Raw genomic sequence first — 57,671 nt, 5'->3', positions numbered from 1 at the left:
GATCTCTTCGATCTCGGTCCGCGTCTCGGGCGAGAGCGCCGATCCCCAGTTGAAGTCGAACCGCATGTAGCCGGCGCGGTTGAGCGAACCGGTCTGCGTCGCGCTCCGTCCGAGGGTGTCGCGGATCGCGGCGTGCACCAGGTGGGTCGCGGAGTGCGCCTGGCGTGCGGAGCGCCGATTCGCGGCATCCACGATCGTGCTCGCGGCGAGCCCGACCGCGACCTCACCGCTCGTGACGGCGACGGTGTGGCTGATCAGGCCTACGACGGGCTTCTGCACGTCGAGCACTTCGAGTTCGTAGCCGGGGCCGACGATGATGCCCTTGTCGGCGACCTGGCCGCCCGACTCCGCGTACAGGGCCGTTTCGGCGACGATGATCTCGGCGATCTGACCGGCCGATGCCCGGTCGACCGACACGCCGTCGACGATGATCCCGAGCACCGTCGACTCGGCCTCGAGCTCGGTGTATCCGGTGAACACGGTCTCACCGAGGCTGCGGAACTCGCGATAGATGCTCGTGTCGGCGAGCTGGCGCTTGCGCGCCCGCGCGTCGGCTTTCGCCCGGGTGCGCTGCTCCTGCATGAGCTGGTCGAAGGCCGCACGATCGACGGTGAGACCTGCCTCCTCTGCCGCTTCGAGGGTGAGGTCGATCGGGAAGCCGTACGTGTCGTGCAGCAGGAATGCCTGCTCACCGCCGATCGACTCTCCGCCGGATTGCCTGGTCTCGGCGACCGCGGTCTCGAGGATCACGGACCCTGCGGCCAGCGTGCGCAGGAATGTGCGCTCCTCGGCGAACGCGTACTGCGAGATGCGCTCCCAGTCGTCCGCCACGACCGGGTATGCCTCGGCCATCGCGTCGCGCGATGCGGCGAACAGCGTGGGGAAGGTCGGGCCGTCCACCCCCAGGAGCCGCATCGACCGGATCGTGCGCCGCATGATGCGGCGCAGGATGTAACCCCGCCCCTCGTTCGACGGCGTGACGCCGTCGGCGAGCAGCATGAGCGATGAGCGCACGTGGTCGGCGATGATCCGCATCCGCACGTCGTCTTCGTGGTTCGCGCCGTACGTCTTGCCGCTCAATTCCGCGGCGAGGTCGAGCACGGGGCGCACCTGGTCGGTCTCGTACATGTTCTGCACGCCCTGCTTGATGAACGCGATGCGCTCCAGGCCCATGCCGGTATCGATGTTCTTGTTCGGCAGTTCGCCGACGATGTCGAAGTCGTACTTCGACGTGACGTTGGAGATCTCGTACTGCATGAAGACGAGATTCCAGATCTCGACGTATCGATCGTCGTCGGTCGCCGGGCCGCCGTCGACGCCGTAGGCAGGACCCTGGTCGAAGAAGATCTCGGAGCAGGGACCGGCCGGACCGGGCAGGCCGGTGCTCCAGTAGTTCGTGTCCTTGTCGAGACGCTGGATGCGCTCCTCCGGAAGCTTCGCGATCTCGCTCCACAGCGCCGCAGCCTCGTCGTCGTCCTTGTAGACCGTGACCCACAGATCTTTCGGGTCGAAGCCGAGTCCGCCCTCGCTCTCTGCCGTGGTGAGCAGCTCCCAGGCATAGCGGATCGCATCGGCCTTGAAATAGTCGCCGAACGACCAGTTGCCGAGCATCTGGAAGAACGTGCCGTGCCGGGGGGTCTTGCCGACCTCTTCGATGTCGTTCGTGCGGATGCACTTCTGCACATCCGCCGCGCGCGGGTAGGGCGGCGGCACGTCGCCGCTGAGGTACGGGATGAACGGCACCATGCCGGCGACGGTGAACAGCAGAGCGGGGTCGTCGGTGACCAGCGAAGCGGACGGGACGATCGTATGGCCGCGCTTCTCGAAGAAGTCGAGGAAACGGCTGGCGATCTCTGCGGTCTTCATGGATCCTCCGGGCAGGCGAGCAGAGCGCACTCCATCGCGGTGCGCTCGGGAAAGGTGACGTCAGTCGGCGAGCTTCTTGGCGGCGTCCGAGACGGCGTCCGCCGTGTCTGACACCGACGAGGCCGCCGACTCGGCTGCACCGGCCGCGGCGCTCTTGGCGGCGCCGACCACATCGGCCGCGGCGTCTTTGGCGGAGTCGACCGCGCCCTTGGCCGCATCGAGCGCGTCGGACCCGGCATCCTTCACACCATCGACGAATCCGCCGATGCGCGATTCCTGCTCGCGGTAGGCGTCGCTCATCCGATCGGTGAACTCCGCGATGCGCGCGTCGACCTCGGAGAGCAGCTCGTGGCCGCGCGGGTCCTTGTTGACCAGATGTGCGGCGACGAATCCGCCTGCGATGCCGAGCAGGAACCAGAACAGGTTCTTCACTGTGTGACACTCCCTCGATTGCGCCGCGAATGCGGCATCCCCTCATCGTAGGCGACGCTCCGGGTGCGTGGAGGGGCTTGCGAGCGGCGCGGAAACGACGAAGGGCGCCGGGATGACCCGGCGCCCTTCGGCTTCGCTCGTCGAGCGAGCGAAGCGAGACGAAACGCTAGCGCGCGGCGTAGTACTCCACCACGAGCTGCACGTCGCAGGTCACGGGAACCTCGGCGCGCTTCGGGCGGCGCGTCAGGCGCGCCTGCAGCTTGTCGAGCTCGACCTCGAGGTAGCCCGGGACGTTGGGCAGAACCTCGGCGTGACCGCCGGCCGCGGCGACCTGGAAGGGCTCGGTGCCCTCGCTCTTGGCCTTGACGTGGATCAGCTGTCCCGGCTTGACGCGGAACGACGGGCGGTCAACGGTCTGGCCGTCGACCAGGATGTGGCGGTGAACGACGAGCTGGCGAGCCTGCGCGGTCGTGCGGGCGAAGCCCGAACGCAGCACGAGGGCGTCCAGGCGCATCTCGAGCAGCTCGACCAGGTTCTCACCGGTCAGGCCGTCCTTGCGACGCGCCTCGTTGAACGTGTTGCGCATCTGCTTCTCGCGGATGCCGTACTGCTCGCGCAGACGCTGCTTCTCGCGGAGACGGACGGCGTAGTCGCTGTCCTGCTTGCGCTTGGTGCGGCCGTGCTCACCCGGCGCATAGGGGCGCTTCTCGAGGTAGCGGGCGGCCTTGGGGGTCAGTGCGATGCCGAGGGCGCGCGAGAGGCGCACCTTGCGGCGGTCCTGGGACTTCGTTGCCACGAAGGTTCCTTCCGATGACGTGGCCGCGTCTTTCACGGCTCACGGACGTATCGCCCGACTCCGCCTTTCCGGTTCGCACGCCGGGGCGCAACGGAAAGTAGGTGAAGGAGAAGGGGGATGCCCGAAAACTCTGTTTCGAGCCGGTCAAGTCTACCAGAGCGGACCCGGGTGACCCGCCGAGTCGTCGAGCTGCTCGATGAGCTCCAGCATCCCGACCGGATAGAACGGCGGGTCCTCTGCGCGCAGTGCGTTCAGATCGACCCATTTCACGGTCGTCTTCGCATCCAGGACAGACAATTCCGCGTCCCACGGCAGAGCATCGAACGCGGGGCTCCGCACGGAGAAGACGTGCACGACCTCGTGCCCGCGGGCCCATCCGGCTTCGAAGATGTTCTCGGTGACGGCGAGCTGCCGCACCTCCGCAAGCTCGACGTCGAGCTCTTCCTCGAACTCGCGGCGCACCGCATCGGAGGCGGATTCGCCGAACTCGATGCCCCCGCCGATCGCACGGGCGAACACGCCGTGGCGCTCAGTCGCCGGGTAGATCTCGACGAGCGCGCGCCCCTCGCGCACGACGAGCCCCACCGCGATATTGCGGATCCGATCGGAAGGTGGAGTCACCCCTCCATCGTGCCAGTCCTGCGCCTCATTCCCCTTCGAGGATGCGGCGGATCTTCTCCAGGCGCGCCTGGACCTCGCGCTCCTGGCCGTGGGCGGTGGGCTGATAGTAGCGACGCCCGCGCAATTCGTCGGGGAGGTACTGCTGGGCGACCACGCCGATCTCGGAGTCATGCGGGTACACGTAGCCCTTGCCGTGCCCCAGCCGCTTCGCACCCGGGTAATGCGCGTCGCGGAGCGGTTTCGGCACCCGACCGAACCCGCCGTTGCGCACATCGACGATCGCTGCGTCGATCGCAAGGTACGCCGCGTTGGATTTCGCGGTGGTCGCGAGGTATGCGGTCGCCTCCGCCAGCGGGATCCGCCCTTCGGGCATGCCGATGAAGGCGACCGCATCGGCGGCGGCGACGGCGATCACGAGAGCCTGCGGGTCTGCCAGCCCGATGTCCTCCGCCGCCGAGATCACCAGCCGGCGTGCGATGAACCGCGGGTCTTCGCCCGCCTCGACCATCCGCGCCAGGTAGTGGATCGCCGCATCCACATCGGAGCCTCTGATCGACTTGATGAAGGCGCTGATGACGTCGTAGTGCTCGTCGCCCTGGCGGTCGTATCGCAGCAGCGCACGATCGACGGCCTGCGCGATGTGCTCTCCGGTGATAGCCGCGGGCGCATCGCGCGAATCCGAAGCGTCCGCATCCGAACCGTCGGCGAGAACGCCTTCGTCGGGAGCGGCGGAAATGGATGCCGCGGCCTCCAGCGCCGTCAATGCACGGCGGGCGTCGCCCGACGCGAGCCGGATCAGCGCGGCCCGTGCCTCGGGTTCGAGCGTGACGGATCCGGCCAGCCCTCGAGGATCTGCGACCGCACGATCCACGAGCAGGCCGAGGTCGTCGTCGCTCAGCGGTTGCAGCGTCAGAAGCAGGGAGCGTGACAGGAGCGGTGAGATCACCGAGAACGAGGGGTTCTCGGTCGTCGCCGCGATGAGGATGACCCAGCCGTTCTCCACCCCGGGCAGCAGCGCGTCCTGCTGCGCCTTCGTGAAGCGGTGGATCTCGTCGAGGAAGAGGATCGTCGACTGCCCGTAGAGGTCTCGCTGAGTGAGCGCCTCCTGCATGACCTCGCGCACGTCGCGCACGCCGGCCGTCACCGCGGACAGCTCGACGAACCGGCGCCCGGACGAACGCGCGATGGCCTGGGCGAGCGTGGTCTTGCCCGTGCCCGGCGGCCCCCAGAGGATCACCGAGACGGCGGACGAAGCCGCCGGATCGGCATTGGCAAGAGCTACGAGCGGCGACCCGGGCCGAAGGAGATGCGACTGACCGGCGACTTCGTCGAGCGAGACGGGTCGCATCCGCACCGCGAGGGGGGTCTGCCCCTGGAACAGCGCGGCGGGAACGGTCACCGCTCCAGGCTAGCCGCGCGTTCCGACCCTCGGCGTGCATCGCGCATGGCCCGCCCCTCTAGGATCGGGGGGCCGGGAAGTTCCGGAGACGACGGATGCCGGCAGCGACCGGCGGCGAGGGAGGACCGTGGCGACGGGAGCGAGAAGCCGCGACAACCGCGATGAGCGTGAGCGTGCCAGGATCTATCAGGCCCGGCTGGCGCTGCACGAGGATCAGATCCGTCGCCGCTATCGCGACAACGTTCTGGCAGGCATCGTCGGAGGAGTCATCGTCCTGGCGATCATCGGCGCACAGACTGCCTATTTCGTGATGGGCCCGGGTGCACCCGCCCCGGTGCCCGGCTCGACACCCTCCTCGAGCGTGAGCCCCGAACCGACCACCTCGACGGCTCCCACCTCCCCCGCACCCACTCCGTGAGACAGGTGATCGCGCGCCCACCTGCTTCGCGCAGGCGTCGTGGGTATTAGGCTCGATGCCGTCCATCCCCCACAGGCGGCGCATGCCGCGATGAGGTGCATCCCGTGACTGCCTCCGCAGATTCCACTCCCGAAACCACTCCGATTCCCGGCCCACCGCGGCCGCTGCCGAAGGCTCCGCCGCGCCGGCCGGCCCCGGCTCCCACGACGACCGGCGGCGCCGGCCCACACGACACGGCGCTCGCACCCGCACCCGCTGCGACGGTGCGATCGGCGGATGCAGAACCCTGGGGTCGAGTCGACGAAGACGGCACCGTCTCGGTCCGTGAAGGCGACGAATGGCGCGAAGTGGGGCAGTATCCGGACGGGACGCCCGATGAGGCGCTCGCCTACTTCGAGCGCAAGTACGCCGACCTTGCCAGCGAGGTCGCGCTCCTGGAGGCGCGCCAGCACGGCGGCGGGGCCTCGGCATCCGACCTGCGCGCGACCGCCAGAGCGCTCCACGCGAAGATCGACGGTGCCGCCGCGGTCGGCGACCTGGCGCGCCTGGAAGAGCGGGTCCAAGCGCTGATCGAGACGCTCTCGGCCGCATCGGCGAGCGAGGCCGCCGCGGCACGCGAACTCGTCGATGAGGCCGTCGCACAGCGCACGGCGCTGGTCGAGAGGGCCGAAGCCCTCGCCGCACGCGACCCCAAGAGCATCCAGTGGAAGCAGACATCAGCAGACCTGGCGACGTTGTTCGAAGAATGGCAGTCGCAGCAGCAGAACGGCCCGCGTCTACCCAAGAACGTCTCGCAGCAGCTCTGGAAGAGATTCCGGGATGCGCGCGCCATCCTCGACAAGCACCGGCGCGAGTTCTACGCGGGTCTCGACGAGGAGCACAAGGGCGTCCGCGACCGCAAGACGCGCCTCGTCGAGAGGGCCGAGGCCCTCGCACCCAAGGGCGAGGACGGAATTCCCGCCTACCGCGAGCTCCTGGATGAGTGGAAGACCGCCGGACGCGCGGGCAAGAAGGTCGATGACGCGCTCTGGGCCCGCTTCAAAGCGGCGGGCGACGCGCTGTACTCGGCTCGCGTGGAGCGAGAGACGGCTGACGCCGAGGCATCGCGCGAGAAGATCGAAGCGAAGCGCGAGCTGCTGGTTCACGCCCGCACGATCGCCGACGAGTCGGACGTGGCGAAGGCCCGCGCACGACTGACGGCGATCCAGCGCACATGGGACGAGATCGGCCGCATCTTCCCGCGTGACAAGGAGCGGGCGCTCGACGATGATCTGCGCAAGATCGAGACGAACGTGCGCACGCGCGAAGAGTCGGAGTGGAAACGGAACAACCCGGAGACGAAGGCGCGTGCGAACGACATGACGCGTCAGCTCGAAGAAGCGATCCAGAAGCTCGAGGACGAACTCGCCGCGGCCACGAAGTCGGGTGACAAGACCGCCATCGCGCGAGCGACCGAGGCGCTCGACGCGCGACGCGCGTGGTTGAAGGCCGTCGGCGGCTGATCTCAGCTGTTCCACACCCCGTGTGGCGGGCCGGGTTCTCCACAGAGCCGACGCTGCGGCACCCGGTCACGCACCGGCTCAGGCACGCTGGGTGTATGCCGTCGCCCTATCTCTATTTCGCGGACGACCGCCTGTCGATCGCGGAGCTGTCCGCGGCGCGGCTGGACGGGCACCTCGTCGAACTCGGCGAGGGCTACATTCCGGCGGATGCCGTCGAGACCTCCGCCCTGCGCGCCGCCTCGCTGACCGAACTGCTCGGCCACACCCTCGCCGCGACTCATCTGAGCGCCGCGTGGGTGCACGGTGCTCTTCCCGACCCACCGGCGCGCCATTGCGTGCAGCGGTGCGTGCCGCAGCGACTGCATCACGTCTTCGGGCGCCGGATCGTGTACCGCGAGCTTCGCGTCCTCGATGAGGACCTGCATCGGATCGGCGGGGTCCTGGTGACGTCTCCGGCTCGGACCCTCGCCGACCTCGCCCGGGTGCCCGATGCTCAGCACCTCCGGGCCGCGACCTCGCTGGCCGCGGCGACGGCCGGTCTCGCAGCCACCGCATGGGAGTGGCTGCACGCGCAGGGCTCACTCCCCCGCAAACGACCCGCCATGAGTCTCCTGCGTCAACTCGACGCGGCCTGCGCGCTTCAGGAGGACGTGACGCGATAGACGTCGTAGACGGCATCGATGCGCCGCACAGCGTTCAGCACCCGTTCGAGGTGGACGATGTCGCCCATCTCGAACACGAAGCGGCTCAGCGCGAGTCGGTCATTCGTCGTCGAAACCGTGGCCGAGAGGATGTTGACGTGATGCTCGCTTAGCACCCGGGTCACGTCGCTCAGCAGGCCCGAGCGATCAAGAGCCTCGATCTGGATCTGCACGAGGAACACGCTCTTGGTCGTCGGTGCCCATTCGACGTCGATCAGCCGCTCCGGTTCGTCCATCAACGACTTCACGTTGGTGCAGTCCGCGCGGTGCACGGACACGCCACTGCCGCGCGTGACGAATCCGACGATCTGATCACCGGGAACGGGCGTGCAGCACTTGGCGAGCTTCACCAGGATGTCGGGGGCGCCGCGCACCAGGATGCCCGAGTCGCTGTCGCGCGGACGACGTGAGCGACCGATCGGCAGATCGATCGGGCCTGTGGAGGTGTCGTTCGCGCTGACGGCGGCGGTGACCTTCTCGATCACGGATTGCGTCGAGACGTGGCCCTCGCCGACGGCCGCGTACAGAGCCGTCACGTCCTCGTAGTTGAGCGAGCGGGCGACCTCGGCGAACGAGTCCTGACTCATCAACCGCTGCAACGGCAGATTCTGTCGGCGCATCGCTCGGGCGATCGCCTCTTTGCCCTGCTCGACGGCCTCTTCGCGACGCTCTTTCGTGAACCATCCGCGGATCTTGCTTCTCGCGCGGGTGCTCTTGACGAAGGTCAGCCAGTCCTGGCTGGGTCCTGCATCCGGGTTCTTCGAGGTGAAGACCTCGACCACATCGCCGCTCTGCAGCTCGGACTCGAGCGGGACGAGCCGCCCGTTGACCTTCGAGCCCATCGTGCGGTGACCGACCTCGGTGTGCACTGCGTAGGCGAAATCGACCGGCGTCGCGCCCGTCGGCAGACCGATGACGCGCCCCTTCGGCGTGAAGACGTAGACCTCCTTCGCCCCGATCTCGAACCGCAGCGAGTCGAGGAATTCGCCGGGATCGGCGGTCTCGGCCTGCCAGTCGGAGATGCGGGCGAGCCAGGCCATGTCGGCATCCACCGACTTGGCGTCAGGCTTCGCCCCCGCCATCCGCTCTTTGTACTTCCAGTGCGCAGCCACACCGTACTCGGCCTGCTGATGCATCTCGTTCGTGCGGATCTGAATCTCGACGGTGCGTCCGCCCGGCCCGATCACGGTGGTGTGGAGCGACTGGTAGAGGTTGAACTTCGGCGTGGCGATGTAGTCCTTGAACCGGCCGGGCAGCGGGGTCCAGCGGGCGTGGATCGCGCCGAGCACGGCATAGCAGTCTCGCACTGTCCCGACGAGGACGCGGATGCCGATCAGATCGTAGATGTCGTCGAACTCGCGACCGCGCACGACCATCTTCTGATACACCGAGTACAACTGCTTCGGACGGCCCATGACCCGCCCGCGGATGCGCAGCTCGCGCAGATCGGACTCGACGGAATCGATGACGTTCTGCACGTATTGCTCGCGCTGCGGGGTGCGCTGCTTGACGAGACTCTCGATCTCGGCGTAGAGCTTCGGGTGGAGGACGGCGAAGGAGAGGTCTTCGAGCTCGGACTTGATCGCCTGAATGCCGAGTCGGTGCGCCAGTGGAGCGTAGATCTCGAGGGTCTCGGTGGCCTTCCGGCGCGATTTCTCCGGCGGTACGAAGCCCCATGTGCGGGCGTTGTGGAGGCGGTCGGCGAGCTTGATCAGGAGCACACGGATGTCTCGCGACATGGCGACGATCATCTTGCGAACCGTCTCGGCCTGCGCGCTCTCGCCGTACTTGACCTTGTCGAGCTTGGTGACGCCGTCCACGAGCATGGCGACCTCGTCGCCGAACTCCGCCGTGAGCGCGTCGAGGCTGTAAGCGGTGTCTTCCACCGTGTCATGCAGGAGGGCGGCTGCGATCGCCCGAGGCCCGAGGCCGAGATCCGCCAGGATCTGCGCGACGGCGAGCGGGTGGGTGATGTACGGCTCGCCGCTCTGGCGCTTCTGGCCCTCGTGGGCTTCGTCAGCGACCGCGTAAGCCCGCTCGATGATCGAAAGATCGCCCTTGGGGTGGTGGGTGCGCACCGTGCGCAGAAGCTGCTCTACGCCGTCGCGGCGGACCGATCGCGAGAAGATCCTCGGAACGAGGCGCCGAAGTGACGAGGTCTGGGCAGCCGCAGGAGCGGTCGGGGGCACGGTCGCCGGGACGGTCTCTGCCACCCGATCACCTTTCCCTCCGCTCGATCCGTCAATCCTACGCCCGCGGAGGGTGCCTCCAGATCGCTACGCGGGCACCACCGCACGCTCGCGTGCCGTGATCGCCCGCTGATCGCGGGCCTTGATCGCCGACTCGTTCTCCCGGAAGAGGGAGTACAACGGGGCCGCGACGAAGAGGGTGGAGTAGGCGGCGACGATCGTGCCCACGAAGATCGAGAGCGAGATGTCGGACAGCGTCTGCGCACCCAGCCACAGGGCGCCGATGAAGAGAATCGCACCCGTCGGCAGGATCGCCACGATCGTCGTGTTGATGGACCGGATGAGGGTCTGGTTGACGGCGAGGTTCACCGACTCTCCGAAGGTTCGCCCGGATATCTCGCCGTCCTCGCTCGTATTCTCGCGGATCTTGTCGAAGACGACGGTCGTGTCGTACAGCGCATACGACAGCACGGTCAGGAATCCGATGACGGCGGCCGGCGAGATCTCGAAGCCGAACAGCGCATAGATGCCGATCGTGATCACGAGCACGTCGACCAGGCCGATGATGGCCGCGGCCGACATCTTCCAGGTGCGGAAGTAGAGCGCGAGGATCAGGAACGTCAGAGCGAGGAAGATCGCCAGACCCCACAGGGATTGGCGGGTGACGTCCGCACCCCAGCTGGGGCCGATGAACGAAGCGGTGACCTCGCTCGACGGTACCCCATAGGCGTCGGCCAGCGCTGCGCTGACGCCCTGCGTCTGGTCGGGTGTGAGCTGGTCGGTCTGTACGCGCACAGCGGTGGTGCCGACCGTCGTCACCTTGGTGACGGCTTCGGGCACGACCGTGTGGACGGCGTCGGTCGCGAGCGACTGATCGGGAGAGGACAAACCCGAAACGGTGAACTGCGACCCGCCGGTGAACTCGATCGAGAACGCGAGCGGACGGAACAGGGGTACGATGGCCGCGCCCACGACGAGGATGGCAGCGATCACGAACCACAGGCGCCGACGTCCCACGAAGGGGAAGGACGTCTTGCCGGAGTAGAGGTCGTTTCCGAGCTGGCTCATGGAGCGCATCAGTCGTCTCCTCCCTTGGTCGTGGTGTCGGGTTTGGACCCGGTGGAGCGACCTGCGGCGGTCAGCTCGGCCTGCTTGCGCTCGGCGATCGTCTGGCGACGCTCAGCCTCGCCTCGCGACTTGGCGGTCCTGCGTGCGGCACCGCTCGATGCGGCCACGGGCGCGCGGAACTGCGCGCGCCCACGGTAGACGGCTCCGAGGGCATCGGGATCGAGGCCGGAGAGCGGATGCCCCGACCCGAAGAATCTCGTACGAGCCAGCAGCTGCATCACCGGGTGGGTGAACAGGATGAAGATGACGACGTCGATCACGGTCGTGAGCCCCAGCGTGAAGGCGAAGCCCTTCACCGTGGCGTCCGCGAGGATGTAGAGCACGACCGCGGCCAGCACGTTGATCGACTTCGAGATGTAGATCGTGCGCCGGGCGCGACCCCAGCCATCCTCGACGGCGCCCGTGATGGACTTTCCGTCGCGGAGCTCATCCCGTATTCGCTCGAAGTACACGATGAATGAGTCGGCGGTGAAGCCGATCGACACGATCAGACCCGCGACACCGGCGAGCGACAGGCGGAAGCCCATCCGCCAGGCCAGGATGCAGATCGTGAGATAGGTGATGACGCCCATCACGACGAGCGAGGCGATGATCACGAAACCCAGCGCGCGGTAGACGATGAGCGAGTACACCGCCACCAGCAGGAGCCCGATGAGGCCGGCGATCAGACCGATCTGGAGCTGCTGCGAACCGAGAGTGGCCGAGATCGTGTCGGAGCTGACGACGCCGAAGCTCAACGGCAGAGCGCCGTACTTCAGCTGATCCGCGAGCGTCTTGGCCGACTCCTGGGTGAAGCTGCCCGTGATGCTCGGCTTGCCGTCGAGGATCACGCCGTTCATGGAGGGTGCCGAGAGAACGTTGCCGTCGAGCACGAACGCGAACTGGTTGAGCGGTGCGGTCGCCGGGTAGAGCCGCTGGCTGATCTTTCCGAATGTCTCGGTGCCCGCCGAATCGAACACGAGGTTCACTGCCCAGCGGCCGCTCTGCTGCTCCATGCCGAAAGTGGCGTCGGAGATTGACGAACCGTCGAGCTCCACGGGGCCGAGGATGTACTTCGCCTGACCGGACGCGTCGCACGTGATCAGCGGCTGATCTTTCGGGGCGTTCGCCGGATCATTCGCGGGGTTTGTGCAGTCGTACGCGAGGAACTGCGCCTGCAGCGCCGGGGTGATCCAGGCCGTGTCGCTACCGTTGGTGGGCGACGTGGTCGGCGTCGAGTTCAGTGACGGATCGGGCGTCGGATACGGAGTCGACACCCCATCGCTGCCGACATAAGACGTCGCAGGCTGACCGGTGTAGAGCACCGCCCGCAGCTGGAGCTGCGCGGAGGCCTCGATGCGCTGACGGGTCTGATCGTCGGCCTGCCCAGGGATCTGGACGACGATGTTCTTGCCGCCCTCGGTCGTGACGTTGGCCTCGCCGACACCCGAGGCGTCGACGCGCTGGCGGATGATCGTCACGGCCTGGTTCATCTGATCGGTCGTGGGATCGGAACCGTCAGCGGTCTTGGCCTCGAGGATGATCTGCGTGCCGCCCTGCAGATCGAGGGCGAGTGCCGGAGCCCAGGAGCTCTTCTGGAAGACATACACGCCGAGCGCGTTGATCCCTGCCAGCAGCGCGATGATCACCAGCAGTCCGGTCAGGGCGCGCCAGGCATGTCGGACGGGGGTTGCAGTAGCCAAGGAGAGTCAGCTTTCTCGGTCGCCCGGAGGGGCGGGGGGTTTCAGACCTGGGGCTTGCTACCGGCATCCGGTGCCGAGCCGGAGTCGGGCCCCGCATCGGCGGCGCGCTTGGACTCTTCGGCCTGCTCGGCACGACGGTGGTCGTCGCTCAACGACGTGATCTCGCCGCCCGCGACACCGGCGATGTACTCGTTCTGGCTCTCTTCGGCTTCGATGAAGTCGTCTTCGTTCACGAAGCCCTGCGAGGGCTCGACGACGCGCAGAAGCGCCTGACTGTGCACCTTGATCTCGACGCCGGGGGCGATCTCGACGATCACGGGCTGGTCGAGGTTCTCGGTGTCGTACTGGAGGATCGTGCCGTACAGGCCGCCCTGCATGAGCACCTCGGCGCCGGGGACCATCTGACGGGCCTTCTCGGCCTGTTCGAGCTTCTGCTTGGCGAGGCGCCGACGCGAGCTCCAGAACATGAAGACGAGGAGGACGACCAGCAGGATGATGAGGCCGTAGTTACTGAAGAACGACGCGAAGTCCATGGGTGTGGGCACCTTTCGGATCAGGCGCGCCAGGCGGCACTGCCATGAAGGAGGGGGGTCGGCGAAAGCCTCAGGCGATTATAGGTCATCGAGTCTGAGGGCATCCTCTGCGTGTGGAATGCGCAGGTGGGCATACGCCTCTGGTGTGGCGATCCGTCCGCGCGGAGTCCGGCCCATGAACCCGATCCGCACCAGGTAGGGCTCGACCACCGACTCGATCGTCTCGGACTCTTCCCCGACGGTGACCGCCAGGGTGTTCAGACCCACGGGGCCGCCGCGGAAGCGGCGCACGAGAGCCTCCAGGACGGAGCGGTCGAGTCGGTCGAGGCCGATCGCGTCGACGTCGTAGAGATCGAGCGCGGCACCGACGGTGGCGATATCGGCCTCCCCTTCCGCTCCCCCATGGACGATGACGTAGTCGCGCACGCGTCGGAGAAGCCGGTTGGCGATTCGCGGCGTGCCGCGGGAGCGCCGCGCGATCTCACCCCGCGCGGCGCTCGGCAGCGTGACGCCGAGCATGACCGCGGAGCGCTCGATCACCTGCTCGAGCTCCGCAGGATCGTAGTACTCGAGGTGGGCGGTGAACCCGAATCGGTCACGCAGCGGATTTGGCAGGAGGCCCGAGCGGGTCGTCGCGCCCACGAGCGTGAAAGGCGCGAGATCGAGCGGGATGCTGGTGGCGCCGGCCCCTTTGCCCACCATGATGTCGATGCGGAAGTCCTCCATCGCGAGGTAGAGCATCTCTTCGGCCGCACGCGCCATCCGGTGCACCTCGTCGATGAACAGCACCTCGCCCGGCGTGAGACTCGACAGGAGCGCGGCGAGGTCGCCGGCGTGCTGGATCGCCGGGCCGCTGGAGAGCCGCAGCGGCCTGCCGCTCTCGTGGGCGACGATCATCGCGAGGGTGGTCTTGCCGAGACCAGGCGGGCCGGAGAGCAGGATGTGGTCGGGCGAGCGCTGCTGGATGCGGGCGGCATCCAGCAGCAGCTGCAGCTGACCACGCACTTTCTGCTGGCCGACGAACTCGGCCAGTGAGGTCGGCCGCAGCGCGCCATCGATCGCGAGCTCGGTCTCGTCCGCCGGCTCGCCGTTCCGGTGGTCGCTCAGGTCACGGAGGTCATCCATCCGACGGCTCCCGTCGCGCCGGACCGAGCGCCGCCAGCGTGAGTCGCAGGACGGATGCGACCGAGCCCGTCTGGCCGGCGGGCGCCGCTTCCATGACCCCGGCGACCGCCTCGGCGGCGATGCGCTCCGACCAGCCGAGGCCCACCAGGGCCTGGACGACCTGCGCCGTCATCGGCGCGGCGATCGTCGCCCCCGCAGAGCTCGAGGACACGACGGCGGCGAGCTTCCCCGCGAGCTGCACGACGATCAGCTTCGCGGTCTTCGGCCCGATGCCGGACACGCGGCGGAACGGTGCGTCGTCGTCGCTCGCGACGGCATCGGCGATCTGCGGGACCGTGAGGGTCGCAAGAACCCCCAGAGCCGATTTCGGCCCGACTCCAGCGACGCTGAGCAGCTGCGTGAAGACCGTGAGCTCTTCGCGTGCCGAGAAGCCGAACAGGGCGAGCGCATCTTCGCGCACGATCAGGTACGTGTGCAGCGAGACCGTGTCGCCGAGGTGGATGCCCCGTGCCACCTGCGGGGTGACCGCGACCGCGAAACCGACTCCTCCCACATCGACCACGACCGCGTCGGTTTCGACGTGGGACGCGGTCCCGCGCAACGAGGAGATCATGCTCCGACCCTACGCGAGCGGTTCGCAGATTTGTTCGAGCGACACGGCGATGGCGCCGCTCGTCCTCGTCACCGGCGCGATACCCGTTCGGCCTCGGCCCACGCCCGTTGCGCCGGAGTGAGCGTCCCGCTCGAGGCCGGCGCTGCGACGCCGCGACGCCAGGCATGACAGATCGCAAGAGCCAGAGCATCCGCAGCATCCGCCGGCTTGGGGAGCTCATCGAGCCGGAGGATCCGCGCCACCATCGCCTGCACCTGACGTTTGTCGGCGCCGCCATGCCCGGTGATCGCCGCCTTCACCTCGGTCGGAGTATGGAGCGCCGCCGATAGGCCGTTCTCAGCTGCGATGAGGAGTGCGATGCCGCTTGCTTGCGCCGTTCCCATGACGGTGCTGCGATTCTGCTGCGCGAAGACCCGTTCCACGGCGACGACATGCGGCCGGTGCAGACCGATCACCTCGCGAATGCCGGCGGCGATCGTCGCGAGACGCGCCTCGATCGGCGCGTCCACCGGCGAACGGATCACACCCACGTGCACCAGCGTCGCGCTGCGGTCGCGCGCGACATCGACAACCCCGACGCCGCACCGCGTGAGCCCGGGGTCGATCCCGAACACGCGCAGGGGTACGTGCTCGCTCGTCACTCCCCCACGCTACGAGGGATGGATGCCGGTGCGGCCCAGGCGCGCCCTTACTCGTCGTTCTCGAGCTCAGCCTGCACCTCGGCGGTCAGATCGAAATTGCTGAAGACGTTCTGCACGTCATCGCTGTCTTCGAGCGCATCGATGAGGCGGAACACCTTGCGAGCCGTGTCGGCGTCGACCTCGACCTTGAGGGTCGGAACGAACTCGACATCGGCCGACTCGTAGTCGATGCCCGCCTCCTGCAGAGCCGAGCGCACCTGGACGAGGTCTGTCGCTTCGGTGATGACTTCGAACCCGTCGGCGTGCGGGGCGATCTCTTCCGCACCCGCATCCAGCACTGCGAGCATCACGTCGTCTTCGGACGTGCCATCGCCGCCGACGACGATGACGCCCTTGCGGTGGAAGTTGTATGCCACGCTGCCCGGATCGGCCATCGTGCCGCCATTGCGGGTCATCGCGGTACGCACTTCGGCCGCGGCGCGGTTGCGGTTGTCGGTGAGGCATTCGATCAGGAGCGCGACGCCGTTGGGCCCGTAGCCTTCGTAGAGGATCGTCGTGTACTCGATCGATTCGCCGGTGAGCCCCGCTCCGCGCTTGATCGCGCGGTCGATGTTGTCGTTGGGGACCGACGTCTTCTTCGCCTTCTGGACGGCGTCCACGAGGGTGGGGTTGCCGGAGAGATCGGCACCGCCCATCTTCGCGGCGACTTCGATGTTCTTGATGAGCTTGGCGAACGACTTGGCACGGCGCGAATCGATGATCGCCTTCTTGTGCTTGGTCGTGGCCCACTTGGAATGGCCGGACATTCGTCCAGTTTACCGGTCCGCGGGCTCAGCCCACGATCTTCTGCAGCGTTCGGAGATTGCGATTCGTCGTGGTCTCCCTGTACGCCCGGCGCGAGAGCAGCTTGCCGAAGGGCGTGTCGACCGTCGTCCCCTTGACCGGGTTCCAGTACACGACCCCGTCACCGCGCGCGATCGGGTCGACCTCGCGGTCGAGGCCTTCGGCCGCGGCGATGAGTTCGGCCAGCACGCCCGCATCGGACCCGAAGATCACATACGGCTGGCGATCGGCATCGGCCGCGTCGAACGGAAACGCCGCGATCCCCGCGGCGACGGCCTCACGGGTGACCAGGACGATCCACGCGTCGTATCCGAATCGCTCCCGCAGCCCGGCCTCGACGGTCCGCTTGAGATCGGCAGCGCTTCGCGGGCTCGTGAAGACGACATTGCCGCTGGCCAGGATGGTGCGCACGTCTGCGAACCCGAGCTCGATGAAAAGGGAACGCAGTTCCGCCGAACGCACCGTGATGCCGTTGACGTTCACCCCGCGGAGCAGTGCCACCCATGTCGCCATGGCGGAACGCTATCGCGCCAGGTCGTCGGGCTCAGGCGGCGCGCACGATGTCGAGGAACCTGCCGTGGAAGCGATTCTCCCCGGTGACCTCGGGATGAAAGGACGTTCCCATGAGCGCGCCCTGCTGCACCGCGACCACGCGCCCGTCCTGGAGCGCCGCCAGAGTCTGCACACCGTCTCCCACCGTCTCGACGAGGGGTGCGCGGATGAACACGGCGTGCACGGGCGGATCGCCGAGCGCCGCCACGGTCAGATCTGTCTCGAACGAGTCGACCTGACTACCGAAGGCGTTGCGGCGCACCGTCACGTTCAAACCCCCGAACGTCTCCTGCCCGGTGATGCCATCCGTGATGCGGTCGGCGAGAAGGATCAGGCCAGCACACGTGCCGTACATCGGCATGCCCGCAGCGATCGCCGCACGCAGCGGCCCCTGCATCCCGAACGCTCGGGCCAGCTTGTCGATCACGCTGGACTCACCGCCCGGGAGGACGAGTCCTTCGACGCCGGCGAGCTCTTCCGGACGTCGCACGAGCGACACATCGGCCCCGAGCTCGGTGAGCACGCGCGCGTGCTCACGAACATCGCCCTGCAGGGCGAGGACTCCGACGCGAGGCCTACCAGCCACGCTCGGCCAGGCGGTGCGGCGCCGGCAGGTCCGAGACGTTGATGCCGACCATCGCCTCGCCGAGCCCGCGAGAGACCTCGGCGATCACCTTGGCGTCGTCGTAGAACGTGGTGGCCTTGACGATCGCCGCGGCGCGCTCAGCCGGGTTTCCCGACTTGAAGATGCCCGAACCGACGAAGACTCCGTCCGCACCGAGCTGCATCATCATCGCGGCGTCGGCAGGCGTCGCGACGCCTCCGGCCACGAACAGCACCACAGGCAGCTTGCCCGTCTCAGCGACCTCGGCAACCAGCTCATAGGGAGCCTGCAGCTCTTTCGCCGCCACGTACAGTTCGTCCTTCGTCATGGACTTCAGCACGTTGATCTCGCTCGAGATCTTGCGGATGTGCTTGGTCGCCTCCGACACGTCGCCGGTGCCGGCCTCGCCCTTCGAGCGGATCATCGCGGCACCCTCGTTGATGCGTCGCAGCGCCTCGCCCAGGTTGGTCGCGCCGCACACGAACGGGACGGTGAAGCCCCACTTGTCGATGTGGTTGACGTAGTCGGCGGGTGAGAGCACTTCGGACTCGTCGATGTAGTCCACGCCGAGCTCCTGCAGCACCTGCGCCTCGACGAAGTGGCCGATGCGGGCCTTGGCCATGACGGGGATCGAGACGGCGGCGATGATGCCGTCGATCATGTCGGGGTCGCTCATGCGCGAGACGCCGCCCTGGGCGCGGATGTCGGCCGGCACGCGCTCGAGCGCCATGACGGCCACGGCTCCGGCATCCTCGGCGATCTTCGCCTGCTCGACCGTGACGACGTCCATGATGACGCCGCCCTTGAGCATCTCGGCGAGGCCGCGCTTGACCCGACTCGAACCGGTCAGCGAGGCAGTGGGGGTGCTTTCAGTCATAGCCCCTGATTCTAGTTGCGGCGGCGGCGCCCCCACGCCATGCCGCCTGAGCGCCCGTGGTCCGTCGCCGGTGGAAGGATGGCACCGTGAAGATCCTCTCGATCCAGTCGGCCGTGGCGTACGGGCACGTCGGAAACTCCGCGGCGGTGTTCCCCCTGCAGCGCATCGGTGTCGAGGTGCTGCCGGTCTACACCGTGAACTTCTCGAACCACACCGGCTACGGGTCATGGCGTGGACCCCTGATCAGCCCCGACGACGTCCGCGACGTCATCTCCGGAGTGGAGGAACGCGGCGTCCTCCCCGAGATCGACGTGGTGCTCTCGGGCTACCAGGGTGGCGAGGGGATCGGCGAGGTGATCCTCGATGCCGTCGCGCGCGTCAAGGCCGCCAATCCGGCTGCCGTGTACGCGTGCGATCCGGTCATGGGCAACGCGAAGTCGGGCTGCTTCGTCGCTCCGGCGATCCCCGTGCTGCTGCGTGAGAAGGTCGTTCCGGCCGCCGACATCATCACGCCGAACCAGTTCGAGCTCGGCTATCTCACGGGCACCGAACCCGACACGCTCGAGTCCACTCTCGCGTCGGCCGATCTCGCCCGGGCGATGGGTCCGCAGACCGTCCTGGTGACCAGCGTGGAGCGCCCGGATCGCGAGCCGGGCACGATCGAGATGCTGGTCGTCACGGATGAAGGTGCGTGGGTCGTGCAGACTCCGCTGCTGCCGATGAAGGCGAATGGATCGGGCGACGTGACCGCCGCCCTCTTCACCGCTCACTACGTGGCATCGGGCGATGCCGCCGATGCACTGGCGCGCACCGTGTCGAGCGTGTACGACCTGCTCGAGCGCACCCACGCGTCCGGCGAACGCGAGCTGCAGCTCGTGGAGGCGCAGGAGTCCTACGCGCATCCGCGGATGCAGTTCACCCCGCGCTGCGTCCGCTGAATCAGGCGGCCGCCCATGCGTCCGCGACGGTTCTGCGCACATCCCCCAGCAACTGAGGCAGCGCCTTCGTCTTGGCGATGATCGGGAAGAAGTTCGCATCCGACGCCCAGCGGGGAACGATGTGCTGGTGCAGGTGGCCGTCGACCCCGGCGCCGGCGATCGCCCCCTGGTTCATCCCGAGGTTGAACCCGTCGCAGCGTGACACGGACCGGAGGGTCCGCATGCCCTGCTGGGTGAGCGCGCCGATCTCGGCCACCTCCTCCGGCGTCGCCTCGTCGTACGTCGAGTAGTGCCGGTACGGGCACACGAGCAGATGGCCGGAGTTGTACGGGAAGAGGTTGAGCAGCACGTAGGCCGTCTCGCCGCGCGCGACGATCAGCCCGTCCTCGTCCGATTTTCCCGGCGCTGCGCAGAACGGGCACACGTCGCGCAGCGGCTGCGGCCCCGCGGCGATGTACGCCATCCGGTGCGGGGTCCACAGTCGCTGGAACTCGTCAGGGACACCCGGCAGCGTCGCCGCGTCGACGAGGCGGTCGTCCTCGCGGGCGGACTCGTCAGGCAAAGTCGTCCGCCGTGTGGATCAGCGCGTGCGAGTCGATCGCGGAACGGATGCGGCGCACGGCGTCGGCGACCGGCACGCCGTTCTCCTGAGTGCCGTCGCGGAACCGGAACGACACGGTTCCGGCATCCCTGTCCTGTGCCCCGGCGATCAGGATGAGCGGCACGCGTCCGGTGGTGTGGGTGCGGATCTTCTTCTGCATCCGGTCGTCCGAGTCGTCGAGCTCTGCGCGCACGTCGTCGGCGCGCAGGGTCGAGATGACGTCTGCGAGGTAGTCGGCGAAGTCGTCGGCCACCGGGACGCCCACCACCTGCACCGGCGACAGCCACACCGGGAAGTCGCCGGCATAGTGCTCGAGCAGGATCGCGAAGAACCGCTCTATCGAGCCCATCAGCGCACGGTGGATCATCACCGGGCGCTTCTTCTGTCCGTCGCGATCGGTGAACTCCAGGCCGAACCGCTCGGGCAGGTTGAAGTCGAGCTGCACGGTCGACAGCTGCCAGGTGCGCCCGATCGCGTCCTTGACCTTCAGGTCGATCTTCGGGCCGTAGAACGCGGCCTCCCCGGCGACCTCGGTGAGCTTCAGCCCGCTGGCCAGCGCGACCCGCCGCAGGGCGTCCGTCGCCTCGGCCCAGTGCTGCTCGTCGCCGATCCACTTCGACTTCTCGTCGTCGCGCATCGACAGCTCGAGTTCGAAATCGCTCAGCCCGAAGTCGCGCAGGAGCGACAGCACGAATTCGAGCACGTTCGCCACCTCGCCCTCGAGCTGCTCGGGGGTGACGAACAGGTGCGCGTCGTCCTGGGTGAATCCGCGAACCCGGGTCAGTCCGTGCAGCGCGCCGGACAGCTCGTTGCGGTAGACCGTGCCGTTCTCGGCCAATCGCATCGGCAGGTCGCGGTAGCTCCGGGCACGCTCGCGGTAGATGAGGATGTGCATCGGGCAGTTCATCGGCTTGAGGTAGTAGTCGATGCCCTGCTTGGTGATCTCGCCCTGCGCGTCGCGCTCCTCGTCCATCCGGATGGGCGGGAACATGCCCTCCTTGTAGGTGACGAGGTGGTTGGACTCGATGAAGAGATCCTTCTTCGTGATGTGCGGGGTGTAGACGTAGGTGTACCCGGCGCGCTTGTGCCTGCGGAGGGCGTGCTGCTCCATCTCCTGGCGGACGATCCCACCGCGGGGATGCCACACCGACAGGCCGGAGCCGATCTCCTCGGGGAACGAGAACAGGTCGAGCTCTTTACCGAGACGGCGGTGGTCGCGCTTGGCTGCTTCGGCGAGCCGCTCCTGGTAGGCGCGCAGATCGTCCTTGCTCGCCCACGCGGTGCCGTAGATGCGCTGGAGCTGCGGATTCTTCTCGCTCCCCCGCCAATACGCGGCGGCGATGCGGGTGAGGTCCCAGCCGTTGCCGATCATCCGGGTGCTCGGCACGTGCGGACCGCGGCAGAGGTCCTTCCACACGGTCTCGCCGTCGCGGGTGACGTTGTCGTAGATGGTGAGCTCGCCTGCCCCGACCTCCGCGCTGGCTCCTTCGGCCGCGTCGGCGCCGGAACCGGGCCCGCCCGCGAGCTCGATCAGCTCGAGCTTGAACGGCTCCGCGATCATCTCGGCGCGCGCCTCGTCCGGAGTCACGACACGCCGGACGAAGCGCTGCCCCTCGCGGACGATGCGCTGCATCTCCTTGTCGATCGCCTTGATGTCTTCCGGGGTGAAGGGCTCGTCGACGCCGAAGTCGTAGTAGAAGCCATCCGTGATCGGCGGCCCGATGCCGAGGTTGGCCTGCGGGTTGATCCGCTGCACAGCCTGGGCGAGCACGTGCGCGGTCGAGTGGCGCAGGATGCTCAGACCGTCGGGGCTCTCGATCGAGACCGGCTCGACAGCATCCGTCTCGGCGACCTTCGCCGCGAGGTCTTTCAGCTCACCGTTCACGCGCATGGCGATCACGGAACGGTCGGGGAACAGTGCGAAGCCGTCGGCGGGGTAGGACACGTCCGACGGGAGGGCGACGTCAGTCAAGGGAACTCTCCAGAGGGTGGCTGCGATCAAGGCTACTCAGCTTCGGGCGCGCACAGCGCCCTGCCCGCTCAGGCCCGGCGCGTTCGCGTGCCGTGCACGCCCGCGTGGGTCGCGCGCGGACCGACGATGCGTGCGCTGCTCTCGGATCCCATGCGCACAGTCTACGACCCGAGGTGTTTGAGCGCTTCGCGACGGCTGAGCGGACTCAGGGCGTGTTCCTGGGCGTAGCCGCGCACCCATTCGGGATCGGCGCGGGCGAGGTCGCGGAGCGCCCAGCCGATTGCCTTCCGGATGAAGAACTCGGGGTCGTCGAGGTTCGGTGCGAGCACGTCGGCGAGCAGCATGCGATCGACCCGGTCCTTCCGCCCGAGCTGCGCGATGATCGCGATCCTCCGCATCCAGAGGTCGTCATCGGAGGCCCAGCGCCGCACGATCGCCGCGGTCGCCTCGGGGCGCTCGTCGAGCTCGTCCGCGACGCGGTGCGCGAGCTCGTCGGTGTAGTCCCACCACCGGCCGGTCCGCACCATGTGCTCGATCGTCGCGAGCATCCGCGGGTCGTCTCGCATCGCCGGGATCGCGAGGAGTGCCATCGCCGCGTAGCGCTCTTCGCGGTAGTGCGGTTCGGACGCCGCAGCGACATCCCACAGCTCGCGCACCGCAGTGAGGATCGCGTCGGCGTCGGGAACGGATCGCGCGGCGGTGCGCGCGATCCGCCGGGCAAGCGGCACGCTGACACCGAGATAGGGCATGGCGGACTTCATGTACGCCTGCTGCGCCGGCGCTCGCGCGGGGTCGGACGCGTGACGGAGAGAGGTGCGGATGCTGTCGGCCAGCGCTGACATCGGGATGCCGCTCAGCGGGCCTCGGCGCGCGCGAGCACGCGGTCGAGCTGGGCGGCGAGGGTACGCCAGGCGCCGAGTTCATACGTCACGATCAACAGCACCGGTGAGGCGAGCACCACGAGCAGACATGCCCACAGTGGCCACCCGACCGCCGCAAGGACGATCGCGAGCACGGGAAGCAGCATCGTGGACACCTGCGACAGGCTGTTGCGCGGCAGCCCGGAAACCAGCCACGCGTGGATCGCGAACAGCGAAGCGAGGTACAGGAGAACGGGCACGGCAACGGAGACGATCACCGTGACAGTGGATACCTCGTAGTGCTCGTCGAATGAGTACCCGATCACGTGGAGGCCCGCCCCGACGGCGGCGATCGCGCCGAACACGAGGACGTGCCCATAGCCCCACGGGAACGCGCGATCACGCCGGACGGCGAGCACAGGCGCTGACGGGAGGAGGAAGTACGTCCACCACAGGGCGAAGGTCAGCGCCACGCCCGCCCCGATCACCACAACCGCGTCGATCGTCCACCCCGCAGACCCTGAGATCGCCTGCGCCGCCGCGAGCGTGCCGAGCACGGTCTCGCCGAGCGCGATGATCGCGAGCAGTCCGTACCGCTCTGCGATGTGGAACGGATGCCAGGGAGTCGTGCCGATGCCCTGTTTGATGCCGTTCGCCTCAGCCACGAGCGGCCCCGACAACTCGAGGATCCACAGGAGGACGGCGGCCAGGAGCGTCCATGTGACGTCCAGGGGAAGGATCGCGGTCATCACCCAGCCGATCTGGGCGACGGTGACGAACACGGCATAGGTCAGTGCGATCGAGCGGTACTTCGGGTCTCCGTGCGCCGCGCGGAGCCACTGGGCCACCATCGCGAGACGCATGATGACGTAGCCGGCGACGAGGATGTGGTTGTCGAGCGGCTGCCCCTGGTCGACCGACGCGAAGATCGGCGGGATGCCGATCGCCAGGACGATGACCCCCGACATCTGGACCATCGTCATGACGCGGAACAGCCAGTCGTCGGTGTCGAACGCGGAGGCGAACCACGAGTAGTTGATCCAGGCCCACACGGTCGCGCCCATCGCCAGCACGAACCCCCCGACCGCCGCGGCCCAGTGGCCGACAGCGATCCCGTGCGCCAGTTCGCTCCCGGCGACTCCGAACGCCGCAACGAAGGTGAGGTCGAAGATGAGCTCGAGTGAGGTGGCGGGGCGATGCTCTCCCCCGATGCTGCGACCCGTCATCCGGCGCAGTCCGTGGGTGTAGTACGTCTCGGCCACAGGTCCTCCAGCGTGCAGATCCGGTCAGTGCCCTCCGGGAATCATGGCATGCCGGCGGGACCGTCTCAGCGTCGGATGCGCCGAAGAGGTTTCTCTCAGAAGATCAAGACTGTCGCGGAGAAGACAAAGCACGCCATTCCGCAGGCAAAGGCGGCGAGAACCGCCGCCGACGGACGACGAAGCAAGGATCTGCCGGCGACGACCGCGACAACGGTGCCGAAAGCGAGTCCCAGGGTAGAGATCCACCCGGAGGGAGCCATCCACGCCGATTCCCACCAGAAGCCAGACGGTCTTCTGATCAGCCAGGTGGCTACGGCGAGGGATGCGATGACGAGAGCCGTGAGCACGGCCACCCACCAGGCCGAGGAGGTTCTTCGTTCCGCTGCGTGCGATCGGTCCATACCCAGCATCGTTGCACCCCCGCGGTCCCGGGCCTGGGCTGCGAGAAAGATCTGGGGATAACTGAGCGTGCTTCCCGACAGCCCACCCGCCAAAACGAAAAACCCCCGGAAATCCGGGGGGTTTTCGTGTGTGCGCGATACTGGGATCGAACCAGTGACCTCTTCCGTGTCAGGGAAGCGCGCTACCGCTGCGCCAATCGCGCCCGTGAGGGATATTGAGTTTGAAGAGTGGAGATTGCGGAGCTGGAGGTGGCGACGGGATTCGAACCCGTGTAAACGGCTTTGCAGGCCGGTGCCTAGCCGCTCGGCCACGCCACCGTGTTTTGTGGTTTGACCCCACGTGTCACGATCCTCCCGAAGGAGGAACACTTCACTCGAGCGGATGACGAGACTCGAACTCGCGACCCCAACCTTGGCAAGGTTGTGCGCTACCAACTGCGCTACATCCGCATGTCCGGATTGCTCCGGGCACTCGTAAGACTTTAGCCGATCGTGAGCGCCTCGCCAAACCGTGTGAGGGCCTGCGTGTCGGGCGCCGTGCGTTCGTGGCATCCGCCGTCTTCCGGTAACATCGGTAACCGGCCTACGGGCCGACGGGCGATTGGCGCAGTTGGTAGCGCGCTTCCTTCACACGGAAGAGGTCATCGGTTCGAGTCCGGTATCGCCCACACTGATTCGTCGCTTCGCCGCCTCATTCGGCGACGGTGTCCGGCAGCCGCCATTCGGCGAGAAACTCCCCCACGGTCTTCGTCTCGAGATCTCGGCGCACGTGCTGGAGCAGCCCATCCGCCTGCATGAGGGTGCCGGCACCGATCCGGAGGATCTCGCCGCCCGTCTCACGGCGGGTGACGAGCAGGTCGTGGCGGGTTGCGACCATCGGGTCAGAATCTCCGGTGAACGCCGCCGCTGCGAAGTTCACCAGGGTTCGAAGGGTCTTCGTCCCCGACTTTCCGGGCCGCACCACGATCGTGACATCGAGGTGCTCTGCTGCGGGTTCGAACGCATCGGCCGGTGAGTCGTGGTCCATCGCCTCATTCTGCCGGACGACTCGTGTCGTCAGTTGCCGACGGCCCACCCGTAGCGCGTGTGCAGAGCGCTTGCGACGCGCACGAATCGATCGAGATCCAGAGCGGATGCCTCGCGCCGCATGCCCGCGGTATGCACGCTGTAGAGCTGCTCGATGTCGATCCACGAAGGGCGGCCCTGAGCATCCCATGCTCCCGCGCCGATCGGCAGGAAGTCCCTGTCGCCGTCGTGGGCCTTGCTGGTCAACCTCACCGCGTAGACGCGGTCGGCCGACTCGCGGCCGATCACCAGCACCGGCCGGTCTTTGCCACGCCCGTCGTTCTCGGCGTAGGGCACCCAGGTCCAGATGATCTCGCCCGCGTCGGGGTCGCCGTCGGGTTGCGGCGCGTATGCGATCCGCAGCGCGTTCGCCGGTGGGGGGACGATCTCTCTCGTCGCTGTGGAGCCGCTGCGGCCGACCTGCGGAGCCGCGGGTCGCGGCGACGGCGACGGCGACCGGGTAGACGTCGAGCCGAACAGTCGCGAGATCAGCCCCAGAAACCCCGTACGTTGCGCCACGTATCCACGATACCGACGCCCCGCCCGCACGAACGCAGGAGGACGCACGAGCACAGGACGATCTACGCCGAATTCATCCTGTCTCGGCGATTCCTCCTGTCTCGGTGCGGATCAGGCCACAGCGTCGCAGAAGGCGTGCACAGCGAAGGGGCGCCGCGAGTGATCGCGACGCCCCTTCGATGATCTGTGCGGGCTATCAGGCCTTGACGTCGGTCAGGACGTAGCCCTCTTCACCGTGCACCACGGTGTCGATACCGGCGATCTCGTCTTCGTTCTTGACGCGGAAGCCCATCGTCTTCTCGATGACCCAGCCGATCGCGAAGGCGAGCACGAACGAGTACACCAGCACGGCGAAGGCCGCGATCGCCTGAGCGAGCAGCTGTCGTCCGTCGCCGCCCACGAACAGGCCGGTGTTGTTGGCGAAGAAGCCGATGTACAGCGTTCCGATGAGGCCACCGACGAGGTGGACACCCACGACGTCGAGAGAGTCGTCGAAGCCGAGCTTGAACTTCAGGTCGACGGCCAGGCAGCAGACCGCACCGGCGATGATGCCGAGCAGGATCGCCCAGATCGGGTTGAGCGCGGCACACGCCGGGGTGATCGCGACGAGGCCGGCGACGGCGCCCGATGCGGCACCGACCGACGTGGGCTTGCCGTCGCGGATCTTCTCGACGACGAGCCAGGCCAGCAGCGCGGCTGCCGGAGCGGCGATCGTGTTGACGAACGCGATCGCAGCGGTGTTGTCGGCCGCGAGCTCAGAACCGGCGTTGAACCCGAACCAGCCGAACCACAGGAGTCCCGCGCCGAGGAGCACGAACGGCGGGTTGTGCGGGACGGTGATGCCCTTCTGGAACCCGACGCGCTTGCCGAGCACGAGCGCGAGGGCGAGGGCTGCGGCACCGGCGTTGATGTGGACGGCCGTGCCACCTGCGAAGTCGATCGCACCCACTCCGATCCAGGTTTGCAGACCGTACGTGATCCAGCCGCCGTAGCTGAAGGCTCCGGTGTCGGCGTCGAGTCCGAAGTTGAACACCCAGCTCGCGACCGGGAAGTAGACGATCGTCGCCCAGACGGCGGCGAAGATCATCCACGCGCCGAACTTGGCGCGGTCGGCGATGGCACCGGAGATGAGCGCGACCGTGATGATCGCGAACGTCGCCTGGAAGGCGACGAAGGCGAGCGGCGGGTAGGCGGCTCCCTCAGGCGTGGTCAGGAGCGACTCGAGTCCGAATTCGGAGGGGTCGATCGCCCAGGGCGACTGAATGGTCCCTGCACTCGTCGCCGGGAAGGCGATCGAGAAGCCGTAGAGCACCCACAGGACGCCGATCAGGCCCATGGCGCCGAAGCTCAGCATCATCATGCTGATCACGCTCTTGGCCTTCACGAGCCCACCGTAGAAGAACGCCAGGCCGGGTGTCATGAGCAGCACGAGCGCTGCGGCTAGCAGGATGAATGCGGTGTTGCCTTGATCCATCTCGGGGAGAACCTCTCTGCAGGGACGCAGGAATAGAGCGTCGGGTGACCCCAGTGTGTACAGCCCCGGTTACCGCGACGGTCGAAGGCATGTTTCCGAACGGTTACGCATGGCCCTGCCGTGTAAACATCGCGTTTCGCGAAGCACCGTGGGGGCCGTGAAAAGGGCGAGCCGGGCCTAGGAGTGCGTGAGTGCGATGAGTCGCGAGGTGGCGCGGAGGTACTTCTTGCGATAACCGCCGGCGAGCATCTCGTCGCCGAACACCTGATCCAGCGACAGTCCGGTCGCTCGAATCGGAATCTGCGCGTCGTAGGCGCGATCTATGAAGGCCACGAATCGCAGGGCCGACGACTGGTCCTCCAGCTGGGTCACGTCGCGGATGCCGATCTGCACGAGCCCGTCGAGCAGCCGCAGGTAGCGGCTGGGATGCACGTGCGCCAGGTGCTCGATGAGTGTGGCGAACGGGTCGTCGGAGGCGAGGCCCGTAGCCGCGGCATCCGCCACGGCCCGCTCGTACTCCGTGTCGGTGAGCACTCCGGCGTGACCGTCGAGCGCGCGCTGGCGATAGTCGGTGCCGTCGATGCGGATGGTTTCGAAGCTCGCGCTCATCGACTGGATCTCGCGAAGGAAGTCCTGCGCCGCGAAGCGCCCCTCGCCGAGGGCGTTGGGCGGAGTGTTGGATGTCGCAGCCAGCCGGGTCCCGCTGGAGACGAGCTCGCCGAGGAGACGCGTCATCACCATCGTGTCGCCCGGATCGTCGAGCTCGAACTCGTCGATGCAGAGCAGGTCGGAGCCGCGGAAGAGCTCGACGGTCTTCTGATAGCCCATCGCGCCCACGAGCGCCGTGTACTCGATGAACGAGCCGAAGTACTTCCGGCGTGCGGGCATCGCGTGGTAGATCGCCGCGAGCAGGTGCGTCTTGCCGACACCGAACCCGCCGTCGAGGTACACGCCCGGCTTGGTCTCGGGCATCTTCTTGGCCCGTCGGAAGAACCCCGCGCGCTCCGCGACGACGGAAGTCGCCCCCGAGAAGGCGAGGAGCTTCTCCTTGGCCTCCTGCTGCGACGGGAAGGCGGGGTCGACTCGATACGACTCGAAGGTCGCTCCGTTGAACTGCGGAGGCGGAACGAGCGCCGCCACCATCTCGGCGCCCGACACCTGGGGGGCGCGCTGGCCGATGTGGACGATACCGGCCGCTGCGGCTGTCGGGGTCATGGCGCAATCCTGTGTCGCAGTTTTACGGAATGGGTACATGCCCGGGCCCGGGAAATTAGGGTCGAAGGGGCGGTGACAACCCTACGCCGTCGCCGTGAGCGATCCCGAACCGTGAACATTCCCCCGAGGAGCCCCCGTGCCCGTCGAATACGACACCACATCCGCGAAGTTCGCCGAGTACTCCGAGCCAGGACGACTCGTCACCGGTGAGTGGCTCGAGGCGCACCTCGGTCAGCCGGGCCTCGTGATCGTGGAGTCCGACGAGGACGTGCTCCTCTACGAGACCGGCCACATCCCCGGCGCAGTCAAGGTCGACTGGCACACCGAGCTGAACGACCCTGTCGTGCGCGACTACGTCGACGGTGCGGGATTCGCCGACCTGCTCAGCCGCAAGGGCATCGCGCGCGACGACACGATCGTGATCTACGGCGACAAGAACAACTGGTGGGCTGCGTACGCGCTCTGGGTGTTCTCGCTGTTCGGCCACGAAGACGTGCGACTGCTCGACGGCGGCCGTGACAAGTGGCTCGCCGAGGGACGCCCCACGACGACGGATGCTGCCACCCGGCCGACGACCGAGTACCCGGTCGTCGAGCGCGACGACAGCGTGCTGCGCGCCTACAAGGACGACGTGCTGGCGCACTTCGGCCACCCCCTCATCGACGTCCGCTCCCCCGAGGAGTTCTCCGGAGAGCGCACCAGCGCGCCTGCCTACCCCGAGGAGGGCGCACTGCGCGCCGGGCACATCCCCTCCGCCCAGAACGTGCCGTGGGCCAAGGCGGTCGCCGAGGACGGCGGCTTCAAGCCCCGCGCTGAGCTCGACGCCATCTACCGCGACGGTGCCGGGCTCGCCGACGGGGACGACGTCATCGCCTACTGCCGCATCGGAGAGCGCTCGAGCCACACCTGGTTCGTGCTCAACCACCTGCTCGGGTTCGAGAATGTGCGCAACTACGACGGATCCTGGACCGAGTGGGGCAGTGCCGTGCGCGTGCCGATCGTCACGGGTTCCGAACCCGGACTCGCGCCGGTCGCCCGCTGATCTCTCTCGAACGCGCGCCGGCCGCGCGGAGCGCAGCATCCGGCACCGTGGCAGGATGGCGAAGATGACCGAGACGCCTCTTCCCGCCGCTCTCGCTGAGATCCGCGACGATTTCCTCGCGCTCGCGGAGCCCGACCGGCTGCAGCTTCTGCTCGAGTTCGCCTACGAGCTGCCGCCGATCCCGCCCGAGTACGAAGGGCATCCGGAACTGTGCGAGCGCGTCGTCGAGTGTCAGTCGCCGGTGTACATCGTCGTCGACGTCGACGACGACGGGGTCGTCGCGATGCACGCCACCGCGCCCATGGAGGCACCCACCACCCGTGGTTTCGCGAGCATCCTCGCCCAGGGGATCACCGGTCTGCAGGCGGATGAGGTCCTCGCCATCCCCGACGACTTCCCGCAGAGCATCGGGCTGACGCGGGCCGTGTCTCCCCTGCGCATCTCCGGGATGACGGGAATGCTGATGCGGGCCAAGCGCCAGGTGCGCGCCAAGATCGCCGCCTGAGCCCGTCACGATGACCCACGCGCCGTTGCTGGTCACCGAGGTGGTGCCGCGCAGTCTCTCCGCGGCGGATGTCGCCACCGAGCACGGTCGCGAATGGCTGCGGGCACGCTATGCCCGCGAAGGTTCGTACGTACGCCTCAACATGATCACGAGTCTCACCGGTTCTGCCGCAGGCGAGGACGGGACGAGCGAGACACTCACGAGCCGCATCGACCGCGGCATCCTCGGCGTCATCAGACGGGATGCCGACGTCGTCGTCGTCGGGGCACAGAGCGTGCGCGCGGAGGGCTACGTGGTTCCCCGCACGGCACGGCTCGCGATCGTCACCGGTTCGGGCAGGCTCGCAGGACACAGGCTCTCGCTCGAGCCCGGTGCCGAATCTGACCGCGTGCTGCTGATCTGCCCGGCCACCGTCGCCGACGAGGTCTCGCGCAGCGCTGCCGCCTACGGCGCCGTCGTGGTACCCGTGGCGGGAGATGCGCATCTCAGTCCGCGGGCGATCCTCGACGCGCTCGCCGCGCGAGGACTCACTCGCGTGGTGTGCGAGGGCGGCCCGACGCTCGCCGCGCAGTTCGCCGCGGCGGGGGTGATCGACGAATACTGCGTGAGCGTCGCACCGGTCATCGAACCGGCGCACGCACCGTTCCTCAGCGTCACGGCCGAGGGCCGACCCCGCACCGAGGTCGCCGGCATGCTCGTGGACGAAGCGGGCTTCAGCTTTCTGCGGCTGCGTGCGCGGGAGTGAGCCCCTGGCGCAGCACCCAGGAACGGATGCTGTCGCTCCACCTCTCCTGGTCGTAGTTCCACAGCTTCGTGTGGCGAGCGACCTCGAAGACCTCGAGCTCGACGAGGTCGGGACGCGCGGTCAGCAGGTCGTGCGAGGCGTCTGAGGGAACGAAGCCGTCGTCGTCGCTGTGCAGGATGAGGATCGGATGCTCCAGCTCCGCCGCCCTCGAAACCACATCGAGCCGATCGAACGGGATCGGGGCACCCGTGCCGGTCACGGCTGTCGCCCAGTCGGCGCCCAGCGCCCCCAGCGCGAGACCCGTGACAGGGCTCGGCAGATGCAGGAGCTTTGCCTGATACGACAGCACGAGGCGCCAATCGAGCACTGGCGAGTCGAGCACGAGGCCCACGATCGCATCGCGGTGAGGCGAATTCAGCGCCAGTTGCAGGGCGATCGCGCCCCCCATGGACCAGCCCATGATGATCACCCGGCGGGCGCCGCGTCGGCGGGCGAACACCACAGCCGCCTCGACGTCCCGCCATTCGGTCGCCCCGAGCGCGTAGGTGCCTGCCCGGCTCCGCGGCGCTTCTCCGTCGTTTCGATACGACACGAGGAGCGAGGTGATCCCGAGCTCGTGGAAGACCGGTACCGCGCGCAGGCACTCCGACCGGGTCGTGCCGCGCCCGTGCACCTGGATCACCCAGACATCGGTGTCGACGGCGGCAGGGAACAGCCACGCCGGGCACGGACCCGACGGGGAACCGATGAGCTCTGATGTGAAGGGCAGGTGCAGCTCTTCCGGCCGGGCGAAGTACCAGCCGCTGAATGCCGCCTGTGCCGCCAGGTGCGATTCGGTGCCGATGTGAGTGAGGAGCTTGCGCTTGACGGTCGTGGCATCCTCGGCCAGCACCGAACCGAGTTTCACGTACTGCTCGGTGCCGGTGGTGAAGAGTCCGTAACGCCCCGGCAAGCGCGAGTCCGGCGTGCTCGAGAGGGTGATCGTCTGCGCTGCGGTGTCCAGCCCGAGGATGCGGGTGTCGGGCACCCGCCCCGCGGGGGTCACGACCGTTCGGGCGACACGCACGGACGTGACGGTGAGTGCGGCCAATACGGCGACCAACGCCGCGCTGAGAACGGTCACCGCCGTCTTCACTGCGGCAAGGATCGGAGGGGCGAGGAGCTGGGGAGTGGCACCGCGCGTCGCGGCGCGCCTGGGGACGAGCATCGAGGCCTCACTCTAGTCTGTCGACGTGGCTGACCATCGTCTCCCGGCGGCTCCCCTGTCGTTCGCCCACGCGGCGGCCGAGGTGCGGAGCACCGCCTTCCGCGACGATCTCGTGGTGCGCGAGATCCCGGCGCCTGCCGGTGTCGCCCCCGAGGCGATCGCTCTCGCCGGCGACATCCGCCCCGAGGCCGAGGGCGACTCCCCGTACGGCACGGGCCGGTTCATCTTGCTGCACGATGCGGATGAGCCTGCGGCGTGGAACGGTGCATGGCGCATCGTATGCTTCGCGCAGGCACCGCTGGAGTCTGAGATCGGCACGGATCCGCTGCTCGCCGACGTCGCGTGGTCGTGGCTGATCGATGCGCTCGACTCGCGCGGTGCCGTGTATCACTCGGCATCCGGAACTGCGACCAAGACGCTCTCGAAGGGTTTCGGTTCTCTCGCCGAAGAGGGTGACGGCGCCCAGATCGAGCTCCGCGCCTCGTGGTCGCCGTCCGGGAGCATGACCCCGCACGTCGAAGCGTGGGCCGAACTGGTCTGCATGCTCGGAGGTCTTCCTCCGGGCTCCGAGGGCATCGCGCTGCTCGGACCCCAGAGGACGACACGTGACTGAACTGCCTCCGACTGACCATCCCGCTCCCGAGTACGTGGTGATCGCGGATGCCGACGGCCTGCGCGAGGCCTCTGCTCTGCTGGCCGCGGGCAACGGCCCGGTGGCCGTCGATGTCGAGCGTGCCTCGGGATTCCGCTATTCGCAGCGCGCCTATCTGATCCAGGTGTTCCGTCGAGGCGCCGGGTTCTTCCTCTTCGACCCGCCCCCGATCGGCGACTTCGCTCCGTTGCAAGCGGCGATCGGGGATGTCGAATGGGTGCTTCACGCCGCGAGCCAGGACCTTCCGTCACTGCGCGAGCTCGCCCTGGAACCGCCGTCGATCTTCGACACAGAACTCGCCGCGCGTCTGCTCGGCCATGAACGAGTCGGATTGGGTGCCGTCGTCGAGGACACGCTCGGCATCACGCTGGCCAAGGCGCATTCCGCCGCGGACTGGTCGACGCGCCCGCTCCCGCAATCCTGGCTGGAGTACGCGGCGCTGGATGTCGAGCACCTCATCGACGTGCGCGACGTGCTCGCCGCGGAGCTCGCCGAACAGTCCAAGACAGCCCTCGCCGCCGAGGAGTTCGAAGCCGTCCGCACGCGACTGCCGCGCCCCGTCCGAGAGGATCCGTGGCGGCGCCTGAGCGGGTTGCACACGGTACGCGGCCGGCGGTCGCTCGCGGTCGCGCGTGCTCTGTGGATCGCCCGCGAGGAGTACGCCAAGGCCGAGGACGTCTCTCCCGGCCGCCTCGTGCCCGATCGATCGCTCATCGCCGCCGTGCTCGCCGACCCTGCCTCCCGGCAGGAGCTCGCGCAGCTGAAGGACTTCACCGGCCGAGCCAGCCGCAGCCAGCTCGATCGCTGGTGGGCCGCGATCGAGTCGGGGAGAGCAACCACCGATCTTCCCTCCGAACGCGGCGCGGGCGGCGACACGCTGCCGCCGCCGCGCGCGTGGGCGGACCGCAATCCCGAAGCCGATGCGCGCCTGAAAGCCGCGCGGATCGCCGTCGAGGCCAGGGCAGCGGAAATGCACATGCCGACGGAGAACCTCCTCACCCCCGATCTTCTGCGTCGCGTCGCATGGGCGCCGCCGTCGGACGGCAGCGCGAACAGCATCGGTGAAGCGCTGGCGGGTCTCGGCGCGCGGCCCTGGCAGATTGAGGAAACCTCACAGAGGATTGCCGATGCCTTTGTGGAATCCCTGCAAGTGGCTCCGGCGGCTCCGGAGGACGATTCGTAGGTTCAGCCCAACCGATGCCGGGCCTGTGCGCGCCGAACCTAGGCTGGTGTCGAACCCCTAGTTTTGGAGGCAGAGTGGCCGAGATCTCGGACGTCTTCTTCGTCGATGGAGTGCGCACCCCGTTCGGGCGCGCCGGCGAAAAAGGCCAGTACTGGAATACCCGATCCGACGACCTGGCGGTGAAGGCGACCATCGGGCTGATGGAGCGCAACCCGAAGGTGCCCGGTGATCGCATCGACGATTACGCGCTGGCCGCGACATCGCAGACCGGCGACCAGGGCCTGACCCTCGGTCGATCCGTCGCGATCCTGTCCGGTCTCCCGTTGACCGTCCCGGGCTTCGCGATCGACCGGATGTGCGCGGGCGCTATGACGAGCGTCACGACGATGGCCGGTGCGATCGGGATCGGCATGTACGACCTCGCTCTCGCGGGCGGCGTGGAGCACATGGGTCGTCACCCTCTGGACGGCAGCAATGTCGATCCGAATCCGCGATTCGTCTCTGAGAAGCTCGTCAGCCCGGATGCCTTGAACATGGGACTGACGGCTGAGCGGATCCACGACCGGTTCCCCGAGCTGACCAAGGAGCGCGCCGACCGGTTCGGCATGCTCAGCCAGCACAAGGCCCAGGCGGCCTACGAAGCGGGCAAGTTCCAGCCCGACCTCGTGTCGGTCGCGATCAAGGGCGACGACGGCGCGTGGGGTCTTGCGACGGAGGACGAGGGCCGCAGGCCCGAGACCACGATGGGGGGCCTGGCGGGTCTGAAGACGCCCTTCCGTCCGCATGGCCGTGTCACGGCGGGCACATCGTCGCCGCTCACCGATGGGGCGACGGTGAGCCTCCTCGCGGGGAGTGCCGCCGTCAAGGAATTCGGTCTCGCGCCGAAGATGAAGCTGGTCTCGTTCGCCTTCGCCGGCGTCCAGCCCGAGATCATGGGCATCGGCCCGATCCCGTCGACAGAGAAGGCGCTGCGGAAGGCGGGGCTCACGATCGATGACATCGGACTGTTCGAGCTCAACGAAGCCTTCGCCATCCAGGTGATCTCGCTGCTCGATCACTTCGGCATCGCCGATGACGACCCGCGGGTCAACCAATGGGGCGGCGCGATAGCCCTCGGGCACCCCCTCGCAGCCTCCGGCGTCCGGCTCATGATCCAGCTCGCCGCCCAGTTCGCCGAGCGCCCCGACGTCCGCTACGGCCTCACGGCCATGTGCGTCGGCCTCGGCCAGGGCGGCTCGGTCATCTGGGAGAACCCGCACTACAACGGCAAGCGGAAGTAGGGCACAGCGGATGACGAACCACGCTCCCGATCAGTACTCGAAGGTCGATTTCAGCCCCATCCTCGCGATGACCGACGGCGAAGTGGTCACGCACTCCCCGGTGCGAGACATCCGCCTCTCCTCCGGGAAGGTGCTCGCCCTGATCACGCTCGACAACGGGCGCGATCACACCCGGCCCAACACCCTGGGACCGGCGACCCTCAAGGAACTCAGCGAGACCCTCGACGGCCTCGCGGCCCGAGCGACCGCCGGTGAGATCCAGGCGGTGGGGATCACCGGCAAGCAGTACATCCTCGCGGCGGGTGCCGACCTCAGCGACATCACGAAGGTCGGCTCGAAAGACAACGCGCGTCTGGTCGCACAGTTCGGCCATCATGTGCTGGGCCGGCTCTCCGAACTCGGTGTTCCGTCCTTCGCCTTCGTGAACGGATTGGCTCTCGGCGGCGGGCTCGAGATCGCGCTGAACTCGACCTATCGCACGGTGGACGCTTCTGCCGCTGCGATCGCGCTTCCCGAGGTCTTCCTCGGGATCATCCCGGGCTGGGGCGGCGCGTATCTGCTGCCGAACCTGATCGGCATCGAGAACGCGCTCGAAGTCGTCATCTCGAACCCGCTGAAGCAGAACCGGATGCTGAAGCCCCAGCAGGCGTTCGACTACGGGATCGTGGACGCGATCTTCCCGGCCTCGAATTATCTCGAGGACTCGCTGCGCTGGGCCGATCATGTCCTGGACGGCACCGTGAAGGTGACGCGGAAGAACGAGCCGGGAAAGCTCGAACGGCTCACGAAGTGGCCCATCGCGATCAAGATGGCGCGTGGGATGCTCGAGAGCCGGATCGGCACGGTGCCGAAGTCTCCGTACGCGGCGTTGGAGCTGCTCGACAAAGCCAAGAGCGGCACGAGGGAAGAGGGCTTCGCACGCGAAGATGAGGCTCTGGCCGAACTCGTCACGGGTGACCAGTTCGCCGCATCCATGTATGCGTTCGATCTCGTGCAGAAGCGAGCGAAGCGGCCGGTCGGCGCGCCGGACAAGGCGCTCGCGAAGAAGGTCACGAAGGTCGGCATCATCGGCGCCGGGCTGATGGCGAGCCAGTTCGCTCTGCTGTTCGTCCGCCGCCTGCAGGTGCCGGTGCTGATCACCGACCTCGACCAGGAGCGTGTCGACAAGGGTCTCTCGTACATCCGTGACGAGATCGGCAAGCTCGAGGCCAAGGGCCGCATCGACGGCGACCAGGCGAACAAGCTCCGCGGTCTCATTCACGGCACCACCGACAAGACCGAGTACGCGGACTGCGACTTCGTCATCGAGGCTGTCTTCGAAGAGGTCGGCGTCAAGCAGCAGGTGTTCGGCGACATCGAGAAGATCATCGCGCCCGATGCGATCCTGGCGACGAACACCTCGTCACTGTCGGTCGAGGAGATCGGGGCGAAGCTCGAGCACCCCGAGCGCCTCGTGGGCTTCCACTTCTTCAACCCGGTCGCCGTGATGCCGCTCATCGAGATCGTCAAGACGCCCGCCACGAACGACGCGGCCCTGTCGACGGCGTTCGTGGTCGCGAAGGGACTCGGCAAGAACGCGGTTCTCACGGCGGACGCCCCTGGATTCGTGGTCAACCGCCTGCTGGCCAAAGTCATGGGCGAGGCCGCACGCGCGGTCTACGAGGGGACGCCGCTGCTGACGGTCGAGAAGGCGTTCGGGCCTCTGGGGCTGCCGATGACACCCTTCCAGCTGATCGATCTGGTCGGCTGGAAGGTCGCCGCCCACGTGCAGGACACGATGGCGCATGCCTTCCCTGACCGCTTCTTCGCGTCCGAGAACTTCCACAAGCTCGCTGAGCTGCCGGAGGTCGTCGAGAAGGACAAGAGCGGCAGGGTGACCGGATGGTCGAAGGCGGCCGAGAAGGTCCTCAAGGGCGAAGTCGGTTCCACACCCTCCAGTGAGGCCGACATCCTCGCCCGCGTCCAGGAGGGCCTGGCCGAGGAGATCAAGCTCATGCTCGACGAGGGAGTGGTCCCGGAGGTCGAGGACATCGACCTCTGCCTCATCCTCGGGGCCGGATGGCCCTTCATCGATGGCGGGGCCTCGCCCTACCTCGACCGTGAGGGTGCGTCCGAGCGCGCATTCGGCGGGTCGTTCCACACGCCGAAGATCGTGGGCATCGCCTCGCGATAGTGCGAGACACCGCGACGATGGTGAGGGGCGGATGCTGCGGCATCCGCCCCTTGTTCATTCCCCTCACGGAACCCGCCGCGTGTTCGTACCGGCGGGCGCTCCCGCGTGTCAGTCGCCGCGCTCGAGTCCGCGTGGCGGTGCCGTGTCGGGTGAGATGTCTGACATGAGCCAGGAGCCGTCGTCCTTCGCCGGGCGGGCGACGGGAATGCGGGTGCCGAGAACCTGTGCGACGACGTCCTGGGCGATCTTCGCGGCGGTGAGCCCGGCATCCTCGAGGATCTGCTCGCGGGAGGCGTGCGCGATGAATTCATCGGGAAGACCGAGCTCGTCGACGGCGGTGTCGACACCCGCTTCGCGCAGGACCTGCCGCACGCGGGTACCCACTCCCCCGACGCGGATGCCGTCCTCGATCGTGATGACGAGGCGATGGCGCGCAGCCAGCGCCACGATCGACGGGCTCACCGGCACCGCCCAGCGGGGGTCGACGACTGTGGCGCCGATGCCCTGATCGCGAAGGCGCCCCGCCACGTCGACGGCGAGATGCGCCATGGGCCCGATGCCGACGAGCAGCACGTCTTCCGAGTCGCTTCGCCACAGGACGTCCGTGCCGTCGTGCAGCCGCTCGAGCGCGGGGAGCTCTTCTCCGACCGCCCCCTTGGGGAATCGGATGACAGTCGGCGCGTCATCCACCGCGACAGCCTCACGCAGCGCCTCGTCGAGCCGGGTCGCATCGCGCGGGGCCGCGATCCGGATGTGCGGCACGAGCTGCAGCATGGCCAGATCCCAGATGCCGTGATGGCTCGGACCGTCGGGCCCGGTCACGCCGGCGCGGTCGAGTACGAACGTGACCCCCGCGCGGTGGAGTCCGACATCCATCATCACCTGGTCGAACGCTCGGTTCATGAACGTCGCGTAGATCGCCACGACGGGGTGGATGCCGCCGAAGGCCATCCCGGCGGCTGAAGCGACCGCATGCTGTTCGGCGATGCCGACGTCGTAGACCCGGTCGGGGAAGCGCTGCGCGAACGGCAAGAGACCCGTCGGACGCAACATGGCGGCGGTCATCGCGATGACGTCTTCCCGCTCTTCACCGATCTCGACGAGTGTCTGAGCGAACACGTCGGACCACGCCGTGCTGGTCGACCCGCCGATCGTCTCGCCCGTCAGCGGGTCGATCTTGCCGACCGCGTGGAACTGGTCGGCCTCGTCCTCACGTGCGGGCGCGTAACCGCGGCCCTTCTCTGTGATCGCGTGAACGATCACCGGCGCGCCGTAGCTCTTGGCAAGGGCGAGCGTCTCGATCATCGCCTCGAGGTCGTGCCCGTCGACCGGGCCGAGGTACTTGATGTCGAGGTTGGAATACAGGGCGGCGTTGTTCGCGAATCGCGACAGGAATCCGTGCGTGCCGCCGCGGACGCCGCGGTACACCGCCCGCGCCGCCGGCCCGAGCCGGGCGAACAGGGTTCCCGTGCTCTCGTAGAGGTTGCGGTACGCCTCGCCGGTGCGCATCCGGTTGAGATAGCGCGCCATCCCGCCGATGGTCGGAGCATACGAGCGCCCGTTGTCATTGACGATGATCACAAGATTGCGGTCATTGTCGTCGGAGATGTTGTTGAGCGCCTCCCACGTCATGCCCCCCGTGAGGGCGCCGTCGCCGACGACGGCGACGACGTGCCTGTCGGCGCGGCCGGTGCGGGTCAAGGCTCGCGAGACGCCGTCCGCCCAGCTGAGCGAACTCGATGCGTGCGAAGACTCGACCACGTCATGCACGCTCTCTGCGCGCTGGGGGTAGCCCGCGAGCCCCTCGCGTGTGCGGAGTCCGGAGAAGTCCTGCCGCCCGGTGAGCAGCTTGTGCACGTATGACTGGTGACCCGTATCGAAGATCACCGGGTCGTCCGGCGAGTCGAAGACTCGGTGGAGCGCGATCGTCAGTTCCACGACGCCCAGATTGGGACCGAGGTGGCCCCCGGTCTTGGAGACGTTCTCGATGAGGAACCCGCGGATCTCTTCGGCGAGCTCTCGCAACTCGCCGATATCGAGCGCGTCGAGGTCGCGGGGGCCGCTGATCGATGACAGTCGAGACATCCACACCCCTTTCCCGAGCGTCGTTCGAGTCTACCGGTCGATCGTCCGCGAAGCCCGTTGGCGGCAACGCGAAAGGCTCCGGATGCGGCAGCCCGCCGCATCCGGAGCCTTCCCCGAGAATGGACTAGACGAGCGAACGCAGCACGTACTGCAGGATGCCGCCGTTGCGGTAGTAGTCGGCCTCACCGGGCGTGTCGATGCGAACGACCGCATCGAACTCGACGGTCTGCTTGCCCTCGGCGGAGAACTCGCTCGGAGCGGCGGTGACGTGCACCGTCTTGGGCGTCACGCCCTCGTTGAGCCTCTCAAGCCCCGTGATCGAGACGACCTCCGTGCCGTCGAGCCCGAGCGAACCCCAGCTCTCGCCCGCCGGGAACTGCAGGGGGACGACGCCCATGCCGATGAGGTTCGAGCGGTGGATGCGCTCGAAGCTCTCGGTGATGACGGCCTTCACACCCAGCAGGCTCGTACCCTTCGCCGCCCAGTCGCGCGATGATCCGGAGCCGTACTCCTTGCCGCCGAAGATCACGAGCGGAGTGCCCGCGGCCTGGTAGTTCTGGCTCGCGTCGTAGATGAACGCCTGCGGGCCGCCCTCCTGCGTGAAGTCGCGGGTGAAGCCACCCTCGACCTCTGCGCCGTCGTTGACGGAGCGGACGAGCTGGTTCTTCAGGCGGATGTTCGCGAAGGTTCCGCGGATCATCACTTCGTGGTTGCCTCGGCGCGATCCGTAGGAGTTGAAGTCCTTGCGGTCGACACCGTGCTCGGCGAGATAGTGACCGGCGGGGCTGTCGGCTTTGATGTTGCCGGCCGGGCTGATGTGGTCGGTCGTCACCGAATCAAGGAGGGTCGCCATCACACGCGCGCCCTGGATGTCGGAGACCGGCGTCAGCTCCATCGTCATACCGTCGAAGTACGGGGGCTTGCGGACGTAGGTCGAGGCGTCGTCCCACTCGAACACATCGCCGGTCGGCGTCGGGAGCGTCTGCCAGCGCTCGTCGCCCTCGAAGACGCTCGCGTACTGGTGCGTGAACATCTCTTTGTTGATCGACGAGTCGATCGTCGACTGCACCTCGGCCGCGTCGGGCCAGATGTCCTTCAGGAACACGTCGTTGCCGTCGGAGTCCTGACCCAGGGCATCGGTCTCGAAGTCGAAGTTCATCGAACCGGCCAGCGAATACGCGATCACCAGAGGCGGGCTGGCGAGGTAGTTCATCTTGACGTCGGGATTGATCCGGCCCTCGAAGTTCCGGTTGCCCGACAGGACGGCGGTCACCGCGAGGTCGTTCTCGTTGATCGCCGCAGACACCTCCTCGATGAGCGGCCCGGAGTTCCCGATGCAGGTCGTGCAGCCATACCCGACCGTGTAGAACCCGAGGTCTTCGAGGTCCTGGGTGAGCCCGGCCTTCTCGTAGTAGTCGGTGACGACCTTCGAGCCGGGTGCGAGGGTCGTCTTGACCCACGGCTTGGCCTTCAGGCCCTTCTTCACGGCGTTGCGCGCCAGCAGTCCCGCCGCCAGCATCACCGACGGGTTCGACGTGTTCGTGCAGGAGGTGATGGCCGCGATCGTGACGGCGCCGTGGTCGAGGACGAATTCCTGTCCGTCGGCGAGGGTGACCGGTGAGGGCTTGGATGCGGCGCGAGGCGCGTGACTGCGGTGATGGTGCGCGTGGTGGCTGTACTCCTCTTCGGGCGAGTTGTTCGGCGGGTCGGATGCCGGGAAGGACTCGGCGCCTTCGAGGTCGACCAGGTCGTGGTCCACCTCGGCGTAGTTGACGAGGTCGCTCTCGAACTGTGCCTTCGAACGCGAGAGCTCGATGCGGTCCTGCGGGCGCTTCGGACCGGCGATCGACGGGACGACCGTCGACAGGTCGAGCTCCATGTACTCGCTGAACACCGGCTCGTGTGCCGCGTCATGCCAGAGCGACTGCTCTTTCGCATAGGCCTCGACGAGGGCCAGCTGCTGCTCGCTGCGACCGGTCAGGCGCAGGTAATCGATCGTGACGTCATCGATCGGGAAGATCGCGGCGGTCGAACCGAACTCGGGGCTCATGTTGCCGATCGTTGCGCGGTTGGCCAAGGGCACCGACGCGACGCCCTCGCCGTAGAACTCCACGAACTTGCCGACGACGCCGTGCTTGCGCAGCAGGTCGGTGATCGTGAGGACGACGTCCGTCGCCGTGACGCCGGTGGGGATCGTACCGACGAGCTTGAAGCCGACGACCTTGGGGATCAGCATCGACACGGGCTGCCCGAGCATCGCGGCCTCTGCCTCGATACCGCCGACGCCCCAGCCGAGCACACCGAGTCCGTTGACCATCGTGGTGTGCGAGTCGGTGCCGACGCAGGTGTCGGGGTATGCGCGGAGGACCGATTCCCCCGTGCTCGAGTTGGTCGAGACCCGGTCGTAGATGACCTTCGCGAGGTGCTCGATGTTCACCTGGTGGACGATGCCCGTGCCCGGCGGGACGACCTTGAAGTCATCGAAAGCGGTCTGACCCCACCGCAGGAACTGGTAACGCTCGCCGTTGCGCTCGTACTCGATCTCGACGTTGCGCTCGAGGGCGTTCTCGGTGCCGAACAGGTCGGCGATGACCGAGTGGTCGATGACCATCTCTGCCGGGGAGAGCGGATTGATCTTCTTGGCGTCGCCGCCGAGGGCTGCCACCGCCTCGCGCATCGTGGCGAGGTCGACGATGCAGGGGACGCCGGTGAAGTCCTGCATCACCACGCGGGCCGGGGTGAACTGGATCTCGGTGTCGGGCTCGGCCTCGGGCACCCACGAGCCCAGCGCCTCGATCTGGCCCTTCGTCACATTCGCACCGTCTTCGGTGCGCAGCAGGTTCTCCAGCAGCACCTTGAGGCTGAACGGGAGCTTCTCGTAGCCGGCGACCTTGTCGATGCGGAAGATCTCGTAGTCGGTGCTGCCGACCGTCAGGGTGCTCTTGGCACCGAAGCTGTCTACCGTGGACACGTGCGTCTCCTTCTTCGACGGCGGAAACCGACCGCGAGGCTCGGCATCCCCATCTTTCCCGTACCGGCGCGCGCAGGCTAGTGAGGATCACCTAACCGCCGCGACGGTCAAATTTATCTTGATGTCAAGATAAATGTATCACTCGGCGGGAGGTGCATCCGGGCGCGGATAGAGGGCGCGCACGGCCAGCCAGGTGACCGCGATGAGCGGCGCGAAGAGGGGAAGCCCCATGACGAGCTTGAGGGTGCCGAGGGCGGTGACGTTGTCGGCGAAGTACAGCGGGAGCTGTACGAGCAGTCGCGCCGCGAACAGACCAGCCCACGCGATCGCGAGCCAGAAATAGACCCGGCGCTTGCGCCTGTCTTTGCGCCACGCAAGTCCCTCCCCCATCAGGTATCCGGCGGCGAGTCCGATGAGAGACCACCCGATCAGCGCCGAGATGAGGAAGGCGGATCCGTAAAGCGCGTTCGTGACGAACCCGGGAATGAAGTTGTTGCTCGCCTGCCCGGTGAACACGGCGAACGCCGCTGCGACGGCTGCGGCGATGAGCCCGCCCAGAGCCGCGGTGATCGGCTGGCGCATCGCGAGCCGGACGATCGTGAAGACCACCGCGATGCCCAGAGACAGCCCGAGGGAGAGCCACAGCGACCCCTGGCCGGTCTGCGGATCGATCGTCAGCGTGTAGACGACGATGAAGACGAGTCCGGGCAGTACGGATTCCAGGATGCCGCGCCAGCCGCCCATCGCATGCCAGACCACATGGCCCGTCGAGTGGCCCTTGGCGGGGTCCAGCCCTGCCCGGCGCGCGGCTTCGCCGAGCGCGGCGCTCAACACGTCCGAGGCCTTCGGCTCTGCAGCCGGTTCAAGGGGTACCGGGGACCCCTCGCGGTCGGGGCCCGGGATCGGAGCGTCGGTCACGCCGCGCCCGGCGTCGCGGGCATCCGCAGCGGAATCAGGTCTCGCGGCGGCATGGGTGTCGTGCCGCGCACCACCACGATCGACCGGAAGAGGTCCTCGACCTTGGCCGCAGCATCCACGTCCCCGGCGGCGGCGCCTCCGATGACTCCGCGAAGGAACCAGCGCGGTCCGTCGACGCCCACGAAGCGCGCGAGGCGCTTGCCCGCAGCTCCGTCTGCGCCCGACACCGGGACCTCGGCCAGGAGTTCCGGACCGAGCGGGCCCTCGCGCTCCTCGACACGACCCCCCTGCTGCCGGATCTGCCCGCGGATCTGATCGCGGGTCTCCTCCCAGAGGCCCGACGAACGCGGCGCGGCGAACGGCTGCACCTGGAGGGTGGAGTCCGCGTAGTCCAGACCCACCGCGACGATGCGTTTGGTCTGCTCTTCGACCTCGAGCCGCAGGTTCAGCCCCTCACGAGGGAGGATCTTGATTCCGCCGAGGTCGATGTAGGGACGCACCGGATTGGCTTCGCTCTCGTCGAAAGGGCCGGTGACGGCGCGGTCAGCGGATGCGTCGACGACCGTGTCGTCGTCCGCCGGTGTTGCATCGGTCATGCGTTGCTTCCTTTGCCTGTCTGATATCCGGTGGAGCCGAAGCCCCCCTCGCCCCGAGCGCTCTCCGGGAGCGTCTCGACGGGGATGAATCGTGCCGTAGGAACCGGCATGACGATGAGCTGCGCGATGCGGTCGCCGACCGCGATGTCGTAGGCGGTTTCGGCGTCGGTGTTCAGCAGCGTGACCTTGATCTCGCCCCGGTACCCGGCATCCACCGTTCCGGGCGAGTTGACGATCGTGATGCCGTGCTTGGCGGCCAGACCGCTGCGGGGTACCACGAAGGCGACGTACCCGTCGGGCAACGCGATCCGCACTCCCGTGCCCACCAGCGCCCGGCCGCCGGGCGGAAGCGTGAGCGCTTCCGCCGAGACGAGGTCGGCTCCCGCATCGCCGGGGTGCGCGTAAGCCGGAACTTCGGGAGCGATAATGAGGACGTCCACGGTTTCGGTCACGCAACGAGGGTAATGCAGAAGACGATGAGCAGTATTCGGACGCCGTCGGGCGTCGTGTTCCGCGAGCGGTTGAGCCCTTCGCTGTGGGCGCTGGTGAGCGCAGCGCTGTGCGGGCCGATGATCGCGCTCGTGTTCACGCCCATCGATAAGACGCTCGCCCTCGTGCTCGGTGCGATCGTCGGAGTCGCCGTCGTCGTGCTCCTGGTCGCGGCTTCCCCGACCGTGGAAGTGTCGGACGGGTGGCTGCGCGCCGGACGCGCACGCATCGAGCTGTCGTTCTTGGGTGAAACACAGACCTTCAGCGGCGAGGACGCCCGGAACGCGCGCGGTCCGGGTCTGCACCCCCGCGCATGGCACCTGTTCCGGGGCGGAATCGACGGCGTCGTGGTCGTCGCGGTGAAAGACCCCGACGACCCCGTGCCGTTCTGGGCGCTGTCGACGCGCACTCCGGACCGCCTCGCGGCGGCCATTCGCCGGGCGGAGCCTACGCGGAGCACTCCACGCAGATAGGCCCGGACGAGGTCTCGTGGTCGAGCTGCGAACGGTGCTTCACGAGGAAGCAGCTGACGCAGGTGAACTCGTCCTCCTGGGCGGGCAGCACCACCACATCGAGTTCGAGGTCGGACAGATCGGCGCCAGGAAGCTCGAACCCCGAGGGGTTGTCGGCGTCTTCCACGTCGACCGAGCCGGAGAGCTTGTCAGGAACGCGCTCTTTCAGGGCCTCGATCGACTCGCTGTCGTCCTCGGTCTTGCGGGGGGCATCGTAATCGGTGGCCATTGCGTAAACGTCTCAACTTCCCAAAGTGCGTGTGCGTCGCCCCTGCGGGCGGCGATAGTTTGCACGACCTTTATGTATTTCGCAAATGCGCCACTGGCTGCGGCGACTTTCCGGGTCGGCGATGCGTGAAACTGACGGCACGCCCGCGATATTCCCGGCGGTCGGCCCGGCCTGTGCAAGCATGGCCGCACACCGCTGGATCGGAGAGGCGTTTCGCATGGAACAGCTCAAAGTCGTCGGCACCGAAGACGATGTGCTCGTCCTGGTGACCGAATCGGGAGAGCGTTTTTCGCTCGCGGTCGATGATGTGTTGCGCGGCGAACTGCGCCGCGCACGCCACGACCGCGACGACGATCAGCGCGCTGCCCACCCCAGTCCCCGCGAGATTCAGGCGCATATCCGCTCCGGACTCTCGACCGCCGAGGTCGCGACGCTGCTGAACGCCCGTCTGGAGGACGTCGCCCGGTTCGAGGGGCCCGTGCTTGCAGAGCGCGAGCACATCGTCGGCCAGGCGCTGTCGGTGCCCGTGCTGCTCGGGGGCGACTTCGAACCCGATGCACTCCCGACCTTCGGAGCGGCGGTGCGCGCGAAGCTGGCGGAAGCGGGCGCGAGTGGGGAGCGCTGGACGAGCTGGAAGGAACCGACGGGCTGGGTTGTCAAGCTCGAGTTCACCTCCGCCGAGGTCGCGCATGACGCTCGGTGGAGCTTCGACCCCCGCCGTACGATCCTCTCGCCCCTGAACGGCGATGCGACGCAGCTGTCACGACAGGGATCGCTTCCGGAGGGTTTGATTCCTCGCCTCCGCGCCCTGGATGCTCCGGCCGCCAAGGACGACACGCGCTTCGACAGCGGCGCATTCGGCCCGCGTCGGCTACCCGATCCCGACGCCCACCTGCAGAGTCCCGACGTTCCCGCACCGGCGGCGCCGGCGGTGCAGCAGGCAGCGATCAAGCGCGCACCCGACGCCACGGTGACGTCGTCCGAGACCGCCGATCTTCTCGAGGCTCTGCGCCGCCGTCGCGGCCAGCGTGAGCCGCTCCCGGGGATCGACGTGGTGGAGCCGTCACGAGGACAGGCTCCGATGGCCCTGTTCGACGCGCTCGAGCCCGGGTACGACGAGGACCCTACGTTCGAGTCCGGGCCTGTCCCGATCGAGCGCGCCTCCGTCGATCAGGCCGCGGCGAACGAGGCGGGAGCCCGACGCAAGGGCCGCAGCTCGATGCCGTCGTGGGACGAGATCGTGTTCGGCGCGCGCACCGACGAGAACTGAACTCGCGAGACCGGATAGGCGGCACGAGACCGAGCGCATTCGTCGCCTTCTCGTGGCGCATATCCGGTCTCGCGGATGTCAGGCGAAGGCGCCCAGCGGGATGAGCGGAACGGTGCGCTCCTGGTCCGTCAGCGATCCATGCTGCCCGACCATGCGCTGGGGGCCCTTGTCTGTGAGCCGGTCGTCGTAGTACGCGACCGACGTACGCGCCGCGACCACCACATCGCCGATCCGCGGCTCGACGGCCGCGTCGATCACCGGGCCGAAGATCCCTGCGCCGATCGCCTCTTCGCGCGACATCACCCACGAGCGCCCGCTCTCCGCGCTCCGCCACGCCTCGAGCACTCGCGGCGCCATGCCCTCCTCGGCGTAGAGGTGCAGCATCCGCGGTTCACCACCGATCAGACGCACCCCTGCCACGAGGTCGTCGCCCTCGCCGAGCAGGAGTTGCCGGTGCCGTGGCACGTCGACCATGCCGTGATCGGCCGTGACCACCGCCCCCACCGTCGGCCCGAGGAGGTCGGACAAGGCCGTGACGGCAGCATCCGCCCCCTCGAGAGCAGCCGACCACTCGTCGGACTCCCACCCGTGCCTGTGTCCGGCCGAGTCCAGCTCCGGGGCGTACAGATAGACGAGGGCACCCGGATGCTGGGCGGCAAGGTCCGCGGCGATACCTGCTCGGTCTGCGAATTCAGGCGCACTCAGGAACGTGGCACCACGCAGTGTGGCCTCCGTGAAGCCCGATCCGACGTAATCGGCGCGGGAGACGACGAAGCACGGCCTCCCTGAGGCAGCTTCGCGCGCGATGAGCGGTTGCGCGCGCTGCCAGCTGTGCGGATCGAGCCCGTCCGTCTCCCAGCCGTGCAGCTGGTTGGAGACCACGTCGGTGCCGGGGATGCGGACCCGGTATCCGACGATGCCGTGAATGCCGGGCGAAGTCCCGGTCAGCAGACTCGTCAGCGCGGCAGCGGTTGTCGACGGGAACACCGTGCGCGCCACATCCCTCTTCGTCATACGTGGCGCGAGGAAGCGCGCGTGCCCTGCACGCGCGGCGAGGTTGCGCGCGCCCAGGCCGTCGACGACCACGACGATCGCACTCGTCGCGGGAGCGAACCAATCCGACGAGCCGTCGAGGGCCGAGATCAGCTGCGGAAGCACGCCGGTGAGGCTCCGGGCGCGGACAGGGTCCGCCGGTAGGCTGAGGGACATCGGGGCCAGTCTCGCATACGGCGGATCGGCCCCTCTGTTCACCCGACGCACGGAAGCCGCATGCCCGCCACTCCCCCTCAGACTCCCGGCTCAGCGCGCGCAGAGGAGCGCATCGAGGATGTCGATGTCGCCGCCGAGATGCAGGGCTCGTTCCTCGAGTACGCCTATTCCGTCATCTACTCGAGGGCACTGCCCGATGCACGCGACGGGCTGAAACCGGTCCAGCGTCGCATCCTCTACCAGATGGCCGAGATGGGCCTGCGTCCCGACCGAGGACATGTCAAGAGTGCACGCGTCGTCGGGGAGGTGATGGGCAAGCTCCACCCGCACGGTGACGCGCCCATCTACGACGCGCTCGTGCGCCTCGCCCAGCCGTTCTCGCTGCGCGTGCCGCTCGTCGACGGCCACGGCAACTTCGGCTCGCTCGACGACGGTCCGGCCGCCCCGCGATACACCGAGGCACGCCTCGCGCCCGCAGCGCTGGCACTGACCGAGAACCTCGACGAAGACGTCGTGGACTTCATCCCGAACTACGACGGACAGTTTCAGCAGCCCGAGGTGCTCCCGTCGGCATACCCCAACCTGCTCGTCAACGGCGCCACCGGTATCGCTGTCGGCATGGCCACGAACATGGCCCCGCACAACCTCATCGAGGTCGTCGCTGCTGCGATCCATCTGTTGCAGAATCCGGCAGCGACCGTCGAAGACCTCATGGAGTTCGTACCCGGGCCCGATCTTCCTTCCGGCGGGATCATCGTCGGGCTCGACGGCGTGAAGGACGCGTACACGGTCGGGCGGGGAAGCTTCCGGACCCGCGCCAAGGTGGCGGTCGAATCGCTCGGTCCGCGCCGCACAGGGCTCGTCGTCACCGAGCTTCCGTACCTCGTCGGTCCTGAGCGGATCATCGAGAAGATCAAGGATGCCGTCAACGCGAAGAAGCTGACGGGGATCGCCGACGTCACCGATCTGACCGATCGTCACCACGGTCTGCGGCTCGTGATCGCCATCAAGACCGGGTTCGATCCGCAGGCGGTGCTGGAGCAGCTCTACCGCCTGACTCCCCTCGAGGACTCGTTCAGCATCAACAACGTCGCTCTGGTCCAGGGGCAGCCGCAGACCCTCGGTCTGAAGGAGCTGCTGCGCGTCTACATCGATCACCGCATCCGCGTGGTGACCCGGCGGAGCGAGTTCCGGCTGGCCCGCAGGCGCGAGAGGCTGCACCTCGTCGAAGGACTGCTCATCGCGATCCTCGACATCGACGAGGTCATCCAGGTGATCCGCACGTCCGACGACGGCGAGCAGGCACGTGCCCGTCTCATCGACGTGTTCGATCTGTCGCACGCACAGGCGGAGTACATCCTCGAGCTGCGTCTGCGCAGGCTGACGAAGTTCTCGCGCGTGGAGCTCGAGGCAGAACGCGACTCGCTGATGACCGAGATCGCACAGCTCGAAGAGCTCCTCGGCAGCGAGGCGTTGCTGCGCGCTCAAGTGGCGCGCGAGCTCGAAGCCGCCGCCGACACGTACGGCACACCCCGGCGAACGCTGCTGCTGAACGGCGGCCCCGTCACGGCGCGGCCGTCCCGCTCGGGAGCCGCGCCGGCCGATCTGCAGATCGCCGACTCCCCGTGCCGGGTCTACCTGTCTGCCACGGGAAGGATGCTGCGCGCCGAGCTGAGTGCGGACGCGCCGAGCGGCGGTGTGGTCACTCCCACGCGCCGGTCCAAGCACGACGCGGTGCGTTCATCCGTCGACACGACGACGCGCGCCGATCTCGGCGCCGTCACGAGTGCCGGGCGCATCGTGCGCTTCTCACCCGTCGATCTGCCGTCGGTACCAGGCAACTCCGTCCAGCTCTCCGCGGGAATCCGGGCCGACCAGTACCTCGCGCTCACCGGGGGCGAGCACATCGTGGCGATCGTCGCCCTCGACGCCGAGCCGCCCATCGCCCTCGGCACCGCGCAGGGCGTGGTCAAGCGTGTCTCGGCGGCCGAGATCGGCACCAAGCACGACGTCGAGCTGATCGCGCTCAAGCCCGGCGACCGGGTCGTGGGGGCCGCGCCCGCGCCCGATGGCGCCGAGCTCGTGTTCGTCGCCTCCGATGCTCAGCTGCTGCGCTTCGACGCCTCATCGGTGCGCCCGCAGGGCCGGTCGGCCGGAGGGATGGCCGGCGTGCGGCTCACCGCGGGTGCGAGCACGGTGTACTTCGGTGTCGTGGAAGCCGAGGCATCCGATGTTCTCGTCGTCACCGTGGCGGGAAGCACTCAGGCCATAGCCGGAGCCGACCCGGGTTCGGCGAAGGTCTCGACATACGACGAGTTCCCGCCCAAGGGTCGTGGCACGGGCGGTGTGCGCGCTCAGCGGTTCCTGAAGGGCGAAGACACGCTCACGATCGCGTGGGTGGGTCAGGGTCCTGCTCGCGCCGTGGGTACCGACGGCACCGTCCGAGTGCTCCCCGATGCGGGCGCGAAGCGGGATGCCTCGGGTCAGCCCCTCGACGGAGTCATCGGCGCGGTCGGCGAGATCGTCCGCTGAGCGGACTGGTCAGGCGTCGATGCTCTCGCGGGAGAGGTTGGCCGATGAGTCGACGATGAATTCGCGCCGCGGGGCGACCTCGTTGCCCATGAGCAGTTCGAAGACCGCCGACGCCGACTCGGCGTCCGACACCCGGACGCGGCGCAGTGCGCGCCCTGCGCGGTCCATCGTGGTGGTCGCGAGCTGTTCGGCGTCCATCTCGCCCAGACCCTTGTAGCGCTGGATGGGTTCATGCCAGCGCTTGCCGGCCTTTGTGAGCCTGGCCAGCAGCGCGTGCAGCTCCTGCTCGCTGTAGGTGTAGATCGTGTCGTTCGGCTTGCTGCCGGCGTTGACCGCGATCACGCGGTGCAGCGGCGGCACCGCGGCGTAGACACGGCCGTCTTCGATCAGGGGTCGCATGTACCGGAAGAAGAGCGTCAGGAGGAGGGTGCGGATGTGCGCGCCATCGACGTCGGCATCGCTCATCAGGATGATCTTGCCGTAGCGCGCGGCATCCAGGTCGAACGAGCGACCCGAGCCTGCCCCTATCACCTGGATGATCGACGCGCACTCGAGGTTGGACAGCATGTCGCTGATCGACGCCTTCTGCACGTTCAGGATCTTGCCTCGGATGGGGAGGAGCGCCTGATACTCGCTGTTGCGGGCGAGCTTCGCGGTGCCGAGCGCCGAGTCCCCCTCGACGATGAAGAGTTCGGAATCGGCGACGTCGTTCGTGCGGCAATCCGCGAGCTTCGTCGGCAGGGACGACGACTCGAGCGCATTCTTGCGCCGTTGGGTCTCCTTGTGGGTGCGCGCCGAGATGCGCGCCTTCATCTCGGAGACGACCTTGTCGAGAAGGAGCGACGTCTGAGCCTTGTCGTCGCGCTTGGACGAGGCGAACCGCGCGGTCAGCTCGCGCGTGACGACGTTCGCGACGATCTGGCGGGCGGCCGGAGTTCCCAGTACCTCTTTGGTCTGTCCTTCGAACTGCGGCTCGGGTATGCGAACCGTGAGCACGGCGGTGAGGCCCGCGAGGATGTCGTCCTTCTCGAGCTTGTCGTTGCCGACCTTGAGGCGGCGCGCATTCTGCTCCACCTGCGTGCGGATCACCTTCATCAGTCCGGCGTCGAAGCCCTGCTGATGCGTGCCGCCCTTCGGGGTCGCGATGATGTTGACGTACGACCGCGTGACGGTGTCGTAGCCGGTCCCCCACCGCAGGGCGACGTCGACAACGCATTCGCGCTCGACCGCCGTGGGGACCATCGCCCCGGTGGGCTGGAGTACGGGGACGGTCTCCGTGAAGGCTCCCGTTCCTGTGAGGCGCCAGGTATCGGTGATCGCCGTGTCGGGGGCGAGGAAGTCGGCGTACTCCGAGATGCCGCCGTCGAAGCGGTAGCTCGTCTCGACCGGCCCCCCGGCCGAGGCCTGCGTCGAGGCGCGTTCATCGCGGATGACGATCTCCAGACCCGGGACGAGGAATGCGGTCTGCCGCGCGCGCTGCTCGAGTTCTTCGAGGTTGAACGCGGCGTCCTTCGTGAAGATCTGCGGGTCGGCCCAGTAGCGGATGCGCGTGCCCGTCACGCCTTTCGCCGCGCGACCGGCGACGCGGAGCTCGGAGCTCTTGTCGAACGGCGTGAACGTGGAATCCGGGGCGCCGTTCGCGAAGATCCCGGGCTCACCGCGGTGGAACGACATGGCCCATGTCTTGCCGCCCCGGTCCACCTCGACGTCGAGCCGCTCGGACAGGGCGTTGACCACGGATGCCCCGACGCCGTGCAGGCCCCCGGATGCCGCGTAGGACCCCCCACCGAACTTCCCACCGGCGTGCAGCTTCGTGAAGACGACCTCGACGCCCGACAGCCCGGTGCGGGGCTCGATGTCGACCGGGATACCTCGAGCGCGGTCGCGAACCTCCACGCTGCCATCGGGGTGAAGGATGATGTCGATGCGGGAGCCGAAGCCACCGAGTGCCTCATCGACGGAGTTGTCGATGATCTCCCAGAGACAGTGCATCAGGCCGCGCGAGTCGGTCGAGCCGATGTACATTCCGGGTCGTTTACGAACGGCCTCGAGGCCTTCGAGCACCTGTAGATGGTGGGCGGAATACTCGGCGGTCACAATCCTCCACAGTAGCCGCGGGGTATCTGACGGAGGCCGACGACACTCGGCAGCGCACAGGGACGTACGCGCACAGCGAAATGTCATGGATTCGCGGCATTCATGAAACATCTGCGTGGTTGTATGTCATGCATCCGGAACCGGACGTGGACGCGATGACCGAGGAGGCACCTGACATGAACACCCTGACGACACCCGACGAGACCGCCGCCCTCACCTACCGTCTCACTGCTGCAGACCGGTGTGATTCGTGCGGCGCACAGGCGTACATCGCCGCCGAGGTCAACGGGAGCGAATTGCTCTTCTGCGCCCACCACGGCCGCAAGTACGAAGAGAAGCTCCGCAGCGTCGCCACGAGCTGGCACGACGAGACGCCTCGTCTGAGCGAACCGGCCTGACTGTCACCGTCCGCGATACACGCGGGCGATTCCCGGACTGAGACGGACGGCGATCTGCTCGCCGATCGTGCCGATCGTCTCAGCCAGAGCCGTCGCAGAGTACGGGGCCGTGTCCGCCGGACCGTACACGGCCACGGTGTCGCCGACTCCGGCGCTCGGCCATCCCTCGATCACGCTGTGCAGTTCGTGGATCGCCACGACACGACGGGCCCCTTCCGGCGTCGCCACGTCGACCCGACCGGCGAGCGTCGACGGCACTCCGTTGAGCGAGCCGATCCCGATGTGCACGAGCTCACCGTGCACCGTCGTCACGTCCGCGCGGAGCGTGGCGATGGGACGGATGCCGAGCTCGTCCGCCGAGGGCCCTCCGGCCGGTGCGATGCCGTAGGCGAAGGCGCCCACGCGCACGAGGTCGTAGCGGAACTCGGGCCGGGCGAACGAGGCTGCGCTGGCAGCGAGATGGCGCACCCGGGGCTCCAGGCCGGTGCGGCGCGCGACGGCGATGGCTTGATCGAACACTTCTCGAGCGGCGTCGTCCTCTTCGTCCGAAGCCTCCGCGATATGGCTCCAGATCCCGACGACGTCGAGGGATCCCCGCTCCTCGAGGATGCGAGCCCGTGCGGTGAAGGCGGGCCATGACTCGGGTCGCACACCGTTGCGGTGCAGGCCGGTGTCGATCTTGAGGTGGACGCGGGCGCGCGCATCCAGGGTCGCGGCCGCGGCGGCGACCTCCTCGAGCACCTGCGCGTCGCCCACCCCGATGTCCAAGTCCGCGGCCACCGCAGCCAGAGCGTCGGCGGGCGATGCCGAGATCCAGATGAAGATGCGGGCATCCGCACCGAGGAGTGCTCGGATGGCGAGTCCGGTGCGCACGTCGAACGCACCGATCCATCGGATCCCCTCCGTCCATGCGCGCCGCACGATGGGTGCGAGGCCATGCCCGTACGCGTCGTCCTTGACCACGAGCATCACGGTGGCGGAGTCGGCGACGGACTGGATACGGGAGAGATTGGCGCCGAACGCGTCGAGATCCACCTCGAGGCTCGCCGTCACGAGGTGTGCTCCCTGACCGCGAGTCGGCCGACGGACGTGACGAGTTCGGCAGCGGTCCAGCCCACCGCGGCCGTCCAATCGCTGAGTGCGGGCGCGCCCGTGCTCGTGTCTCCGAAGAACCACACGGTCGCGCCACGAGCGATCTCACTGTCGCCGATGTCGATGACGCAGGCGTCCATCGCGATCCGCCCGACGATGGGATGCTGCGATCCTTCGATCACGACACGCACCCGCCCGCCCAGCTCGCGCACGATGCCCTGCGCGTACCCGCCCGTCACGAGCGCCACATGCGTGTCTACGGGGGCGCGATACGCGTACCCGTAGGACACGCCCTCGCCCGCCAGCAGCGGCTTGACGCCGAGCACAGAGCCGTACAGGCGCATGACAGGTGTCGTTCCGCCACCGGGGAGTCCTAAGAGCGCCGCGGGGTCGACGGTGGGGCGGCCAGCCGTCACGACCCTGGCCGAGTCGACACCCGAGACGAGCACCGCAGCGCGATCCTCAGGGTCGACGATGACGGAATCCACCCCGGCTCGCAGGATCACGGGCGCGGCATGTGCCACTCCGTGCCCCCACGCGTCCGCACGCAGATCGGCCACGGAATCGGGGCCCCCGAGCGCGGCGGCGTTGCGCGCGAGAACGTCCAGCGCGATGCGAGCCACCGGCGCGCTCCGCGGGCCGATGCCGTCGCCGGGCGTCTGCTGCCCGCGTTCCGCCCCGATCACGCCATCTAGACTATCCGGGTCCCCGCCGCCTACCCCGGAGCACGCATGCCTCAGAACGGCCTCGGCCTCGCGCCTCGCCTGCACTACCTCGCCGACCGCGCACGACGCATCAACGTCGGATCGGTCCTCGAGCGCGCGCGCGAAGCTTCCGCCGACCACGGCAAGTGGATGCCGGCGGTCGTCGTCGACATGCTGTGGCAGGCGGGCGTGCGCAACGTCGGGTTCCAGGACTACATCGACTACGACTTCGCGATCCTGAACCGCGACGAGCGCGCGACCTACATGACCCACCCGGTCTCGAACCAGCTGTCGCAGAAGTACGACCACCCCGATTTCCGCCACCTGTTCCAAGACAAGGTCGAGTTCGATCACGCGTTCTCCGACTTCCTCAAGCGCGAATGGATGGTCGTCGCCGAGGGCAACGCCGAGGCGCTGCGCGAGTTCACCCAACGTCAGGGCACGATCGTGACGAAGGAGCCGGTCGGCCAAGCCGGAACGGGCGTGCACCGCTATCACGCGGAGGAGATCGAGGACTGGTCGCGATTCCACTCCGACCTGCTTTCGCGCGGCGAGCTGCTCGTCGAAGAGGTCATCGTCCAGCATCCCGATCTCGCCGCCGTCTGCCCTGGCACAGTCAACACGACCCGAGTCACGGCATTCTTCGATGGGGAGCGCACGCACATCCTCGCGATGGCCCAGAAGTTCGGCCGGGGCGCCGTGAGCGACCAGATGACATTCGGCGGCTTCTACACGATGCTGGACGACGACGGCCACGCGGTCGGCGCCGGTTACGACTCACACGGTCATGTCCACCGCACCCACCCGGATTCCGGCTTCGTGATCGGTGACTTCCAGCTGCCGATGATCGACGACGTGAAGGCGTTCGTCGATCGGGTCGCCCGGGTCGTCCCGCAGGTCCAGTACGTCGGCTGGGACATCGTCGTGACCCCGACCGGCCCCGTGCTCGTAGAGGGCAACTGGGGTGCCGGAGTGTACGAGAACAAGCCGAGCGTCACCGGGATCCGGACGGGCCACAAGCCCCGCTACCGCGAGGCCATCGGCTTCTGACGGACGGGCGTTGCGCCCGCATCGACGCCTAGACCGGGCGGACGATCCCAAGCGGCGTCGATTCCCGACCCTGGCCGAGCGGGTTGTCGCCCAGGATACGGACGAGACGCTGCTCCCCGGCCCGGTCGAGCGTCGAGCCGAGGATGTTTCCGCCGAGGTCGTTGATGTCGACGACCGCGACCTCCGCCGGAACCGTCAGCAGGCTCTTGAGGTGCGCGGCCACTTCGCGGGGACGATCCGGGCCCAGTACGACCGAACGGTCGTAGGGAGGCATCGTGCCCTCCGTGGGGCCGTCGATCGCGCGTGCCTTGTCGCCGGCGACCCGATAGAAGTCGCCCTTACGGCCGAAGAGCTTCGTCACGGCCGACACGGCGGCGGCGAGAAGGATGCGAGGCGTGCCGCATTCGCGGAGGGCCATCTCCATCGTCTCGGGCATTCCGAGTCCGATGCCGTGGGGCGTGCGCACGACGAATCGCGACAGAAACCGTGCAAGCCGGCGCGGCTGGATGGATTCGATCGGGTAGGAGCGGCCCTGCGTGATCGCCACGATCTTCTCGGTCACGAAGAGGATGTCGCCCTGCTGGACGACTCCCTGCGCGTACTCCGAGATGAACGGATCGAGCTCATCCCCGTGCAGCACGACCCGCGTACGGATCGGGATGCGCGAGAAAGACGTGCCGTCCACGTCGATCGTGAGAGCTTTGCCCGCGTTGGCCTCGGCCATCACTCGAGGTAGTCCCGGAGGGACTGCGAGCGGGAGGGATGCCGCAGCTTGGCCATCGTCTTCGACTCGATCTGACGGATCCGCTCGCGGGTGACCCCGAACGTGTCGCCGATCTGGTCGAGGGTCTTGGGCTGGCCGTCGCCGAGTCCGAAGCGCATCCGGATCACACCGGCCTCGCGCTCGGAGAGCGAGTCCAGCAGCGACTCGAGCTGGCGCTGCAGCATCGTGAAGCCCACCGCGTCGGCGGGGACCACCGCCTCGGTGTCTTCGATCAGGTCGCCGAACTCGCTGTCGCCGTCCTCGCCGAGAGGCGTGTGCAGAGAGATCGGCTCACGACCATACTTCTGCACCTCGATGACCTTCTCCGGCGTCATGTCGAGTTCGCGACTGAGCTCTTCCGGAGTGGGCTCACGGCCGAGATCCTGGAGCATCTGGCGCTGCACACGGGCAAGCTTGTTGATGACCTCGACCATGTGGACGGGGATGCGGATCGTACGGGCCTGGTCGGCCATGGCGCGCGTGATCGCCTGCCGGATCCACCACGTCGCATACGTCGAGAACTTGAAGCCCTTGGTGTAGTCGAACTTCTCGACCGCACGGATGAGGCCGAGGTTGCCCTCCTGGATGAGGTCGAGGAACTGCATGCCGCGACCCGTGTAGCGCTTGGCCAGAGAGACGACCAGGCGGAGGTTGGCCCCGAGCAGGTGGGACTTGGCACGCTGACCGTCACGAGCGACCCACTGGAGATCGAGACCGATCTGACTCGTCTTCTCGGCGGCGGACATGTGCGACAGCTTCTCTTCGGCGAAGAGGCCCGCCTCGATGCGCATCGCGAGCTCGACCTCTTCGGCCGCGTTCAGCAGCGGAACCTTGCCGATCTGCTTCAGATAGTCCTTGACCGGGTCTGCCGTGGCGCCGGTGATCTGCGTCGAGTAGACGGGTACGTCCTCGTCGTCGCTCGAGGAGATGACGATCGCGCCGGTCGGAAGCGGTTCGGAGAACGTCGGCTTCTTCTCGTCGTCATCGTCGTCGTCCTCGTCGGACGCCTCCGCGTCGGACGCCTCGGGCTCGGCAGCCTTGCGGCCCCGCGCGGCCGGGGTGGGCGGCGTCTCGTCCTCGGTGTCGAGCTCTTCGACCTCGACATCTTCGAGCTCGATGTCGTCGTCGATCTCTTCGGCG

53 protein-coding genes and 4 tRNA genes (2 of these 57 only partly in view) are annotated in these 57,671 nt (G+C 67.7%); 17 read left to right on the top strand and 40 right to left on the bottom strand.

Going from position 1 to position 57,671, the window contains the following annotated elements; translation table 11 throughout:
* The 5 genes from alaS to F6B43_RS02440 form a co-directional block, all read right to left on the bottom strand.
* Positions 1–1,866: the 5' portion of an alanine--tRNA ligase gene (gene alaS, locus F6B43_RS02460; protein ID WP_150447324.1), read on the bottom strand. It extends 801 nt beyond the left edge of the window; 1,866 of the gene's 2,667 nt are visible here — the first part of the coding sequence; it begins with the start codon at positions 1,864–1,866; the stop codon falls past the left edge of the window.
* Positions 1,867–1,926: 60 nt separating this feature from the next.
* Entirely contained in the window at positions 1,927–2,298 is a 372-nt protein-coding gene (locus F6B43_RS19820; RefSeq protein ID WP_246159757.1) for an ATPase, read from the bottom strand.
* A gap of 166 nt (positions 2,299–2,464) precedes the next feature.
* A complete protein-coding gene (gene rpsD / locus F6B43_RS02450) occupies positions 2,465–3,094 on the bottom strand; it encodes a 30S ribosomal protein S4 (protein WP_150447323.1) in 630 nt (209 codons plus the stop codon).
* 150 nt (positions 3,095–3,244) lie between these two features.
* Positions 3,245–3,715 carry an NUDIX domain-containing protein gene (locus F6B43_RS02445; RefSeq protein WP_211367993.1) on the bottom strand — a complete coding sequence of 157 codons (471 nt, stop codon included), beginning with the start codon at positions 3,713–3,715 and terminating at the stop codon, positions 3,245–3,247.
* 25 nt (positions 3,716–3,740) lie between these two features.
* Positions 3,741–5,063 (bottom strand): replication-associated recombination protein A, encoded by a 1,323-nt coding sequence (locus F6B43_RS02440; protein WP_150448375.1) that lies wholly within the window; start codon positions 5,061–5,063, stop codon positions 3,741–3,743.
* A 178-nt stretch (positions 5,064–5,241) separates the two neighbouring features.
* Here F6B43_RS02440 and F6B43_RS02435 point away from each other — a divergent pair, with 178 nt between their 5' ends.
* From F6B43_RS02435 to F6B43_RS02425, 3 genes are all read left to right on the top strand, one after another.
* Positions 5,242–5,532 (top strand): dioxygenase, encoded by a 291-nt coding sequence (locus F6B43_RS02435; RefSeq protein ID WP_150447322.1) that lies wholly within the window; start codon positions 5,242–5,244, stop codon positions 5,530–5,532.
* Positions 5,533–5,795: 263 nt separating this feature from the next.
* Positions 5,796–7,034 carry a DUF349 domain-containing protein gene (locus tag F6B43_RS02430; RefSeq protein ID WP_246159856.1) on the top strand — a complete coding sequence of 413 codons (1,239 nt, stop codon included), beginning with the start codon at positions 5,796–5,798 and terminating at the stop codon, positions 7,032–7,034.
* 95 nt (positions 7,035–7,129) lie between these two features.
* Positions 7,130–7,696, top strand: a complete 567-nt coding sequence (locus F6B43_RS02425; RefSeq protein WP_150447320.1) for a hypothetical protein — start codon at positions 7,130–7,132, stop codon at positions 7,694–7,696.
* Here F6B43_RS02425 and F6B43_RS02420 read toward each other — a convergent pair.
* The 11 genes from F6B43_RS02420 to pdxS form a co-directional block, all read right to left on the bottom strand.
* Entirely contained in the window at positions 7,675–9,948 is a 2,274-nt protein-coding gene (locus F6B43_RS02420; protein WP_170285537.1) for a RelA/SpoT family protein, read from the bottom strand. The genes F6B43_RS02425 and F6B43_RS02420 overlap by 22 nt on opposite strands.
* Positions 9,949–10,011: 63 nt before the next feature.
* Entirely contained in the window at positions 10,012–11,001 is a 990-nt protein-coding gene (gene secF, locus F6B43_RS02415; RefSeq protein WP_150447319.1) for a protein translocase subunit SecF, read from the bottom strand.
* Positions 11,001–12,734, bottom strand: a complete 1,734-nt coding sequence (gene secD, locus F6B43_RS02410; RefSeq protein ID WP_150447318.1) for a protein translocase subunit SecD — start codon at positions 12,732–12,734, stop codon at positions 11,001–11,003. Before secD ends, secF begins: the two co-directional genes overlap by 1 nt.
* A 41-nt stretch (positions 12,735–12,775) precedes the next feature.
* A complete protein-coding gene (locus F6B43_RS02405; protein ID WP_343030069.1) occupies positions 12,776–13,279 on the bottom strand; it encodes a preprotein translocase subunit YajC in 504 nt (167 codons plus the stop codon).
* A gap of 66 nt (positions 13,280–13,345) precedes the next feature.
* Positions 13,346–14,392, bottom strand: a complete 1,047-nt coding sequence (ruvB, locus tag F6B43_RS02400; protein WP_150447317.1) for a Holliday junction branch migration DNA helicase RuvB — start codon at positions 14,390–14,392, stop codon at positions 13,346–13,348.
* Complete coding sequence (ruvA, locus tag F6B43_RS02395) at positions 14,385–15,005, bottom strand: Holliday junction branch migration protein RuvA (RefSeq protein ID WP_150447316.1); 621 nt, start codon at positions 15,003–15,005, stop codon at positions 14,385–14,387. Before ruvA ends, ruvB begins: the two co-directional genes overlap by 8 nt.
* Positions 15,006–15,073: 68 nt before the next feature.
* Positions 15,074–15,646 (bottom strand): crossover junction endodeoxyribonuclease RuvC, encoded by a 573-nt coding sequence (ruvC, locus tag F6B43_RS02390; RefSeq protein WP_246159755.1) that lies wholly within the window; start codon positions 15,644–15,646, stop codon positions 15,074–15,076.
* A 47-nt stretch (positions 15,647–15,693) separates the two neighbouring features.
* On the bottom strand, positions 15,694–16,452 hold the full coding sequence (locus F6B43_RS02385; RefSeq protein ID WP_150447315.1) for a YebC/PmpR family DNA-binding transcriptional regulator: 759 nt from the start codon (positions 16,450–16,452) through the stop codon (positions 15,694–15,696).
* A 25-nt stretch (positions 16,453–16,477) separates the two neighbouring features.
* Positions 16,478–17,002, bottom strand: a complete 525-nt coding sequence (locus F6B43_RS02380; RefSeq protein ID WP_150447314.1) for a DUF1697 domain-containing protein — start codon at positions 17,000–17,002, stop codon at positions 16,478–16,480.
* Positions 17,003–17,033: 31 nt separating this feature from the next.
* The gene (gene pdxT, locus F6B43_RS02375) at positions 17,034–17,627 is read right to left on the bottom strand and encodes a pyridoxal 5'-phosphate synthase glutaminase subunit PdxT (RefSeq protein ID WP_150447313.1); all 594 of its coding nucleotides are present in this window, start codon (positions 17,625–17,627) and stop codon (positions 17,034–17,036) included.
* Positions 17,617–18,522, bottom strand: a complete 906-nt coding sequence (pdxS, locus tag F6B43_RS02370) for a pyridoxal 5'-phosphate synthase lyase subunit PdxS (RefSeq protein WP_150447312.1) — start codon at positions 18,520–18,522, stop codon at positions 17,617–17,619. The genes pdxT and pdxS overlap by 11 nt, the downstream gene beginning before the upstream one ends.
* 86 nt (positions 18,523–18,608) lie before the next feature.
* On the opposite strand from pdxS, the gene pdxY reads away from it, so the two are divergent.
* Positions 18,609–19,460 carry a pyridoxal kinase PdxY gene (gene pdxY, locus F6B43_RS02365; protein ID WP_150447311.1) on the top strand — a complete coding sequence of 284 codons (852 nt, stop codon included), beginning with the start codon at positions 18,609–18,611 and terminating at the stop codon, positions 19,458–19,460.
* 1 nt (position 19,461) lies between these two features.
* On the opposite strand, the gene F6B43_RS02360 is transcribed toward pdxY, so the two are convergent.
* From F6B43_RS02360 to F6B43_RS02330, 7 genes are all read right to left on the bottom strand, one after another.
* Positions 19,462–20,022 (bottom strand): HIT family protein, encoded by a 561-nt coding sequence (locus tag F6B43_RS02360; RefSeq protein WP_211367990.1) that lies wholly within the window; start codon positions 20,020–20,022, stop codon positions 19,462–19,464.
* Positions 20,015–22,033: a threonine--tRNA ligase gene (gene thrS / locus F6B43_RS02355; protein ID WP_150447310.1), complete on the bottom strand. Its 2,019-nt coding sequence runs from the start codon at positions 22,031–22,033 to the stop codon at positions 20,015–20,017. Before thrS ends, F6B43_RS02360 begins: the two co-directional genes overlap by 8 nt.
* Positions 22,034–22,194: 161 nt before the next feature.
* A complete protein-coding gene (locus F6B43_RS02350) occupies positions 22,195–22,875 on the bottom strand; it encodes a DNA alkylation repair protein (protein WP_150447309.1) in 681 nt (226 codons plus the stop codon).
* An 11-nt stretch (positions 22,876–22,886) separates the two neighbouring features.
* Positions 22,887–24,155 carry a low temperature requirement protein A gene (locus F6B43_RS02345; RefSeq protein ID WP_246159754.1) on the bottom strand — a complete coding sequence of 423 codons (1,269 nt, stop codon included), beginning with the start codon at positions 24,153–24,155 and terminating at the stop codon, positions 22,887–22,889.
* Positions 24,156–24,687: 532 nt separating this feature from the next.
* A tRNA-Val gene (locus F6B43_RS02340) sits at positions 24,688–24,759 on the bottom strand.
* 41 nt (positions 24,760–24,800) lie between these two features.
* Positions 24,801–24,874: transfer RNA gene (locus F6B43_RS02335), tRNA-Cys, on the bottom strand.
* 59 nt (positions 24,875–24,933) lie between these two features.
* Positions 24,934–25,006: transfer RNA gene (locus tag F6B43_RS02330), tRNA-Gly, on the bottom strand.
* A gap of 145 nt (positions 25,007–25,151) precedes the next feature.
* Between F6B43_RS02330 and F6B43_RS02325 the strand changes: the two genes are divergently transcribed.
* Positions 25,152–25,224 (top strand) — tRNA-Val (locus tag F6B43_RS02325).
* A gap of 23 nt (positions 25,225–25,247) precedes the next feature.
* On the opposite strand, the gene F6B43_RS02320 is transcribed toward F6B43_RS02325, so the two are convergent.
* From F6B43_RS02320 to zapE, 4 genes are all read right to left on the bottom strand, one after another.
* On the bottom strand, positions 25,248–25,583 hold the full coding sequence (locus F6B43_RS02320) for a hypothetical protein (protein WP_150447308.1): 336 nt from the start codon (positions 25,581–25,583) through the stop codon (positions 25,248–25,250).
* A gap of 29 nt (positions 25,584–25,612) precedes the next feature.
* Positions 25,613–26,140 (bottom strand): type II toxin-antitoxin system PemK/MazF family toxin, encoded by a 528-nt coding sequence (locus tag F6B43_RS02315; RefSeq protein WP_246159753.1) that lies wholly within the window; start codon positions 26,138–26,140, stop codon positions 25,613–25,615.
* 196 nt (positions 26,141–26,336) lie between these two features.
* A complete protein-coding gene (locus F6B43_RS02310) occupies positions 26,337–27,614 on the bottom strand; it encodes an ammonium transporter (protein WP_150447307.1) in 1,278 nt (425 codons plus the stop codon).
* Between the two features lie 177 nt (positions 27,615–27,791).
* A complete protein-coding gene (zapE, locus tag F6B43_RS02305) occupies positions 27,792–28,829 on the bottom strand; it encodes a cell division protein ZapE (RefSeq protein WP_150447306.1) in 1,038 nt (345 codons plus the stop codon).
* Between the two features lie 136 nt (positions 28,830–28,965).
* Between zapE and F6B43_RS02300 the strand changes: the two genes are divergently transcribed.
* The 3 genes from F6B43_RS02300 (at position 28,966) to F6B43_RS02290 (ending at position 31,121) form a co-directional block, all read left to right on the top strand.
* Positions 28,966–29,871, top strand: coding sequence for a sulfurtransferase (locus F6B43_RS02300; RefSeq protein WP_150447305.1), 906 nt, complete (start codon positions 28,966–28,968; stop codon positions 29,869–29,871).
* A 64-nt stretch (positions 29,872–29,935) separates the two neighbouring features.
* Positions 29,936–30,376 carry a SufE family protein gene (locus tag F6B43_RS02295; protein ID WP_150447304.1) on the top strand — a complete coding sequence of 147 codons (441 nt, stop codon included), beginning with the start codon at positions 29,936–29,938 and terminating at the stop codon, positions 30,374–30,376.
* 10 nt (positions 30,377–30,386) lie between these two features.
* Positions 30,387–31,121 (top strand): dihydrofolate reductase family protein, encoded by a 735-nt coding sequence (locus tag F6B43_RS02290; RefSeq protein ID WP_150447303.1) that lies wholly within the window; start codon positions 30,387–30,389, stop codon positions 31,119–31,121.
* Here the strand turns inward: F6B43_RS02290 and F6B43_RS02285 are convergent.
* Positions 31,090–32,328 carry an alpha/beta hydrolase family protein gene (locus F6B43_RS02285; protein WP_150447302.1) on the bottom strand — a complete coding sequence of 413 codons (1,239 nt, stop codon included), beginning with the start codon at positions 32,326–32,328 and terminating at the stop codon, positions 31,090–31,092. The genes F6B43_RS02290 and F6B43_RS02285 overlap by 32 nt on opposite strands.
* Before the next feature lie 25 nt (positions 32,329–32,353).
* Here F6B43_RS02285 and F6B43_RS02280 point away from each other — a divergent pair, with 25 nt between their 5' ends.
* The 4 genes from F6B43_RS02280 to F6B43_RS02265 all read left to right on the top strand — a co-directional run bounded on the left by F6B43_RS02280 (position 32,354) and on the right by F6B43_RS02265 (position 37,616).
* Positions 32,354–32,941: a DUF3000 domain-containing protein gene (locus tag F6B43_RS02280; RefSeq protein WP_150447301.1), complete on the top strand. Its 588-nt coding sequence runs from the start codon at positions 32,354–32,356 to the stop codon at positions 32,939–32,941.
* The gene (locus tag F6B43_RS02275) at positions 32,934–34,163 is read left to right on the top strand and encodes a ribonuclease D (protein WP_425486789.1); all 1,230 of its coding nucleotides are present in this window, start codon (positions 32,934–32,936) and stop codon (positions 34,161–34,163) included. Before F6B43_RS02280 ends, F6B43_RS02275 begins: the two co-directional genes overlap by 8 nt.
* Positions 34,164–34,237: 74 nt before the next feature.
* A complete protein-coding gene (locus tag F6B43_RS02270) occupies positions 34,238–35,443 on the top strand; it encodes a thiolase family protein (protein ID WP_150447300.1) in 1,206 nt (401 codons plus the stop codon).
* Positions 35,444–35,453: 10 nt separating this feature from the next.
* Complete coding sequence (locus tag F6B43_RS02265) at positions 35,454–37,616, top strand: 3-hydroxyacyl-CoA dehydrogenase NAD-binding domain-containing protein (protein ID WP_150447299.1); 2,163 nt, start codon at positions 35,454–35,456, stop codon at positions 37,614–37,616.
* Between the two features lie 108 nt (positions 37,617–37,724).
* On the opposite strand, the gene dxs is transcribed toward F6B43_RS02265, so the two are convergent.
* From dxs to dut, 5 genes are all read right to left on the bottom strand, one after another.
* Entirely contained in the window at positions 37,725–39,701 is a 1,977-nt protein-coding gene (dxs, locus tag F6B43_RS02260) for a 1-deoxy-D-xylulose-5-phosphate synthase (RefSeq protein ID WP_150447298.1), read from the bottom strand.
* 124 nt (positions 39,702–39,825) lie between these two features.
* Positions 39,826–42,672 (bottom strand): aconitate hydratase AcnA, encoded by a 2,847-nt coding sequence (gene acnA / locus F6B43_RS02255; protein WP_150447297.1) that lies wholly within the window; start codon positions 42,670–42,672, stop codon positions 39,826–39,828.
* 138 nt (positions 42,673–42,810) lie between these two features.
* Positions 42,811–43,590 (bottom strand): DUF3159 domain-containing protein, encoded by a 780-nt coding sequence (locus tag F6B43_RS02250; RefSeq protein ID WP_150447296.1) that lies wholly within the window; start codon positions 43,588–43,590, stop codon positions 42,811–42,813.
* The gene (locus tag F6B43_RS02245; protein ID WP_150447295.1) at positions 43,587–44,186 is read right to left on the bottom strand and encodes a DUF3710 domain-containing protein; all 600 of its coding nucleotides are present in this window, start codon (positions 44,184–44,186) and stop codon (positions 43,587–43,589) included. The genes F6B43_RS02250 and F6B43_RS02245 overlap by 4 nt, the downstream gene beginning before the upstream one ends.
* Complete coding sequence (gene dut / locus F6B43_RS02240) at positions 44,183–44,638, bottom strand: dUTP diphosphatase (protein ID WP_170285536.1); 456 nt, start codon at positions 44,636–44,638, stop codon at positions 44,183–44,185. Before dut ends, F6B43_RS02245 begins: the two co-directional genes overlap by 4 nt.
* A 24-nt stretch (positions 44,639–44,662) precedes the next feature.
* On the opposite strand from dut, the gene F6B43_RS02235 reads away from it, so the two are divergent.
* Positions 44,663–45,148 carry a DUF3093 domain-containing protein gene (locus F6B43_RS02235; RefSeq protein ID WP_150447294.1) on the top strand — a complete coding sequence of 162 codons (486 nt, stop codon included), beginning with the start codon at positions 44,663–44,665 and terminating at the stop codon, positions 45,146–45,148.
* Here the strand turns inward: F6B43_RS02235 and F6B43_RS02230 are convergent.
* Positions 45,123–45,416 (bottom strand): DUF4193 domain-containing protein, encoded by a 294-nt coding sequence (locus tag F6B43_RS02230; RefSeq protein WP_150447293.1) that lies wholly within the window; start codon positions 45,414–45,416, stop codon positions 45,123–45,125. The two genes, F6B43_RS02235 and F6B43_RS02230, sit on opposite strands and share 26 nt — an antisense overlap.
* A gap of 217 nt (positions 45,417–45,633) precedes the next feature.
* Between F6B43_RS02230 and sepH the strand changes: the two genes are divergently transcribed.
* Positions 45,634–46,686, top strand: coding sequence for a septation protein SepH (gene sepH / locus F6B43_RS02225; RefSeq protein WP_150447292.1), 1,053 nt, complete (start codon positions 45,634–45,636; stop codon positions 46,684–46,686).
* Positions 46,687–46,764: 78 nt separating this feature from the next.
* Here sepH and F6B43_RS02220 read toward each other — a convergent pair whose 3' ends face one another.
* Entirely contained in the window at positions 46,765–47,895 is a 1,131-nt protein-coding gene (locus tag F6B43_RS02220; RefSeq protein ID WP_150447291.1) for an alkaline phosphatase family protein, read from the bottom strand.
* Between the two features lie 60 nt (positions 47,896–47,955).
* On the opposite strand from F6B43_RS02220, the gene F6B43_RS02215 reads away from it, so the two are divergent.
* Positions 47,956–50,427: a DNA gyrase/topoisomerase IV subunit A gene (locus F6B43_RS02215; protein ID WP_150447290.1), complete on the top strand. Its 2,472-nt coding sequence runs from the start codon at positions 47,956–47,958 to the stop codon at positions 50,425–50,427.
* Between the two features lie 9 nt (positions 50,428–50,436).
* Here the strand turns inward: F6B43_RS02215 and F6B43_RS02210 are convergent, their stop codons facing one another.
* Positions 50,437–52,524 carry a DNA gyrase/topoisomerase IV subunit B gene (locus F6B43_RS02210; RefSeq protein ID WP_425486788.1) on the bottom strand — a complete coding sequence of 696 codons (2,088 nt, stop codon included), beginning with the start codon at positions 52,522–52,524 and terminating at the stop codon, positions 50,437–50,439.
* A 176-nt stretch (positions 52,525–52,700) separates the two neighbouring features.
* Between F6B43_RS02210 and F6B43_RS02205 the strand changes: the two genes are divergently transcribed.
* Positions 52,701–52,922 carry a DUF7455 domain-containing protein gene (locus F6B43_RS02205; RefSeq protein WP_150447289.1) on the top strand — a complete coding sequence of 74 codons (222 nt, stop codon included), beginning with the start codon at positions 52,701–52,703 and terminating at the stop codon, positions 52,920–52,922.
* A gap of 3 nt (positions 52,923–52,925) precedes the next feature.
* On the opposite strand, the gene F6B43_RS02200 is transcribed toward F6B43_RS02205, so the two are convergent.
* Complete coding sequence (locus F6B43_RS02200) at positions 52,926–53,975, bottom strand: alanine racemase (RefSeq protein ID WP_150447288.1); 1,050 nt, start codon at positions 53,973–53,975, stop codon at positions 52,926–52,928.
* Positions 53,972–54,700 (bottom strand): alanine racemase C-terminal domain-containing protein, encoded by a 729-nt coding sequence (locus tag F6B43_RS19815; protein WP_246159752.1) that lies wholly within the window; start codon positions 54,698–54,700, stop codon positions 53,972–53,974. The genes F6B43_RS02200 and F6B43_RS19815 overlap by 4 nt, the downstream gene beginning before the upstream one ends.
* A gap of 45 nt (positions 54,701–54,745) precedes the next feature.
* Here F6B43_RS19815 and F6B43_RS02190 point away from each other — a divergent pair, with 45 nt between their 5' ends.
* Positions 54,746–55,768, top strand: a complete 1,023-nt coding sequence (locus tag F6B43_RS02190) for a sugar-transfer associated ATP-grasp domain-containing protein (protein WP_150447287.1) — start codon at positions 54,746–54,748, stop codon at positions 55,766–55,768.
* Between the two features lie 28 nt (positions 55,769–55,796).
* On the opposite strand, the gene F6B43_RS02185 is transcribed toward F6B43_RS02190, so the two are convergent.
* Together F6B43_RS02185 and F6B43_RS02180 are read right to left on the bottom strand one after the other, a co-directional pair.
* On the bottom strand, positions 55,797–56,492 hold the full coding sequence (locus F6B43_RS02185; RefSeq protein ID WP_150447286.1) for a coenzyme F420-0:L-glutamate ligase: 696 nt from the start codon (positions 56,490–56,492) through the stop codon (positions 55,797–55,799).
* Positions 56,492–57,671, bottom strand: the 3' portion of a protein-coding gene (locus F6B43_RS02180) for an RNA polymerase sigma factor (protein ID WP_150447285.1). It continues 233 nt past the right edge of the window; the window shows 1,180 of its 1,413 coding nt (coding positions 234–1,413); its start codon lies off the right edge, out of view; the stop codon is at positions 56,492–56,494. The genes F6B43_RS02185 and F6B43_RS02180 overlap by 1 nt, the downstream gene beginning before the upstream one ends.

The sequence above is a fragment of the Microbacterium rhizomatis genome (assembly GCF_008710745.1).
In the GTDB taxonomy this organism is placed as follows: Bacteria; Actinomycetota; Actinomycetes; order Actinomycetales; family Microbacteriaceae; genus Microbacterium; species Microbacterium rhizomatis.
The sequence above is the reverse complement of the archived record's forward strand: the minus strand, read 5'-3'. Positions and strand labels throughout refer to the sequence as shown.

Coding starts and splice junctions, on each gene's coding strand:
- F6B43_RS02185 (WP_150447286.1), bottom strand. CDS start 56,492: ATGGCCGAGGCCAACGCGGGCAAAGCTCTCACGATCGACGTGGACGGC.
- F6B43_RS02380 (WP_150447314.1), bottom strand. CDS start 17,002: ATGGCGACATGGGTGGCACTGCTCCGCGGGGTGAACGTCAACGGCATC.
- ruvB (WP_150447317.1), bottom strand. CDS start 14,392: ATGGATGACCTCCGTGACCTGAGCGACCACCGGAACGGCGAGCCGGCG.
- secF (WP_150447319.1), bottom strand. CDS start 11,001: ATGCGCTCCATGAGCCAGCTCGGAAACGACCTCTACTCCGGCAAGACG.
- F6B43_RS02385 (WP_150447315.1), bottom strand. CDS start 16,452: ATGTCCGGCCATTCCAAGTGGGCCACGACCAAGCACAAGAAGGCGATC.
- sepH (WP_150447292.1), top strand. CDS start 45,634: ATGGAACAGCTCAAAGTCGTCGGCACCGAAGACGATGTGCTCGTCCTG.
- pdxS (WP_150447312.1), bottom strand. CDS start 18,522: ATGACTGAAAGCACCCCCACTGCCTCGCTGACCGGTTCGAGTCGGGTC.
- F6B43_RS02265 (WP_150447299.1), top strand. CDS start 35,454: ATGACGAACCACGCTCCCGATCAGTACTCGAAGGTCGATTTCAGCCCC.
- F6B43_RS02440 (WP_150448375.1), bottom strand. CDS start 5,063: ATGCGACCCGTCTCGCTCGACGAAGTCGCCGGTCAGTCGCATCTCCTT.
- F6B43_RS02350 (WP_150447309.1), bottom strand. CDS start 22,875: ATGTCAGCGCTGGCCGACAGCATCCGCACCTCTCTCCGTCACGCGTCC.
- F6B43_RS02205 (WP_150447289.1), top strand. CDS start 52,701: ATGAACACCCTGACGACACCCGACGAGACCGCCGCCCTCACCTACCGT.
- F6B43_RS02285 (WP_150447302.1), bottom strand. CDS start 32,328: ATGCTCGTCCCCAGGCGCGCCGCGACGCGCGGTGCCACTCCCCAGCTC.
- ruvA (WP_150447316.1), bottom strand. CDS start 15,005: ATGATCTCCTCGTTGCGCGGGACCGCGTCCCACGTCGAAACCGACGCG.
- F6B43_RS02245 (WP_150447295.1), bottom strand. CDS start 44,186: ATGACCGATGCAACACCGGCGGACGACGACACGGTCGTCGACGCATCC.
- F6B43_RS02295 (WP_150447304.1), top strand. CDS start 29,936: ATGACCGAGACGCCTCTTCCCGCCGCTCTCGCTGAGATCCGCGACGAT.
- F6B43_RS02310 (WP_150447307.1), bottom strand. CDS start 27,614: ATGGATCAAGGCAACACCGCATTCATCCTGCTAGCCGCAGCGCTCGTG.
- F6B43_RS02220 (WP_150447291.1), bottom strand. CDS start 47,895: ATGTCCCTCAGCCTACCGGCGGACCCTGTCCGCGCCCGGAGCCTCACC.
- dxs (WP_150447298.1), bottom strand. CDS start 39,701: ATGTCTCGACTGTCATCGATCAGCGGCCCCCGCGACCTCGACGCGCTC.
- F6B43_RS02235 (WP_150447294.1), top strand. CDS start 44,663: ATGAGCAGTATTCGGACGCCGTCGGGCGTCGTGTTCCGCGAGCGGTTG.
- F6B43_RS02215 (WP_150447290.1), top strand. CDS start 47,956: ATGCCCGCCACTCCCCCTCAGACTCCCGGCTCAGCGCGCGCAGAGGAG.
- F6B43_RS02320 (WP_150447308.1), bottom strand. CDS start 25,583: ATGGACCACGACTCACCGGCCGATGCGTTCGAACCCGCAGCAGAGCAC.
- F6B43_RS02190 (WP_150447287.1), top strand. CDS start 54,746: ATGCCTCAGAACGGCCTCGGCCTCGCGCCTCGCCTGCACTACCTCGCC.
- zapE (WP_150447306.1), bottom strand. CDS start 28,829: ATGACCCCGACAGCCGCAGCGGCCGGTATCGTCCACATCGGCCAGCGC.
- F6B43_RS02425 (WP_150447320.1), top strand. CDS start 7,130: ATGCCGTCGCCCTATCTCTATTTCGCGGACGACCGCCTGTCGATCGCG.
- F6B43_RS02290 (WP_150447303.1), top strand. CDS start 30,387: ATGACCCACGCGCCGTTGCTGGTCACCGAGGTGGTGCCGCGCAGTCTC.
- F6B43_RS02230 (WP_150447293.1), bottom strand. CDS start 45,416: ATGGCCACCGATTACGATGCCCCCCGCAAGACCGAGGACGACAGCGAG.